Consider the following 56,048-nt stretch of genomic DNA (forward strand, 5'->3'; position numbering starts at 1 on the left):
CCGGATGAACCTCGTCCCCGCCACCGAACCCGAGATCGGAGCTGATGACCTGCCCGCCCTGACCGCCTAACCCATCACCACGGATCACACGCAGCGCTACACCACCACCCGGGACTTGACCTCTGTGGGGCAGCAGGGGCTTGAACCCTGGACCGACGGATTATGAGTCCGCTGCTCTGACCGGCTGAGCTACTGCCCCGCGACCTGGGCGGGCCGGCCACGGCCCGATCGGGTCGCACGGAGTCTAACCATGGCGCGAACCACCACGCGGCCGGCCTTCGGCGGCACCGCCGGCCGGCGTCGAGGCGACACCCTCTAGGCTCGCGCACGACCCCTGAACCCGAGCTCCCAGGACGAACGCATGAGTGACGGCATCCGCGTGGCTGCGGTCGACGACGTCGAACCCGGCGAGGCCCTCGTGCTCGACACCGACGTCACGGCGACGGACGAGCCGATCTCGCTCTTCCGCGATGACGACGGCACCTACTACGCGCTCGACGACACGTGCTCGCACGAGGACGCCTCGCTCGCCGACGGGTGGATCGAGGCCGGCGAGGTCGAGTGCCCGCTCCACGCGACGCGGTTCTGCCTCGCCGACGGGCAGCCGATGTGCCTGCCCGCGACCAAGCCGGTGCGCACCCACCGGGTGGAGATCAGGGGCGATGACGTCTACCTCTTCCCTGGGGTGCCACGAGCCTCCTGACCGGACATTTCGGTCAGCGCAACTGCTGGTGCACGTGTGCCCCATGGTGCACAATGGGCGAGTGCTCGAGAGAGCACGCTCGTTCGGCACCACGAGAGACCATTCGGGCTCGAAGTAGCAGGCGTTGGGGAAGACGTCCCTGCAACTTCAGGAGGATCGGATGCCTGTCGCGATGCCGCGCACCACGACACGTGGGGTTCTGTTCGTGCACGGAGCCCCTGCCGCGCTGTGCCCGCACATCACCTGGGCGATCGAAGCCGTCCTCGACCAGCGGGTGACGCTCGACTGGATCCCGCAGCCGGCCGCGCCCCGGCTCGTGCGCACCGAGCTCTCGTGGACCGGCGCCCCCGGCACCGGCGCCGAGCTGGCCAGCGCCCTCCGCGGCTGGGACGGGCTGCGCTACGAGGTGACCGAGGACCCGTCGCAAGGGTGCGACGGCGCCCGCTGGTCCTACACGCCGCGGCTCGGCATCCACCACGCCATGACCTCTGCCTCGGGCGACGCCGTGGTGTCGGAGGAGCGCCTGCGTGAGGCCGTGCTGCGGGCGTGCGGGGACGTGGAGGAGCTCCAGGACGAGATCGACCTGCTCCTCGGCATCCCGTGGGACGAGGAGCTCGAGCCCTTCCGCTACGCGGGCGACGGCGCGCCCGTCCGGTGGCTGCACAAGGTCGGCTGAGTTGGCCGGCACCCACTGAGCCGTGTCCTCCAGCGCGGCTCCGGAGGTGGCGAGGGCCCGGGCGGTTCGTGCTCCCGGGCCCTCGTCGCGTCCCGGGTGCCGGTACGCGGGTCGAGCCCGCCACGACCGCTTCACCGAAAACCGGTGGTCACCGACGACGTCCGCCTGTCATCATCAACCCGGCCGCGCACCCGTCGCTGCGCGAGACCCACGACCACCGATCACGACGAACCACGGAGACACCGAGATGGCAACGGGAACCAGCACCGACGCGAAGCGCAGCCTGCGCCTCGCCGATGCGACCTACCCGTTCCCGGGTGAGTGCCGCAACCGGCACCCGCGGGCCGTCCGACGGCATCCCCACTGCGACCTCGCCGACGTGCATCGAGCCTGACGTGCTCCTGCCGACCGAGCCGCCCACCGGGATGACCCCGGTCGGCGGCTCTTTTCGTTGCATCCCATGCGAACCCGTCCCGACGAGACGAGAGAGGAGTGGTCGGTCATGACGCAGGTCGAGGTGTGGAACGCCGACGAGACGCTCCTGCACCGCGTCTCGGTGCGGCACGCCGTCGGCATGATCTGGCGCGGCGTCGCGACGCCGGTGGAGGTCCATCAGACGGCGCGCTTCGGCCCCTACCAGGTGCCCCTCGTCGTCCGGCTCGTGCGCTACGTCGAGCAGAAGTGGCTCTACTCGCGCACCCGGGCGACCTACTCGCGCGAGGGAGTGCTGCTCCGCGACCGCGGGCAGTGCGCCTACTGCGGCCGGTTCACCGCCACCACGATGGACCACGTCCGACCGCGGTCGCGCGGTGGCGCGACCTCGTGGGCCAACGCCGTCGCCGCCTGCGAGTCGTGCAACGCCCGCAAGGGCGACCGCACACCCGAGGAGGCCGGTATGCCGCTGCGCTGGGACCCGTACGTCCCGACGAGGGTGCAGCTGCACTTCGCCCGCGAGGCCACCACCTTCACCGCCCGAGATCCCGTTCCCGTCACGTAGCCCCGGAAGGAGCCCCCGATGACCAGGCACCGCACCATTCGCACCCAGTCCCTCGGTCAGGTCGGGCTCCGACCGACAGCTGCGGCCGCGAACGGCCTTGAGCCGTGGATCTTCCGCGCTGCGACCGAGCACCCGTTCGAGCCCGGCGACGCCGTGCCGCACTGCGCCTCCGCCGATCCTGAGCTGTTCTGGCCGGCGACCGAGGCCGACGTCGCGGCGGCGCAGGCGGTCTGCGGCGGGTGCCCGCTCGCGGAGGCGTGCCTGGCTGTCGGGCGCGAGCGGCTCGAGTGGGGCGTCTGGGGCGGGCAGCTGCTCGCCAAGGGGCGCCCCACGACGGAGCTGCCGGGCAACGTGCGCCCCGAAGCGCACCGGGCCCGCACGGCCTGAGCCCGTGTGCCGGGTGGCGCGGTCCCAGCGGCGCGCACCACCCGGCATACGGCAGAGCCACCCTTCGACCTCCGAGCCCGGGTCGAACCTTGCACCGGCTCCTCCGTCGTGCGCGGTGTCGGCAACACGGAGACGAGCAAGTGCCCACTCGACCGGAGGGTCGAGTGGGCACTTTCCCACCGGGCTCGTCAGATGCTGCGGATCGCGAGGGCGACGTTGTGGCCGCCGAAGCCGAACGAGTTGTTCAGGGCCGCGATGTCGCCGTCGGGCAGCTTCTGGGCCTCGCCCGTGACGACGTTGAGTGGGATCTCGGGGTCCTGCTCGTCGAGGTTGATCGTGGCCGGCACGAGCCGGTTGTAGATCGACTGGATCGTGATGACGGCCTCGAGCGCGCCTGCGGCACCGAGCAGGTGGCCGGTCATCGACTTCGTCGCCGTCACCGAGAGGTTCTCGGTGTGGTCGCCGAAGGCCCGCTTGATCGCGTTGTACTCGGCGACGTCACCGACGGGCGTCGAGGTGGCGTGCGCGTTGATGTGGATGATGTCGGAGAGCGACAGGTCGGCCCTCTCGACGGCGTACGTCATCGCCCGGGCGGCGCCTGACCCGTTGGGCTCCGGAGCCGTGATGTGGTGGGCGTCGGCCGACATGCCGACGCTGGCGAGCTCGGCGTAGATGCGGGCTCCGCGGGCGCGGGCGTGCTCCTCGGACTCGAGCACGATGACGGCGGCGCCCTCACCGAGCACGAAGCCGTCGCGGCCGGTGTCGTAGGGCCGCGAGGCCTTCTCGGGCTCGTCGTTGCGCGTCGACAGGGCCTGCATCGCAGCGAACCCCGCGATCGGCAGGGCGTGCACGGCAGCCTCGGTGCCACCCGCGACGACGACGTCGGCGCGGCCGGTGCGGATCATGTCGATGGCGTAGCCCATGCTCTCGGCGCCGGAGGCACACGCGCTCACCGTGGTGTGGGCGCCGGCGCGGGCGCCGAGGTCGAGCGAGACGGCAGCGGCCGGGCCGTTGGGCATGAGCATCGGCACCGCGAGCGGGTAGACGCGGCGGGGGCCCTTCTCGCGCAGGTTGTCCCACTGGTCGAGGAGGGTCCACACGCCGCCGATGCCGGAGCCGATCGCGGCGCCCAGGCGCTCGGGGTCGACCTCCGGCTTGCCGGCGTCGGCCCACGCCTCGCGCGCGGCGATGAGGGCGTACTGGCTCGACGGGTCGAGGCGCCGGGTCTCGACCTTGGCGAGCACCTCCTCGGGCTTCGTGGCGATGGTCGCCGCGAACGTAACCGGGAGCTCGTACTTGGAGACCCAGTCGAAGTCCATCGGGCGGGCGCCGGAGCGGCCGGCGAGCAGGGCCTCCCAGGTCTCTGCGGCAGTGCCGCCCAGGGGCGTGGTGGCGCCGAGTCCGGTGACCACGACGCGTCGGTCGCGATTGGACGTCATGGTGACGTGCTCCTCTGAGTCGGGGGGTCGTGCTACGTGCTGGCTGAGGGGTGGTGCTGGGGTTGGCTTCCGTATGCCGGCCGGCGGGGCGCTGCCCGCGACGCCGGACGGCATACGGAAGCCGTCTGATCAGATGATCAGGACTGCGCGCCGTTGATGTAGGTGACGGCGTCGCGGACGGTCTTGAGGTTCTTGACCTCGCTGTCGGGGATGCGGACGCCGAACTTCTCCTCGGCGTTGACGACGATCGTCATCATCGAGAGGGAGTCGATGTCGAGGTCCTCGGTGAAGGACTTGTCCATCTCGACGGACGCGGTGTCGAGGCCGGTCTCCTCGTTGACGATCTCTGCAAGACCCTCGAGGATCTCCTGCTCGGACTGAGCCATCTGTCTGCTCCTTGGTTGGTTGTCGGTGGTGCCTTCGTCTGTCATCCGTGACGGATGTCGTGCGTGGCCCGAATGACCCGTCGGGACCTGCGGGAGTGGGTGGATGCCCGTGTCGGCTCAGGGCAGCACGACGACCTGGGCGGCGTAGACGAGCCCGGCGCCGAAGCCGATCTGCAGCGCGAGGCCGCCGCTCGGGATCTCCTTCTCGGCGAGCATGCGCGTCGTGGCGATCGGGATGGAGGCGGCCGACGTGTTGGCGGTCGTGACGATGTCGCGGGCCACGGGGATGTCGGCCGGCAGCTTGAGCTGCTTGACCATCGCGTCGATGATGCGGATGTTCGCCTGGTGCGGGATGAAGGCGTCGAGGTCGTCGGCCTTGATGCCGGCCTTGTCGATGGCCTGCTGCGCGACCGGGGCCATGCCCCAGACGGCCCAGCGGAAGACCGTCTGCCCGGCCATGCCGATGGCGGGCCAGACGTTCTTGTCGGCCTGGGCGGCCTGCCAGGACTCGCGCACGTCGGTCCACGCCTGCTTCTGCGTGATCGCGTCGCGCTGCGTGCCGTCCGAGCCCCAGACGGTCGGGCCGATGCCGGGGGTGTCGCTGGGACCGACGACGCAGGCGCCGGCGCCGTCGCCGAAGATGAAGGCGCTGCCACGGTCGTAGGGGTCGGTGAAGTCGCTCAGCTTCTCGACACCGACGACGAGCACGTAGTCGGCGGAGCCGCCCTTGACCATGTCGCTCGCCATCGCGACGCCGTAGCAGTAGCCGGCGCAGGCCGCCGAGATGTCGAGCGCGGGGGCGGTGGAGCCGAGGCGCGACGCGAGCTCGGGCGCGGCGGCGGGGGTCTGGTAGGGGTGCGTCACGGTCGCGACGAGCACGAAGCCGATCTGCTCGGGGGAGACGCCGGCGTGCTCGAGAGCCTGCCGCGCCGCGTGCTCGGACATGTCGATGACGCTCTCGTCGGGCGCCGCGAAGTGGCGGCTGATGATGCCGGAGCGCTCGCGGATCCACTCGTCGCTCGAGTCGATCTTGTCGACGATCTCGGAGTTCATGACGACACGGGCCGGGCGGTAGGCCCCGACTCCCATGATCCGCGAGTGGCGTGGGGCGCCGTTGTCGACGAGTGTGCCGGTGCCCTTGGGTTGGGGAGCGGTGCTGGGGGAGGTCACGTGAGGCCTTCTCGGGAGTGAGGGTTCAGTGGGTCGGGAGGTGGCGCCGCCCCGGTGCCGCGGCCGACGGGGTCGCCGCCGGTGCGGGCCGACACCACGAGCCTGCCCCTCATGGGGGTCGCTGCGCCAGTGGTCCGGCAGCGGCAGGTGGCCGTGGTGGGCGCGGTCATGAGCGGTGGGCCTCGACGAGGGCGCGTGCGGCCTCGAGGTCGTCAGGGGTCTTGACGGCGAGGGTCTCGACGCCGGGCATCGCCCGCTTGGCGAGCCCGACGAGGGTGCCGGCCGGGGCGAGCTCGAGCAGGCCGGTGACGCCGAGCGCGAGCATCGTCTCCATGCAGCGGTCCCAGCGCACCGGGTTGCTCACCTGGCGGACGAGGCGGTCGACGGTGTCGGGGCCGTCGGCGACCGTGGCCCCGTCGGCGTTGGACAGCAGGCGCAGCGCGGGAGCCGACGGGGTGATGTCTGCCGCGGCCCCGGCGAGGGCCTCGACGGCCGGTGCCATGTGGTGGGTGTGGAAGGCTCCCGCGACCTGGAGCGGGATGACACGGGCCTTGGCGGGCGGGGCGCCGCGCAGTGCCTCGATCTGCTCGAGCGTGCCTGCGGCGACCACCTGAACGGCGCCGTTGATGTTCGCGGGCGTCAGGCCGTGCGTCTTGAGCGTGGCGAGCACCTCGTCGGGGTCGCCGCCGAGGACGGCCGCCATTCCGGTGGGCGTGACGGCGCTGGCCTCGGCCATGGCGCGGCCGCGCGTGGCGACGAGCGAGAGCGCCTGCTCGTCGGTGACGACACCGGCGAGGGCGGTGGCGGTCAGCTCGCCCACCGAGTGACCGGCAAGGACGGCGCCGGTGGACGTCAGGTCGTCACGCGACGGGAAGAGGGCGCCCGCCGTCACCAGGCCGGCAGCCACGATGAGCGGCTGCGCGACCGCGGTGTCCTTGATCGTGTCGGCATCGGACTCGGTCCCGTGGGTGACGAGGTCGAGGCCAGCGGCCCGACCGAGCGCGGTGAGCCGGTCGCGCACGCCGTCGAGCTCGAGCCACGGGGTGAGGAAGCCGGGGGTCTGGGAGCCCTGTCCTGGGCAGACGATCGCTAGCACGTGTCCAACCTTTCCCGGTTACCGGTGAGGACCTCGCCACCGAATGTCACGAAGTCGATGGAGATAGTTTGGAGGATTCCTCCAAGTCGGCTGTGACGGACGGCATATGCGAGGGGGTGCTCGCGAGGGGCGTCACCGGCGGCGCGCCCGACAGGCGCCCCAGCGCGAGGGCGATGCGCACCGCCCACGCCTCTCGTGGAGTGGTGAGGTCGTAGCCGATGACGTCGGAGATGCGACCGAGGCGGTAGCGCACCGTGTTGGGGTGGACGAACAGCGCGCGAGCGGTCGCCTCGAGCGAGCCGCCCGTCTCGAGGTAGGCCGTTGCCGTCTGCAGCAGCGGGGCGTGGCCCTTGGCACCGAGCGGCCGGTGGATGCGGTCGACGAGCACGCGCCGCGCCGGTGGGTCGCCGGCGAGGGCTCGCTCCGGCAGCAGCGCGTCGGCGTCGAGGATGCGCGGGGCGTCGGGCCAGGCGGCGGCCGCCGACAGCCCGCTCAGGGCCGCTCGGGCCGAGCGGCCTGCCGCGAAGAGGTGCGGCACCGTGGGGCCGAGCACGATCGGACCGGGGCCGAAGCAGTCGACGACCTGCTCCACGACGCGCGAGGCCTCGCGCGTGCCGCCCAGGATCGCGATGAGCCGGGAGCGCTGCACGATGGCGAGGGCCTCCACGCCGTGCTGGCGCACCGACCGGCGCAAGTCGTCGACGGCGGGCACTGCGCCAGTGGCCGTCGACGGGGTGCTCCCCACGACGAACGTGACGTCGGCGACGTCGCCCCAGCCGAGCGCGCTCGCCCTCGACTGCATCGAGTCGTCCGCCTCGCCACGCAGCACGGCGTCGACGACGAGTGCCTCGAGTCGGGCGTCCCACGCGCCCCGAGCCTCGGCCGCGCCGGCGTAGACCTCGGCGGCCGCGAAGGCGATCTCTCGCGAGAAACGCAGCACCGACTCGCGCAGCAGCTGCTCGTCACCCGGCCCGGCGAGGCTCTCCACCCTCGACTCGACGACGTCGACGACGGTGCGCACGAGGTCGAGGGTCTGCCTCAGGCTCACCGAGCGGGTCAGCTCCTGCGGCGCGTTGGCGAAGATCGAGATGGCCGACGGGGAGTGCTCCTCCTCCTGGTGGAACCACGCGATGAACTGCGAGATGCCGGCCTGGGCGACGAGCCCGACCTGCGAGCGCTCCTCGGCGGAGAGCCGGCGGTACCACGCGAGGTTCTCCTCCATGCGGCGTGAGGCCAGCGTCGCGAGCTCGCCGGAGCTGCGCTCGACGGCGCGCGAGGTCTCCTCGCTCGGGTGCTGGGGTCGGCTCACGCCGTCAGCCTAGGCTGCACGCCGCCCCGAGTTTGTATGCCGTTCACAAAGCGGGTGCCTCTGCAGGGTCAGCGGGCGGTCAGGACGGCGGTCCGGCCGGAGTAGGTGCGCGGACCCTCGAAGGGCGGCAGCGCGTCGGCGAGGTGCGGGGCGAAGCTCGCGAGGTAGGCCTGTGCGGAGGCGTGGTCGGCGAAGGTCGCGCGGGTCTCGATGTCGCGCCGGCTGACGGTGGAGAAGTGCCGCCCGAGCACGTCGGCCGCGACCTCCGCGGTGAACTGCGTGACGAGCGGCTCGCCACCGACCTCGCGCAGCAGGTCGCCCAGGTGCTCCGAGCCGTTCGTCGCGACGTACAGCGTGCCGCCGTCGCACAGGACCCGGCGGACCTCGGCCAGGGTCCGGTCGAGGTCCGGCACGTGGTAGAGCATCCAGGCTGCGACGGCGCCGTCGAACGTGGCGTCGGCGAAGGGCAGCGCCTCGGCCGACGCCAGATGCGCGGTCAGCCCCAAGGAACGGGATGCCTCGACCATCGCAGGCGAGAGGTCGGTGGCCACGTAGTCGGTGTGGGGTGCCTCGTCGAGCACGGAGCGGGCGAACTGGCCCGCGCCGCAACCGATCTCGATGATCCGGGCGTGCTGTCCGGCTACGACGAGCGTGCGCAGCACGTCGACGGGCGAGACGCCCTCGGGGCCCGGGCCCCAGACGCCGCGTCGGGTGAGCAGGTTGGCGGTGGTCGCGTACTGCTCGGCGACGCGCGTGCTGTCGGTGAGCTCGGTGGCGTGGTCCATGACGGACCACCCTAGAGGCGTCAGTCGGTGCCGAACTCCATGGCCGCGCGGTCCAGCGCGTCGTCCTGCTCGTCGACGTGCGCAGCCGCCGGGTTGGCCGAGATCGCGGCCGCGCCACCGGGGGCGAGCTCGCCCACGAGCTCGTGGGCGTCTGCGCCGAGGAGGCCCTGGGCGGCATACAGCTCGAGCTTGGCGCGCGAGTCGGCGATGTCGAGGTTGCGCATCGTCAGCTGGCCGATGCGGTCGACCGGGCCGAACGCGGCGTCCTCGGTGCGCTCCATCGAGAGCTTCTCGGGGTGGTAGCTGAACGCCGGCCCGGTGGTGTTGACGACCGACCAGTCGTCTCCCCGGCGCAGGCGCAGCGTCACCTCGCCCGTGACCGCCGACGCGACCCAGCGCTGGAGCGACTCGCGCACCATGAGCGACTGCGGGTCGAGCCAGCGCCCCTCGTAGAGGAGGCGGCCCAGCCTGCGGCCCTCGGCGTGGTAGTTCGCGATCGTGTCCTCGTTGTGGATCGCGTTGAGGAGCCGTTCGTAGGTGAGGTGGAGCAGGGCCATGGCCGGGGCCTCGTAGATGCCGCGCGACTTGGCCTCGATGATGCGGTTCTCGATCTGGTCGCTCATGCCGAGGCCGTGGCGGCCACCGATGCGGTTCGCCTCGTCGACGAGGGCGACCGCGTCGGGGAAGGTCTTGCCGTTGATCGCCACGGGGCGCCCCCGCTCCCAGCGCACCGTGACGTCCTCGGTCTCGATGGCGACGGAGGGGTCCCAGAACCTCACGCCCATGATCGGCTCGACGACCTCCATGGACTCGTTGAGGAACTCGAGCGTCTTGGCCTCGTGGGTCGCACCCCAGATGTTCGCGTCGGTGGAGTACGCCTTCTCGGCGGACGCGCGGTAGGGCAGGTCGCGGGCAGTCAGCCACTCGGACATCTCGTGCCGGCCGCCGAGCTCGGTGACGAAGTCGGCGTCGAGCCACGGCTTGTAGATGCGCAGGCTGGGGTTGGCCATGAGGCCGTAGCGGTAGAACCGCTCGATGTCGTTGCCCTTGAAGGTCGAGCCGTCGCCCCAGATCGAGACGCCGTCCTCCTGCATGGCACGCACGAGCAGGGTGCCGGTGACGACACGGCCCAGGGGAGTGGTGTTGAAGTACGTCTTGCCGCCGCTGCGGATGTGGAAGGCGCCGCACGCGATGGCCGACAGGCCCTCCTCGACGAGCGCGGTCTTGCAGTCGACGAGGCGGCTGATCTCGGCGCCGTATTGGCCGGCGCGGCCGGGGACCGAGTCGATGTCGGGCTCGTCGTGCTGGCCCAGGTCGGCGGTGTAGGTGCACGGCACCGCGCCCTTCTCGCGCATCCAGGCAACAGCCACGGAGGTGTCGAGGCCGCCGGAGAAGGCGATGCCGACGCGTTCGCCGACGGGGAGCGAGGTGAGGACCTTGGACATGGATGTAAGTATATGCATAAGCGCGCATACTTATCCAATCGCGGTACGAGCCGACGAGGTATGCCGTGTGCCCTCCTTCCGCTTAGCGGCGCCGGTCGCGCTCAGCCGCGGTGGGGCACTCCGGCGCCGCTGAGCCGTCCACACCCTCGTGAGCGCGAGCCGCGTCGTCCGGTCGCCCGGCCCGAGGTGGCGGTGCACCGCCGTGTCGGCAATCTCCGGCTCCCCGTGCCGGACATGCTGGAGCCCCACCGGCCACGGCTCGTCCCCGCGGCCTGGGCTGCCGTCCAGGCGGGGCTCATCGCGGGCCCCGAGGCGTTCGTGGTGCCGGCGGACGCTGCCCTGCGATCCGGCGCCACGACGACGGCCGCACTCGACCGCGCGATCGAGGTCTTCGCTACGCACACCGGCATAGGTCCGGTCAGGGCGGCCCGGTCCGTCGTGGACGCACGACACGAGTCGCCGGGCGAGTCACGCGCGGCGTTCCTGCTCGGCGCTCTCGGGCACGCGCTGGAACCACAGTTCGAGGTCGTCGCCGAGGGCCGGCTCTACCGCGCCGACTTCCGCATCGCAGGGACGCGTGTGCTCGTCGAGTTCGACGGCGCCGTGAAGTACGACGGCCGCCGCGCGCTCTTCGGGGAGAAGCAGCGTGAGGACGCCCTGCGTCGCGCGGGCTGGGTCGTGGTTCGGCTCGTGTGGTCCGACCTCGACGACCCGCGCCGCGTCGGGCGACGAATCGCCGCCGCTCTCGCCCTCGCCGCGTGACCTAGGGCCCGCTCACCGGACCCGACCGCGCTCAGCGACGCCGCAACCCTGCGGCGTCAGTGAGCGCGACCGGCGTCAGTGAGCGCGACCGGGGTCGGTGGGATCCGTCCCGCGTACGCGTGTGGCCCGGCCCCACACGGGAACCGGGCCACACGGCATACGTCAGCGGGTCAGCTCTCGCCGCCGGCGTTGCCGGACGTGCCGGCGGTGACGTCGTCGAGGCGGTACTTCGCGGCGGCCTTGGCGGGAACGTCGGCCGGCACCTTGCCTTCGCGGGCCAGCAGCTGCAGCGTGCGCACCGCGACCGACGGCCCGTCGATGTGGAAGAAGCGGCGGGCGGCGGGACGGGTGTCGGAGAAGCCGAAGCCGTCGGCGCCGAGCGTCGCGTACGTGCCGGGGACCCACTCGCGGATCTGGTCCTGCACGGCGCGCATGTAGTCGGAGACGCCGACCACCGGGCCCTCGGTGCCCTCGAGGCACTGGGTGACCCACGGCACGCGCTTCTCGCCGTCGGGACGCAGGAACTCCTGCTCGTCGGCGGCGAGGCCGTCACGGCGCAGCTCGTTCCACGACGTCACCGACCACACGTCGGCGGCCACGCCCCAGTCGTCGGCGAGCAGCTGCTGGGCCTCGAGCGCCCACGGCAGGCCGACGCCCGACCCGAGCAGCTGTGCGCGCGGGGCCTCGTGGGTCCAGCCCTCGGTGTTCGCGGCCTTGAGCTTGTACATGCCCTTGAGGATGCCCTCGACGTCGACGTTCTCGGGCTCGGCCGGCTGCTGGATCGGCTCGTTGTAGACGGTGAGGTAGTAGATGACGTTCGACTCGTCGGTCGTGTGGCCCTCGCCGTACATCCGGTCGAGGCCGGCCTGCATGATGTGGGCGATCTCGTACGCGTACGCCGGGTCGTAGTGCACGACAGCCGGGTTGGTCGACGCGAGGAGCGGGCTGTGGCCGTCGGCGTGCTGCAGGCCCTCGCCGGTCAGCGTCGTGCGACCGGCCGTGGCGCCGATGAGGAAGCCACGGCTCATCTGGTCGGCGGCCGCCCAGATCGAGTCGCCCGTGCGCTGGAAGCCGAACATCGAGTAGAAGACGTAGATCGGGATCATCGGCTGCCCGTGCGTCGCGTACGACGTGCCCGCGGCCGTGAACGCGGCGAGCGACCCGGCCTCGTTGATGCCGAGGTGCAGGATCTGGCCCTGCTCGTTCTCGCGGTAGGCCAGCATGAGCTCGGCGTCGACCGGCGTGTAGTTCTGCCCGTTCGGGTTGTAGATCTTGATCGTCGGGAAGAACGCGTCCATGCCGAACGTGCGCGCCTCGTCGGGGATGATCGGCACGATGCGCTTGCCGAACTCCTTGTCGCGCAGGAGGTCCTTGAGCAGGCGGACGAACGCCATCGTCGTGGCGACCTCCTGCTTGCCCGACCCCTTCTTCACCTGGGCGTACGCCTCGTCGCCCGGCAGCTTGACCGGCTCGTACGCGACCCGCCGGCTCGGCAGCGTGCCGCCGAGCTTGGTGCGGCGGTCGATGGAGTACTTGATGACCTCGCTGTCGGCGCCCGGGTGGTAGTACGGCGGCTGGTAGGGGTTCGCCTCGAGCTGCTCGTCGGTGATCGGGATGCGGAGGCTGTCGCGGAAGGCCTTGAGGTCGTCCAGCGTCATCTTCTTCATCTGGTGCGTGGCGTTGCGGCCGGCGAAGTGCGAGCCCAGGCTGTAGCCCTTGATCGTCTTCGCGAGGATGACGGTCGGCTGCCCGGTGTGCTCGCGGGCCGCCTTGTAGGCCGCGTAGACCTTGCGGTAGTCGTGCCCGCCGCGCTTGAGGTCCCACCAGACCTGGTCGTCGGTCCAGCTCTCGACCATCTTCGCGGTGCGCGGGTCGCGGCCGAAGAAGTGGTCGCGCACGTACTTGCCGTCGTTGGCGCGGAAGGTCTGGTAGTCGCCGTCGCTCGTGGAGTTCATGAGGTGCACGAGCGCGCCATCGCGGTCGCCGGCCAGGAGCGGGTCCCAGCCACGGCCCCAGACGACCTTGATGACGTTCCAGCCCGCACCGCGGAAGAACGCCTCGAGCTCCTGGATGATCTTGCCGTTGCCGCGCACCGGGCCGTCGAGCCGCTGCAGGTTGCAGTTGATGACGAAGTTGAGGTTGTCGAGCTCCTCGTTGGCCGCGAGCTGCAGCAGGCCGCGCGACTCGGGCTCGTCCATCTCGCCGTCGCCGAGGAAGGCCCAGACGTCCTGCTGGCTGGTGTCCTTGATGCCGCGGTTGTGGAGGTACTTGTTGAACTGCGCCTGGTAGATCGCGTTCATCGGGCCGATGCCCATGGACACGGTCGGGAACTCCCAGTAGTCGGGGAGCAGCCGCGGGTGCGGGTAGGACGGCACGGCCTTGACCGCGCCGTCGACGAGGTGGCTCTTCTCCTGGCGGAAGCCGTCGAGGTCGGCTTCGGTGAGGTGGCCCTCGAGGAAGCTGCGGGCGTACATGCCGGGGGAGGCGTGGCCCTGGAAGTAGATCTGGTCGCCGCCGCCCTCGTGGTCCTTGCCGCGGAAGAAGTGGTTCATCCCCACCTCGTAGAGCGTCGCGGCGCTCGCGTAGGTGGAGATGTGGCCGCCGACGCCGATGCCGGGGCGCTGGGCGCGGTGCACCATGACCGCGGCGTTCCAGCGGATGTAGCGGCGCATCTCGCGCTCGACGTCCTCGTCGCCGGGGAACCAGGCCTCGCGCTCCGGCGGGATGGTGTTGATGTAGTCGGTCGCCGTCAGCGAAGGCACGCCGACCTGCTGCTGGCGCGCCCGCTCGATGAGCTTGAGCATGATGTAGCGCGCCCGGGTGCGGCCCTTCTCGTCGAGGACGGCGTCGAGGGAGTCGATCCACTCCTGCGTCTCGTCCGGGTCGATGTCCGGGAGCTGACTGGGGATGCCGTTGAGGATCGGGCCGGCCTCGGATGCCACGTCGTGGGTCCTTTCTCGTCGCGTCCGCCGCGCGCGTGACCGGTCGGCCACGCCGCTGCTTCGCCCATCCTCTACCAATCCGTGGTGACCGTCACACTCGGGTCCAGCGATGGGACGCTTCGCTCCTTCCCACGGACGCCTCTGCAGTGGTATGCCGTGGGGGCCGGTCGGGTCGCGACGGGAACCCGGGTGGCTCACCGGTTGGCGCGCGAGCGGCACGCCGACGGAGTCCGACTGGGCGTTGTGCCGACGCGGGGCCGGGCTTGCGCGGTAGCGTCGGAACCAGTGCACTGGATGCCGTGGACGTGACGTCACGACGGTGGTGTCACGGGTATGACAGATGCGACCGACGACACCACCAGGGCCCGTCGGCCACGACCGAGAGGACCGGTGACAGTGAGCGAGACCGCGGGAGCGGCGTCCTTCAGCAAGCTCGGATTTGCCAACGGGCAGATCATCCAGGAGTTCGGCCATGACGATGACGTCGACGACCAGCTGCGGTTCTCGATCGAGGACGTCATCGGCAGCGAGCTCGAGGACGAGGACTTCAACGACGGCGCGGACGGGGTGCTGCTCTGGTACCGCGACGGCGACGAGGACCTCGTCGACCTCATGGTCGACGGCCTGACCAAGCTCTTCGACCAGGGTTTCATCGTGCTGCTCACGCCGAAGGCCGGGCGCCCCGGCCACGTCGACGCGAGCGACGTCGAGGAGGCCGCGTCGACGGCCGGTCTCGTCACGGGTGGCCAGGTCAACGTCGCCAAGGAGTGGGCCGCCACCCGGCTCATGCCGCCGAAGGGTCCGAGGCGCTGACGGCGTTTCGGGCGGCTTTTCGGTCGGGCGCCCGTCGGGTGTCACACTGGCGGACATGATGAACGCGCACCCGACCGAGTCGGTCCACGCGGCCGCCCCACTGGGTGTCGGCGAGCTCGCCCCCGACTTCACGCTCGTCGACCAGTACGGCGTCGACGTCAGCCTGTCCGCCGTCCGTGACCTCAAGAACGCCGTCGTCGTCTTCTACCCGGCAGCCTTCTCGGGCATCTGCCGCGGCGAGCTGCGCGAGATCCGCGACGGACTCGAGGACTTCCAGGACGACGACATCCAGGTCTTCGCGATCTCTTGCGACTCGATGTACACCCTGCGGGCGTGGGCCGATGCCGAGGGACACTTCTTCCCGCTGCTGTCGGACTTCTGGCCGCACGGGGAGGTGGCTCGCCGCTACGGCGTCTTCGACGAGGAGGACGGCTTCGCGCGGCGCGGGACCTTCCTCATCGACCGCAGCGGGCACATCGTCTGGAGCGAGGCGCGCGCCATCGGTCACGGCCGTGACTTCACGGCCTACCGGCAGGCGCTCGCGGCGCTCCGCGCGAGCGCACCGGATGCCGTAGGCTGACCGCCGCCCGCCGGTGACGCCAACCTGTCACCTGCCGGTGCGTGAGGGCCTGTAGCTCAGTTGGTAGAGCACCGCGTTTACACCGCGGGTGTCGTCGGTTCGAGCCCGGCCGGGCCCACGTGGACGACCCAGCCCCCGAACCCAGGGGAGACCTTCGGCTGCGCGACGTCGTCGCGGCGCTGGAGTCCCTCTACCCGCTCGAGCACGCGGCCGACTGGGACCGCGTCGGTCTGGTCGCCGGTGACCCGGACCAGCCCGTACGCCGCATCCTCTTCGCGCTCGACCCGACGCTCGCGGTCATCGACGAGGCGAGTGCCTGGGGCGCGGACCTGCTCGTGACGCACCACCCGCTGCTGCTGCGCGGGGTGCACTCGGTCGCGACCACCAGTGCCAAGGGCGCCTCCGTGACGGCGCTCGTCCGGTCCGGCGTCGCCCTCTGGGTGGGTCACACCAACGCGGACGTCGCCGACCCCGGCGTGTCCGGCGTGCTGGCCGATGCGCTCGGGCTCACCGACCAGCGACCGCTGTCGCGCGAGGGGGACCACGCGATCGGCCGCGTCGGCCTGCTGCCCGCGCCGACCAGCCTGGTGCGGTTCGCGGAGTCGTTGACAGAGGCGCTGCCGGCGACCGCGGGCGGCATACGGGTGAGCGGCGACCCGTCCGCCGAGGTGTCCGTCGTCGCTGTCATGGGTGGCTCGGGCGACGACCGCTTCGACGACGTGCGGGCGTGCGGCGCCGACGTCTACGTGACCGCCGACCTGCGCCACCACCCTGTCCTCGAGGCACGTGAGGAGGCGCGCGGCGGTCGCCCGTTCCTCGTCGACGCCGGGCACTGGGCCACCGAGTCCCTCTGGCTCGCCGACGGGCGCGACCGGCTGCTCGCCGCGCTGGAGCACGCCGCCGGAGCGACTAGGGTCGAGACCAGAGTCTCAGCGATCCGCACCGAGCCATGGACCTTCGTCGTCGGTGCGAACGCCGCCCGGGAGGACCGGGCGGCCACCGAACCCGGAGGTGTGTCCTGAAAGCCGACCCGTCCCGTCAGTGGCGCCTGCTCGACCTGCAGGCCATCGACACGCGCCTGGACCAGATCGCCCACGCCAAGGCCAACCTGCCGCAGACACCTGCGGTCGAGGCGGCGCGGCGTGAGCTGTCCGCGCTCGAGACGGAGATCGTCAACGCGCGCACGGCTGCCGGCGACGTGCAGCGCGAGCTGACGAAGTCCGACCAGGACGTCCAGCTCGTGCGCGACCGCGCGGCGCGCAACCAGGCGCGGCTCGACGCCGGGCAGGGCAGTGCGAAGGACCTGCAGGCGCTGCAGCACGAGCTGGCCTCGCTCGCGCGACGCCAGTCCGAGCTCGAGGACGTCGAGATCGAGGTGATGGAGCGCTCCGAGACGCTCACGGCCAAGGTCGCCGAGCTGGAGGCACGCCACACCGAGCTCGTGCAGAGGGTCGAGACGCTCGAGACCGAGCGCGACGCCGCCATCGAGAAGCTCGACGCCGAGGCGGTCCAGGTGGGCTCCGGACGGGCGAACATCGTCGCCGGCGTCGGTGACGACCTCGCTGCCCTCTACGAGAAGATCCGCGCCGTGAGCGGGGGCCTGGCCGCGGCCGAGCTGCGCCACCGTCGCTGCGGCGGCTGTCGGCTCGAGCTCGGCAACGTCGACCTCGACCGCATCAGGCGCGCCCCCCAGGACGAGGTCGTGCGGTGCGAGGAGTGCCGCCGCATCATGATCCGCACGGGCGAGTCCGGCCTGTGAGCCGACCGTGAGCCGACCGTGAGCGCAGGGTCTCGCGCGGTGGGCCGCCGGCTCGTCGTCGAGGCGGACGGCGGCTCACGCGGCAACCCCGGGGTCGCCGGCTACGGCGCGCTCGTGCGCGACCCGGCCACGGGCGCCGTCCTCGTCGAGCTCGCCGAACCGCTCGGCAAGCAGAGCAACAACGTCGCCGAGTACTCGGGGCTCATCGCCGGGCTGCGGGCGGTGCTCGACATCGATGCCGGCGCCGAGGTGCGGGTGAGGATGGACTCCAAGCTCGTCGTCGAGCAGATGTCGGGCCGCTGGAAGATCAAGCACGAGGACATGCGCCGGCTGGCCCTGGAGGCGCGCGACCTCTGCGCGCGGATCTCCGACAGCGGCGGCAGCGTCGACTTCGAGTGGATCCCTCGGGAGAGGAACAAGGACGCCGACGCCCTGAGCAACGTGGCGATGGACGGCAAGCGGGTGCACCGCGTGCTCGTGGGCGACGCGGGCGAGGAGACGGACGCGGCTGCGGGGGAACCCGGCTCGGCGACAGAGGCACCGTCGACGCCCACGCGCCCACTGCGTCTGCTGCTCGTGCAGACGCCTCATGACGACGGCCCGACGGCGGCGATCACCGATGCGGCGCGTCGCCTGGTCGGCGCAGGGGCGGCAGTCTTCGGAGCCGACGACGAGCAGTCGGTGCGGGTCGCGAACGCGGTCGCGGCGGCCGTCGGCACCGGGGCCACGACGACCGGCGACTGGTCGGGGCGGGCACCCGGCGAGGGTGGCGACGCGACGGTCGTGACGGCATACCGGAGCCTCGTGGCCACGGGCGGCACGGCGGTGGCCGTGACGAGCCGGCGCGGAGTGCTGTCGGTGCTCGCCGACGTGCTCGGCACGCCCGTCGAGCGCTTCTGGGCCCTGGCCACCGCGCCGGGCAGCCTGACCGCCGTGGAGGTCTGGGAGGACGGCTCGGCCTCGGTCGCTTTCACCAATCGGACCGACCATCTCGCCTGACGGACGCGGTTTTATAGTCGCTGCATGAGCTATGCCGGTGACGTGACCCCCGAGCAGGCCTGGGCGGCCCTGCGCGACGAGCCCGGCGCGGTGCTCGTCGACGTGCGCACGAGGGCGGAGTGGTCGTACGTCGGCCTGCCCGACCTCGGCCCGATCGGCAAGGAGGTCGTGCTCGTCGAGTGGCAGTCGTTCCCCGACGGCCGCGTCAACGACGGCTTCGTCGGCGCGCTCGAGGCGGCCGGCATCGGCAAGGAGCAGTCGCTCTACTTCCTCTGCCGCTCCGGCGTGCGCTCCGTCAGCGCCGCCGAGGCCGCAACCGCGGCGGGCTGGTCCGAGTCGCGCAACGTGCTCGACGGCTTCGAGGGTCCGCACGACGCCCAGCGCCACCGCACCGTCTCGGGCTGGAAGGTCGCGGGCCTGCCGTGGGTGCAGGGATGAGCGACGACGTGGAGCAGAGCTGGCGCCCCGACACCCTGGCGGTGCGAGGAGGACTGTCCCGCAGCGGTTTCGAGGAGACGTCCGAGGCGCTCTACCTCACGTCGGGCTTCGTCTACGACACGGCCGAGGACGCCGAGGCGGCGTTCAAGGGCGACGTCGAACGGTTCGTCTACTCCCGCTACGGCAACCCGACGGTCACGATGTTCGAGGAGCGGCTGCGCCAGATCGAGGGCGCCGAGGCCTGCTTCGCGACCGGCTCCGGCATGTCGGCGGTCTTCGTCGCCCTGGCCGCGCTGCTCGGCAAGGGTGACCGCGTCGTGTCCTCGCGTGCGCTCTTCGGCTCGTGCTTCGTCATCCTCGACGAGATCCTGCCCCGCTGGGGCGTCGAGACCGTCTTCGTCGACGGGGCCGACCTCGACCAGTGGCGAGAGGCCCTCTCCGAGCCGACGACAGCCGTCTTCTTCGAGACGCCGAGCAACCCCATGCAGGAGCTCGTCGACATCGCCGCCGTCACCGACCTGGCCCACGCCGCCGGCGCCAAGGTCGTCGTCGACAACGTCTTCGGAACGCCGGTCTTCTCCAAGCCCCTCGACTTCGGGGCCGACATCATCGTCTACTCCGCGACGAAACACATCGACGGCCAGGGACGCACGCTCGGCGGGGCGGTGCTGGGGCCGAAGGAGTTCATCGACGGCCCGGTGCAGAACCTCATGCGCCACACGGGTCCGTCCATGTCGCCCTTCAACGCGTGGGTGCTCGTCAAGGGGCTCGAGACGATGTCGCTGCGCGTCGGGCGGATGGCCGACTCGGCCCTCGAGGTGGCTCGCTTCCTCGAGTCGCACCCGAAGGTGACGCGCGTCGTGCACCCGTTCCTCGAGTCGCACCCGCAGCACGACCTCGCGAAGCGGCAGATGCTCGCCGGTGGCACCGTCGTGACGTTCGAGCTCGACGGCGGCAAGGACGAGGCGTTCGCGCTCATGAACGCCCTCCAGGTCATCGACATCTCGAACAACCTCGGCGACTCGAAGTCGCTCATCACGCACCCGGCCACGACGACGCACCGCCGTCTCACGCCGGAGGCTCGTGCCGCCGTGGGCATCACCGACGGCGTGCTGCGTGTCTCGGTCGGGCTCGAGGACGTCCGCGACCTCGTCGACGACCTGCGCCGCGCCCTCGGTTGAACCGACCCACCGCGCGTCCGTGCGTCGGGAACCGCGCGCTCGACGGCGAGACGGGGGCGTATGCCGTTGGCTGGGGTCAGGCGGTCGCGGTGAGGGTGAGGGTCGTCGCCACCACGACCACGACCGCGCACAGCAGGCCGGTGCCGGCGATGCGGCGGGCGGACACCTCGAGCCCGGCCGAGCGGCAGCGCTGCGCCCAGAGCAGGGTCGCCACGGACCCCCACATCGTCACGATCGGACCCGTGTTGACGCCGACGAGCAGGGCGGCCAGCCGGGTGGGCGAGTCGGCCACGGTCGGCTCTAGCGCGAGGTACGCCGGGAGGTTGTTGATGCCGTTGGCCGTCAGCGCGCCCAGGCCGCTCACGCGCAGGAGGTCGCCGACGGTCGTGCCCGTGCCGACGACGGTGCGCAGCCACGCCTCGAGCCCGAACCTCAGAGCGGCGTCGACGACGAGGAAGAGCACGCAGACGCCGACGACGGTCAGCCACGGCATGCGGATGCGCCGGAGCAGCTCGGGGGCGCGCCAGTAGGTTGCCGCGACCAACACACCCGCGGCCGGCACCGAGGCCAGGGCGGGCTGCACGCCCGCGACGAACGCGACCGCGAGGAGGCCGCAGGCGACGCCGGTCACCTGGGTGAGCACGCGGTCGTGCGGCTCGGCCAGCGGGGGAGTCGCGTAGGAGCCGCGCAGGTCGCGCCGGTGCAGCAGCCAGAGCACGACCACGGTCGCGAGGGCGGCCGTCACTGCCGGTACGGCCATGAGCTTGATGTAGCCGAGCGTGCGGACGTCGAGCGCCGCGAACGGGTGCAGCGCGAGCAGGTTCGTCAGGTTGGAGACCGGCAGCAGCAGCGAGGCCGTGTTGGCGAGCCACAGGGTCGTCATCGCAAAGGGCAGGGGAGGGGCGCCGACCTGCCGCGCCACGGTGATGGCGACCGGTGTCAGCAGGACGGCCGTCGTGTCGAGGCTGAGAACGGTCGTGGACAGCACGGCCAGCACCACGACGAGGAGCCAGAGCACGAGGACGTGGCCCTTCGCGAGCCGCGCGGCGTAGTGCGCCGCGACGTCGAAGAGACCGGCCAGGTCGCAGATCTCGGCGACGAGGGTGATGGCGACGAGGAAGACGAGGATCGGTGCCACGCGCTCGACGAGCTGGGCGAGGTCGAGCAGCACGTCAGGACTTCGGGGTGGTGGCCAGCTGCCACGGCTTGCCGGGGCGCGGCGGAGGCGTCAGCGCCACCTCGAAGCGCTCGGACAGGCGCTCGGCCAGGGCCTCGGGGGTGCGCGGAGCCTCGGCCTGCACCAGCTCTCGGGTCACCAGGCCGCGCGTGTGCTTCGCCATGTGTGAGGCGCCGGGCACGGTGACCTGAACCCACCGGTCGGCCCGCTCGTCACGGGGACGCCACACGGCGGCATACGTGCTGGACCGGCAGTCGACGATGAGCTCACGCGGCTTCACCGCGGCGTCGAGCGCGGCCGGCAGCTCACGGCGCCACTCCTGGGAGAGGTGGCCGACCTCGGGGAGGGTGCTGCAGATGTTGACTCGGTAGGCGGGCACGCGGTCGCCGAGGCGCAGCGCTCCGAAGAGGGCGGACACGACGACGATCCAGCGGTTCGCCCGGCGCTTGGAGGCCGGGTCGAGCGAGTCCACGTCGAGGGCGTGGTAGAGCACGCCGGAGTAGACCCGCGAGGCGGTGGCCGTGGGGGCGCTGTGCAGCCGTGTGTTGCCGGCGATGTCGTCCACGAGGTTGGGGTTGAGGTCGAGCAGGTTCGCGGCGTCGGGCTCACCGCTCAGCTTCACGACGGTGTCGACGACCGCCTCGCGCAGCGGGGTGAGCTGCGGGAAGGACAACGAGCCGAGATCGAGCGAGGACCCCCGCCGGGGCCTGGTCTTGCCCTCGGACGGCGGGAGCAGGATGAGCACGGGGGTCAGCCTAGGGAAGCCGGGGTCCAAAGTCCCAAAACGTCCAGCGACGCGCGGATTGCGTACGCGTTGGGTGCGTAGGGTGGCGCCATGGCGCAGCGACACATCGTCTTCCGCCCGGCGACGCAGCCCGGCGACGTGGCCCGGCAGCTCGCAGACCGCTTCGAGGCCGTGCGCCGAGAGCTCGAGGTCCCCGAGGAGTTCCCTCCCGAGGTGCTCGCCGAGGCGAGGTCGGCCGCAGCGGAGGCGGACCTGCCGGACCGCGACGAGACGGCGGTGGCGTTCATCACGATCGACCCGCCGTCATCCCTGGACCTCGACCAGGCCATGTCGATCGAGCGTGACGGCGACGGCTACCGGGTGCGCTACGCCATCGCCGACGTGCCCGCGTTCGTGCGGGCCGGCGGAGCCGTCGACGGCGAGACGCGTCGGCGCGGCCAGACCGTCTACTGCCCCGACAGGCGCGTGCAGCTGCACCCGACCGAGCTGAGCGAGGGGGCCGCGAGCCTGCTGCCCGACCAGGTGCGCCCGGCGTTCGTCTGGGACATCAGGCTCGCCGCGGACGGCGAGGGCACCGCGGTGGAGGTGTCGCGCGCCATGGTCCGGAGCGTGCGCCGCTACGACTACGAGCAGGTCCAGAAGGAGATCGACGCGGGCACCGCCGAGGACTGCCTCATGCTGCTCAAGGAGGTGGGCGAGAAGCGGATCGCCCTCGAGCGCCAACGGGGCGGAGCCAGCCTGCCGATGCCGGAGCAGGAGGTGGAGGAGGGCCAGGACGGCTCGTTCCACATCTCCTTCCGGCCGGTCCTGCTCGCCGAGGACTGGAACGCCCAGATCTCGCTGCTCACCGGCATGGGCGCCGCCGACCTCATGCTCAAGGGCAAGGTCGGCATCCTGCGCACGATGCCCCCGCCCGACCCGCGCGACCTCAAGCGCTTCCACCGGCAGGCAGCCGCGGCAGGGGTGCCGTGGCCCGACGGTATGGCGTACGGCGAGTTCCTCCGCACGCTCGACCGCACCGACCCCAGGCACCTGGCGCTCATCCACGAGGCGACGACGCTCTTCCGCGGCGCCGGCTACACGCCGTTCGACGGCGCGGTGCCCGAGCAGCCGATGCACGCCGCCGTCGCCAACCCGTATGCGCACGTCACGGCTCCGCTGCGGCGACTGGTCGACCGCTTCGGCCTCGTCGTGTGCGAGGCGCTGTCGGCGGGGCACGAGGTGCCCGCCTGGGTGCGTGAAGCCCTACCGACACTGCCCGAGCTCATGGCGACCTCCGACCGGCGCACCAACGCCGTCGAGCGCGCCTGCACCGATGCCGTCGAGGCGGCCGAGCTGCAGCCGTTCGTCGGCCAGACGCTCGCCGGGGTCGTCGTCGACGAGAACGACAAGGGTGTCGTCGTGCAGCTGGTCGACCACGCGGTCGTGGCCCGTGCCGCCGGCTCGGCCAAGGCCGGTGAGTCCGTCACGGTGCGGGTCGACGCCGTTGACATCGCCTCCGGGACCATCACGCTCTCGATCGCCTGAAGGGCCGCCTTCCGCTCCCTGGGCGCGGCTCTCGGGGCCCGGCTCTCAGGACGTGGCTCTCACGGCTTGGTTTATTCGGGGCCCGGTTTTCAGGGCCCGGCGGTCGCTGAGGCCGAGGTCGCGCCCGCGGACCCGGTCGCACCCGCGGACCCGGTCGCGCCGGGGGAGCCTGGCGTGGAGCCACCCGCCGCGGGCGTCGCCGGCGGCGTGGCCGCGGGCGTCTGCGCGGCCGGGCCGCCCGGGTCGGCCGTGGTCGCGACGGAGGGCGTACCGCCCGCGGCAGTCGTCGGGGTGCCGGTAGCCGAGGAACCGGCGCCGGAGGCGGCGTCGGAGCCGCTGCCCGGCCCGGCGGCGGTCGGGCTGTCCGCCGCGGTGCCAGCACCGTCCGGCGCCCCAGCACCGTCGCCTGCCTTCGCATCGCCCGCGGTCCCGGTGGCCGGTTCCGCCGAGCCGTCGACCACCGCGCCGGCGGCCGTGCGACCGCCGAGATCGGTCCCCGTGACAGGGGCCCCCGTCGCGAGCTGCAGCCCGGCGAGGAAGGCGGCCGCCAGCGCGAAGACTGCTCCGGCCATCGCGAGGGTCCGCCGCCGGGTCGCACGATCGGGTCGCGACCACGGTCGGCGGGTCTGGGTCGGGAGCGCCAGAGCCGGGCGTACAGCCGCGACGTCGCGCCGCGCGCGCACCAGGAGCACGACGTCCCGGGCCCGAGACATCGAGGTCGTGTAGAGACTGCCGGCGATCGCGGACACGACGCTGAGGACGGCGGCCCCCGCGATGGTCCCCACGACGCCGAGGCGGGACCCGAGCGCGGCGGCGGTGGCCGCTGCCATCGACCCGCCCAGCAGCTGGGTCAGCGAGAGGTCGAAGAGCTTGGACCTGGGCTCGGCACCGTCGGCGGTGTCGGCGATGTCGGCGCGCTTGGCTGTGTGGGCGGCGTGCAGCGACGAGGGGCGCGCCGTGGCTGTCGCGCGGTCGGCTGCGTCAACGGCGTCAGGTTCGGCGTCGAGACTGCCGGTGGGTCGGATCGGGAGGTCGGGCAGAGGTGCGGTCAGCGGTGGCGTCATGTTCCTGGAGGGGTTGCGTTCGTCTGCGTGCGACGTCGTCGTCTCCCAGTGATGACGAACGAGCCGGTGCGTTCGTTGACGACCGCGCACAAGGCGTGACGTGCCTCACACTCCGCTCGGCCGCATGCGGCATACGTGATTGCCCTATGCCGCAGGGGCTGCGAGGCCTAACGTGGGCGGTGACGGTCGTGCGAGGAGGGGGAGCCGGTGGACGTGACGGTCGACGACAGGGGCGACGTGGTCGTGGCCCACGTGACGGGAGAGCTCGACACCTACACCGTCCCGGACGCCCGGAGGGTGTTCGACGGGCTGAGGGCCACGACGGGGTCCGAGGTTGTCGTCGACCTCCGGGAGGTGACCTTCCTCGACTCGTCCGGTCTCGGTGCGCTCATCGGGCTCTACCACCGTGTGAGCGATGCGGGCGGGCACCTGCGGCTCGTCTGCGCCGGCGTGACCCTGCGCCTGATGGAGCTGATGAACCTCGGCCAGGTGCTCGACATCAGCACCGAGCTCGGCGAGGTCTCGCCCAACGGAGTCTCGCCCACCGGAGTCTCGCCCAACGGAGGAGCGGCGCTCGCCTGAGGCGGCACGCGCGGAGGGCCGACGCGTGAGACCCGTCGGCCGTCAGACGTGTCCGGCGGCGACGGGCTGCAGGGTCAGGTGGAGTCGCACGCGGGTGCGGCCGGGCGGTGCCTCGATCGTCAGACGGTCGCTGAGACGCTGCGCGATGAGCAGGCCACGTCCGCTCGTGGCCTGGCCGGTGGGTTCGCTGACCCGAGGCTTCGACGACGTGCCGTCGGAGTCCTCGACCGTGAAGACGAGCGAGTCGGCGGTGCGGTCGATGCGCAGCACGCCGTGACCGCCACCGTGGATGATGCTGTTCACCGCCAGCTCGTGCACTGCGAGCATGGCGTCCCCGGCCCGTTCGGGCAGATGCTGCTCGGCGACCCTGCGGACGGTCTCACGCACGAGACGCAGGTCCTCCGGGCCGAACTCGACACGGCTGAGCCCGCCCTCGCCGGTGATCGTCGGCCCGCCCACGTTGCCATCGTGCCACTCATGGGACATCTGTGGGACGTCAAGGCCCCTGTGGTGTCAGGATGACGCCATGAACACGACGGCGTGGGACGGCGGCGACGCGTCCTCGACCGTCGCGACCCGGCTCGTGGAGCTGGGGCGGATGGCCGCCGATCTCGCCAGCGCCGTCACCCTGGACGACCTCACCGAGACCATCACGCAGCGGGCGTCCGCCGTGATGGGCGCCTCGCGTGCCGTGCTCGTGGTGCGGGAGGGTCGTCACCGCCTACGCACCATCGGCACGCACGGGCTCAGCCCCCACCTGGTCCAGCAGTGGTCCTCGTTCGACACCCGGGTCCCGACGCCGCTCACCGATGCCGTCCGCACCCGGGAGCCGGTGGTGATCACGACCGTTGCCGAGCTGCTCGAGCGCTACCCCGACCTCGAGGACGCCGCCGAGCGGTTCACCGTGGCCCTGCCCCTGATGTCGCCGACCACCGGCGAGGCGGTCGGCGCGGTCGGCTTCCGGTTCGACGGCCAACGAGGTCATCTGGACGCGGACGAGCTCTCCGTGCTGCAGTTCCTCACGGACATGTGCGCGCAGACGATGCTCCGGCTGCGGGCCGAGGCCGAGAGCGCCGACCGCGCGGCCCGCCTCGAGTTCCTCGCACATGCGTCGCAGGCTTTGGCCGAGTCGCTCGACTACCGGCAGACCCTGCGGCAGGTCGCCTCGCTCGCGGTGCCCACGCACGCAGACTGGTGCTCGGTGCAGATGCTGGACGATGGCGTGCTGCGCACCCTCGCCGTGGCCCACGTCGACCCGGCGAAGGTGCAGATGGCCAAGGAACTGGAGACCCGCTGGCCGCCCGACCCGAACCAACCCGGCGGAGCGGGCGAGGTCGCGCGAACCGGCAGGAGCCTGCTCGTCGAGGAGATCACCGACGAGATGCTCGTGGCCGCGGCCCGCGACGACGAGCACCTGCGCGTTGCCCGTGAGCTGGGCCTGCTGAGCGCGATGTCCGTCCCACTGAGGACCCACGACCGGGTGATCGGCGTCCTCACCTTCGTCGCGGCCGAGTCGGGCCGCCGCTACACGGCCGACGACGTGGCCTTCGCCGAGGACCTAGCCCGCCGTGCGGGAATCGCCATCGACAACGCCGACCTCTACTCCCAGACGCGCCGCGTGGCATCGGTGCTCCAGGCGACGCTGCTGCCCCACGACCTCCCCGAGGTGCCCGGCTGGCAGGTCGGGATGGTCTACCGACAGGCCGGGCGCACCGACGTCGGCGGCGACTACTTCGACGTGAGCACGCTCGCCGACGGCAAGGTCATCGCCTTCGTCGGTGACGTGATGGGCCGAGGAGTCGACGCCTCCGTCGCCGGATCGCGAATGCGTTCCGCGACGAGGGTGCTCGTGACCCAGGACCCTGAGCCGCCAGCTCTCGCATCGGCGATCGACCGGCTGATGACCCACCAGCCACCCACCCCCATGGCGTCGGCGGCATACGCCCTCTTCGACCCGGCCCACGACAAGCTGTCGACCGTCGTCGCCGGGCACCCCCCGCCCCTGCTGCTGCAGAACGGGGTCAGCCGCTACGTCGTCGAGGAGGGGTCGCCGGTCCACGGCATCGGCATCGTGCAGCGGCCTGCCGCTCGCGTGCCGTTCGCGGTCGGCGACCTCCTGCTGCTCTACACGGACGGGCTCGTCGAGCGGCGCGGGGAGAGCATCGACGCGGGCCTCGGACGGTTGCAGGCTGCCGCCGAGGAGATGCTCGGACGCGTCGACGACGACACCGACCTCGACGAGGTGCTGCACGACCTCGCCGAGGCCGTCACCGACCCGGACCGTCACGACGACGTCGCCCTCCTCGCGTTCCGGCGAATGGTCTGAGACTCCCGGGCGCTTCCGGACGGGCTGGTCCGTGGGCCGCGCCGGTGCGCGTTGGGAGCCTGCGGCATACGGCCCCTATGCTGGTCCGCGGATGAGTCGGCCAGGCGGTCGCGTCAGGGCTTCGGCCCTGCCGAGGAACGTCCGGGCTCCACAGGGCAGGGTGGTGGCCAACAGCCACCCGGGGTGACCCGCGGGACAGTGCCACAGAGAACAGACCGCCGGCCGCTTCGGCAGCCGGTAAGGGTGAAACGGTGGTGTAAGAGACCACCAGCGCTCCAGGTGACTGGAGCGGCTCGGTAAACCCCACCCGGAGCAAGTCCAGACAGCGTACGCACGGTGCCCTCGGGCGCCGAGGAGGCCGGCCCGGTCGAGTGCGCGGGTAGGACGCTAGAGCCGGCCAGCAATGGCCGGCCCAGATGGATGGCCGTCGCTGCGTCCCTGGTAACGGAGGCGCGGAACAGAACCCGGCGTATCGGCCGACTCATCCACTCTCAGGCCTCTGACCTACGGTTTCGGCGGGTGATGAGGGCGGGGACCGGAGCCCCGGCCGGCCTGAGCCCTGACTAGGGCAGTGCGGCCGGCGCGATGTCGTCGATGAGCTGCCGCTCAGCATCGGTGAGGGGCGGGATCGCGGAGGCCGCGGCGTTTGCGGCCACCTGCTCCGGTGTCTTGCCGCCGGGGATGGCGGACGAGACTGCCGGGTGGTCCAGGACGAAGCGCAGCGCGAGCTGCCCCAGTGTCATGTCGTCGCGTTCGAGCCGGCGAAGGCTGCCCACCCGTGCGAGGTCGCGTCGGTACCAGTCCTGCTCGGGCCAGTCGGCTCGCACGTCGCCCTCGGGAAACGTGGTGTCGGCCGTGAACTTGCCGGTGAGCAATCCCTTCTGCAGGGGGCCACGCAGCACCGCGCCGATGCCGTGCTCGGCGAGGTAGGGCAGGATCTCGTGCTCCGCTCGCCGGTTGAGCACGCTGTACTCCACCTGCACCACGTCCAGGCCGCCGTTGCTGTTGAGATGCCTGATGTAGTCGATGTCGTCCGTCGACAGCCCGGCCGCACGGACCTTCCCGTCGGCCTTGAGGCGGGCAAGCGCCTCCACGAAGGCCTCCCTCTCCTCGGGCCGGTCCCACCAGATGTGGTCGTAGTAGACGTCCACGTAATCGGTGCCCAGGCGGCGCAGGCTGTCCTCGAGGGCACGGCATACCTTCTCGGGGCGGTCGTAGACCGGTGCGCCGGCGGGGTCGCGATGGTGGCCCATGAGGCCGCCCTTGGTCGCGACGACCACGTCGCTCCGGCGACCCGTGATCACCTTCGCGACGAGCTCCTCGCTGTGACCGTCGCCGTATACGTCGGCCGTGTCGATGAGGGTCACCCCCAGCTCGAGGGCACGCTCCCTGCCGTTCAGGGCCACGGTGGGCTGCTCGCGGCCCGCTCCTCCGGTCGCAGCCGCAGCTCCTCCAGCCATGCGTCGAAGCTGTGCCTCGGCTCGAAGCCCAGCTCGTCGCGCGCTCGGTCCATCGGATACCACGCCGTCACGGGCGCCAGCGACTCCACACCGCGCTCGCCGAGCAGCTCCCGGGCCCGGGGGTGGTACGCGTCGACGACCGACATGGGGTCGCTCACCAGCCGTTCCCCATCGGCCGGTCGGAAGGGCAGCAGTGAATGCACGTTGAAGGCGCCGCAGGTCTTCGTGCCGGTGGCCAAGGCGTTCAAGGATGCCAACACCGCACGGACGACGTCGCGGGTGTCGACCCCTCCGTAGAGCAGCCTGATCCCGTGCCTGAAGAAGGGGTCGGGCACGAACATGCCGAAGCGCAGCGCCACACTCGGTATGCCGTACCTACGGCCGTAGAGCCGGCACAGCTCCTCCCCGGCCAGCTTGGTCCAGCCGTAGATGTCGCCTGGCCGCAGCGGCAGGTCTTCGTGCAGCGACACCGCGCCCGCCCGGCCGCCGCGGTGGTCGCCGTACACACCCATGGTGCTGCTGAAGACAACGCCCCGGCAGGTGCCGGAGGCAGCGGCGGCCTCCCAGACGTTCAGCGTGCCGGTGAGGTTGAGGTCGTAGAACTCGCGGGTCGTGTGGTCTGCCAGGTGGATGCCGTGGATGGCCGCCGTGTGGACGATCATCTCCGCGCCACGCGCGGCGAGGGTCACGTCGTCGATCGAGCGGACGTCGCCCTGGATGAACTCGTATGGCGTCTCGAGCTGGCGCACGTCCTGCAGGACCGGCTCGTGCCCTTCCTCCGCCAGAGCGGGGGCCAGCGAGGTGCCCAGCGTGCCGCCGGCCCCGGTGATCAAGACGCGCATGGTCCGTCCCTTCGCGATCGTCCTCGATGGTGAAGCCTCGACGTGCCCGCCTCGGCAGGGCGCTTCGTCTCAGGCCTCGTCCTGGCCTTACCCCGAACGGACGCGTTCCGATGCCGGCGGGTCGTCGTCGGCGCGCCCGCGGGATGTTCAGGCGGGGCGGAGCTACTGGGCGTTCTCGAGGTCGAGGCGAACGAGGAGGTGCTCGAGGGCGGTCTCGAACTCTTCGTCGGTGTGGTCCTCGGCCAGCGGCGCGCGTAGCCGCGCAACCGTGGGGAACTCGCTCACATCGAGCTCGGCGTCGCGGTTGGGCAGGTCCGCGTCGCCTTCGTCGAGGGGCTCCTCCACGGGTGCCATAGGGGCTCCTTGCACGGCTGCCTCCAGGAGAAGGTGCCCGAGCAGGAAGCTGGTGAAGGAACGGTAGGCGCCGACGGCCTGCTGCTCGGAGAACCCACGGGCTTCGAGCCCGGTGAGGAACGCCTCGACCATGCGCAGGCTGCGAAGGGGTGGCCGCAGCCAGGGGGCAGCCGGGTGGCGCGTCGCGATCAGCGGGAACGCGGCCGGGTGCTCGATGGCCACCCGCCTCACGTTGTGGGCGAGCACCTGCAGGAACGCCTGCCAGCCGTCCACCGGCTGCAGGTGCGCGGTGGTCGGGATCTCGATGGAGTTCACGAGCGCGTCGACGACGGCCTCGAGAAGGTCCTCCCGGCCGTTGACGTAGCGGTAGAGGGCCATGGCCTCGACGTCGAGGGCAGCGCCCAGCCGCCGCATCGTCAGCGCGCTCACGCCCTCCGTGTCGATCAGGCCGATGGCGGTCTCGACGATGCGTTCCCGGCTCAGCGGAAGCCGGGCGGACGAGCCCTCCGCCGCTGCCGGCTGCTCTCGTGACGTGATGGTCCGCTCCTCTCCGTTTGGTCCTCCTGTCTACCTCATGACGGCAGCGCACGATGGCCGACTCGGGAGTTCCGGGAGAGCCTGTGTTGCCTGTGACAGCGGAAGTCTCGGCGCGTCTGTCTGACGGCGTATGTCCTGGGTACAGGACCGCTGACCGCCCCCCCGGCACTGGCGATTCGGAAAAGTTCGCGTCGGAGGTGGGGAGGACGGTGTTAGGCGGGTATGAGCGCTCTCGTACGGTTTACAACGTAAACGTGAGGGAGCCCCAGACCATGACAGACAACCTGAGTGCCGCCGCCACCGACCTGTGGCGGTCCGTGGCACTGTTCGTGCCCAAGTTCGTGGCGTTCCTGCTGATCCTCCTGATCGGCTGGTTCGTGGCCAAAGCCATCGGCAAGGCCGTCGACAAGATCCTCGAGCGCGTCGGCTTCGACCGCGCCGTCGAGCGCGGCGGGGTCAAGAAGGCGCTGGCGAACAGCCAGTACGACGCCTCCGGGATCGTCGGCAAGCTCGTCTACTACGCACTGCTGCTCTTCGTGCTGCAGCTCGCGTTCGGCGTCTTCGGGCCCAACCCGATCAGCGACCTCATCACCGGCGTCATCGCCTTCCTGCCCAAGGCGATCGTCGCGATCATCATCATCGTCGTGGCCTCCGCCATCGCCGCCGCGGTGCGCGAGCTGATCAGCAACACGCTCGGCGGCCTGTCCTACGGCAGGGTCCTGGCCAACATCGCGAGCATCTTCATCCTCGGCCTCGGCATCATCGCGGCCCTGAACCAGGTCGGTATCGCGACGACCGTCACGACCCCGGTGCTGATCGCCGTGCTCGCCACCATCGCCGGTGTCCTCATCGTCGGTGTCGGCGGTGGCCTCGTGCGTCCGATGCAGTCCCGGTGGGAGCAGTACCTCGAGAAGATGTCGCAGGAGTCCGGCCGCATCAAGGCGCATGTCCAGGCCGCGCCCTCGGTGACGGAGCAGGCCCGCGCGGCCAAGGACCGCTTCGCCGGCTCCGACCACGGCTCCAACGGCTCCGACCACGGCTCCCACGTCGCGCCGGTCGGCGAGGAGGTGCCCGCCTCGGTGCAGGCCCAGGCCAACGCTGACTTCTACCACGACCGCCCGCTCGACACCGCCACCCAGCCCTTCCAGGCGGACGGCGGCCACGACCCCCGACGCTGACGGCATACGAACCCGCCGAAGGCAACCCAGATCGCCCTGCCGGCGCCGCGTCGAGGCGTCCCCGAAAGCACCACCGGCGCCGGCAGGCCCGGGACCGGCCCCTCCACGGTTGGTCGAGGCGGACGGGGCCACCACACGATCGAGCGCGCCGTCTTCGGCGGCTGACCGAGAAACCACCCGTGGGCCACGGGCTCCGAGGATGTGAACTGCCAGCATTCGCAGGGCAGTCGAGAAAGGAGAACAGATGCAGATCGACAAGCAGCAGATCATCGAGTTCCTCAAGAACCGCGGCGACCAGCAGCAGGCTCAGCAGGCCGAGAGTGAGCTGCCCGACCAGGTCGACACCGAGCAGCACGCCGACCTGCTGAACCGCTTCGGCATCAACCCGCAGGAACTTCTCGGCGGAGCCGGCGGCATCGCCGACAAGCTCGGCTTCTAGCGGGCTCACGCGGCAGGTCGGATGTTCCCCGACCGAATGTGCAGGCCGTCGACGTCACGTCGGCGGCCTGACTTCTGCCACGGAGCAGGCCGGGCACGCCTACGGCCCGCCCCCCGGGAGTGGGGGCGGCCCGTAGGGTAGGTCGGAGGACAATGGTTCTACGACCAGAGGGTTGCGTCGGTGCCGAGTGTCCCGTCGACCGGTGCTCTCCGTGCGGCCCGCCGACTTGCGGAAGACGAACCGAGGTCGGGAGCGTCGGCCAGGGCGCCTATTGCCTCGACTGGCTCAGGCGCATCACGGCCCCCGTGGGCCCGTTCGGACCCGGAACACCGAAGACGAGCGCATACAGCTCGCCGGCGCTGTCCTGACCGAAGCCGATGAGCTGGAAGTCGAGCGGTCCGTCACGTAGCTCCACGATCGTGTTCGCTGCTGTCACGAGCGACCTGCGGTCGGAGTCGAACGCGAGGAGCCGGCCGTGCCCGTTGTTGAGTCGTCGCGACGTGTCTCCGAACACGTAGTGGCCCCTGAGGCCGGGCATGGAGGCTCCGCGGTAGACATAGCCACCGATGATGGCGGTGCCGTCGTCGTGGTCGTACTGGGCGACCGGGTCGGTGAGGCCGGCCGGGGTTCCAGGGGACTGCGCGAACACGAACGCGTCAGAGCGGGCGCCTTTGAGCTGGAAGCCTCCTGCGTCGAAGAGGAACGTTCCTTCCTTGAGGTGCCAGCCGAAATTCTGGCCGGGCTGGGAGACGAGGTTGACTTCTTCGACGTCGTTCTGGCCGACATCCGGCACCCACAGGTCGCCGTTGTCGCGGTCGAAGGAGAAGCGGAACGGGTTGCGCAGCCCGTAGGAGTAGATCTCGGGCACGGCGCCGTTCGGGAAGGGGTTGCCCGGAGGGATCCGGAAGGCGCCGTTGGCCGACAAGGTTCCGCGTGTGTCGGTTTGCCGCGGGTTGATGCGGAGCAGCTTGCCGAGCGGGGTGTCGAGGCTTTGGCCGTTGCCGATGCCAGGGTGACCGAACATCGGGTTGCCGTCGAAGTTGGTCTGGCAGTTCTGGTCGTCGGCGCCGCCGCCGTCGCCGTCGGTCACGTAGAGGAATCTGTCTGGGCCGAAGTGCATGTCGCCGGCGTTGTGGTTCGCCTGCGGGTGCTCGGAGGAGAGCAGCTTGCGGCCGGCCGGTAGGGCCGGGTCTACGTGAAGCGCACCCGACGCATCGGGGACGAGGTGCCACTCGCGGATCACGTCGACGTGGTCAGGCCTTTGGGGGAACCCATTCAGGCACGCGTCGGTGCTCGGACGCAGGGGGTGGTCAGCGGGGCCGAGGGGCTCGGACGTGTCGGTGTAGACGAGGCCGTCGGTGGAGAAGTCCGGCGAGAAGGCGGCACCCAGGAAGCCGCGCTCGTCCTTCGGGTCCTGAGGGCCGGCGAGCAGGCCCGACACGTCGAGGACCGAGGTCGGGGACACCGGCGCGGTTGCCGTGAGATCGAGGCTCCATAGCGTGCCGACCTGGTCGACGATGAAGAGCTCGTCGGGATGTCCGGGCGCCGTGATACCGGCCAAGGGCGCCGTCACTTCCGTGGTGATGGTGGTGAGGTCGACCTGCACGGGTCCCTGTTGGATGCGGGGTCCGATGGGGTCGTCGATCGGTACGTGCGTGGAGGGGCCGCTCGCGATCGCGGACTGGGGCAGCGAGACGGCCAGCGCCGTCACAGCCGCCCCGGCGACGAGCGCCGCTCTCCTGGTGGTGCGCCTGACCTGTGTGTCGTGCCGCAGGTACGGGGTCGGTGAGCTGGCCATGCGTGATCTCCCTCGAGGTCGAGCGAGCGCTGTTGCGGCGAGCGGCGCAGCCATGCGCCGGGCGGGGCGGCAGTGCACTGAACCCGTCAAGGCTAGGGTCCGCGGCACCAGCCGGGTCACTGCCCGTTGGTACTAGTACCCGCGGCCTTTCCCGGAGCAGACCAGAGAGCCGATCTCGAGCGTCGTGATCGACGAGCACCGTTACGAAGTCCCGGATGCTCCCGGTCAGCTGAGAATGTGCAGTCCTGACGGTCGTCTCGATCTCACCGACCTGCAGGTCAGGAAACCTCTGCGCCAGGCGCTCCTGCACGCTCCGGATCTCCGCTGCCTCATGTTTGGGAGCCATCCCAGGAGCGTCCTTTGGACGCCGTCGCTCGGCAAGGACTCGTGCTTTCGCGTCCGGCCACCCACCATAGTGGCGGGACTGATGGGTACGACGAGGACGCCTTGCGAGGGCGCCGGGGGTAGGAGTCGCCGCCGGGCCGGTGCCCGGCGGCGACCTGCCTTGCCCGTTGAGAGGCCTGAGGGGCTCAGCGCCCTTCGTGGCCCTCGGCGTCCCAGCTGATCTGCCATGTGGTGTTGTCACCGTGCTGCTGGGTCCAGAACGTGCGCCAGCTGGCAGATGTCGTGGGCTGGGGCAGCTTGGCGCCGAGCAGGCCGCCGACCGTCGGGTCGCCGTCGGAGACGTGGATGCCGGTGATCTCGTTGTCTCCGTCGTTGTAGGACGGCCCCCCGATGGCGTCGAAAGTGGCCGACGCGTCACGACCTTCGGCGAGGAATCGCACGGGGCGGGGAGCGCCGCCGCGGCCCGCGGCATACGACCCCTCGTCCTCACGGCTCTCGCCGAGGTTGAAGACGTAGCCCGAGTCGAGGGCGTTGCGCTGGGTGTGCAGGCCGTCACCGGCGTCCTCGACGACGAGCAGGTCGTCCTTCGTCGCGAACTGGATGTTGTCGAAGCCGGTGTGCTCCTTGTCGCCGACGGCGGCGATCGAGATGCGGCCGGTGTCGGCGCTGGCGCTCTTCTGCGAGACGCGGAAGACGCCGCCGTACGCACCGGGAAGCGTGCTCGAGGCGCTCGTGTCACCGGTCTCGGTGAAGTAGAAGTCCTTGAGGCCGGTGCCGGGACGGAAGACGCCGTTCTCCAGGCGCTTGAGCGGCGTCGCGTTCGCGGCCCTGGCCGCGCCCGTCGCGTCGAAGGCCTCGGTCGTGCCGCTGTGGATCGTGACCCACTTCGTCGCGAACGAGGAGCCGTAGGCGTGGAGCTGGCTGATGAACGGGTCCGACGGGTTCGACTGCAGCTCGGACGTCGTCGCGGGCGTGCCGTCGGCGCGTTGGATCTGCAGGGCCTGCAGCTTGCCGCCCTTGGTCAGGTCGCTCTTGTCGGTCGGGACGAAGCGGTAGACGAAGCTGTTGGGCACCTTGCCGCCGCTCGCGGCCTTGCCACCGATGTCCTCGACGATCCAGACGTTGCCGTCGGCGTCGTTCTGGATGCCCTCGAAGCCGCCCGAGCCGAGCGCAGTCAGACGCGTGGCCTTGCCGCCGTCGACGGGGTCACCGTTCGCGTCGAGGCCCACGCCGAAGACACCACCCTTGGGCGAGCTCGACTCGGCCGTCAGGAGGAGCTGCTTCGTGAACGGGTTCCACGTGATGCCGTCGATCGTCGGGTAGGCGTTGCCGGCGATGTCGGTGTCGGAGATGAGCGTGACCCGCTTGAGGGGGTCGGTCTCGTCGAGGTTGATCCTCGTCACGTAGCCGCGCGGGCCGATCTCGTGGCCCTGGTAGAGGTAGTGCTTGGCGCCCAGGACGAGGTAGACGTTCTTGTCGGGCTCCGTCTTGTGGGCCTCGTTCTTCGTCTGGGTCAGTGGCGCGCCGTCGAGGGTGTTGTAGCCGTAGTGGGTGACGCCGTTGGCGGTGTCGGGGTTGGTCAGGGGAAGGTTGCCCCAGGCGACCGAGGTCTGACTTGCGGACGGGGTCAGGACGTTGTTCTGGACACCGAACTTGGGGTTGGCGTGCGGCACGTTGACGACAGGGAGGCCGTCATGGGCGCCGGCCGAGGTGCCGCCGAGGGCGAAGGCTGAGGCTGCAGCGAGTGTGCCAACAAGCCCTGCCTTGGCGATGGTGGGAGTCTTCACGAAGATGCCTCTCGTGGGTCGGAGCTGGGTGTCGGTTGGTCTTCGGCACCAACCAATTCCACGACCCTGAGAGGTACCTTCGTGTTCGGCGAACTGCGTGGACCTTCCGGCCTACGCCTTGGTGACGTTTGGGCAACGAGCCCAAGTCATACGCCTTGACGCAGTTCCCGACGTCCAGCCCGCCGACTGATTGTCACGTCGCGGGACCGCGGCGATGATTGGCCCGTGGACCCCGTCGCACGATCTCGCGCGCTGGCAGGGGTGAATAAGCGCCTGCGCGATCAGTTCCCGGAACTTGATGCCGTGGTCGTTGAGGCCGCCTTGCGGTTGGCGCACGTCGAGTTGGTCAGGTCGGGCAGCGACTTCATGCCACTCCTCGTTGAGCACTTGGCGCGCGCACGGCTGGGCTTTGCAAGAAGGGACAGCTGACCCGTCGCCGGACACGTCGCAGAGCCCAGCCTGGCGCGCCGTCAAGCGGCCACAGACATGTCACCCCAGGTTCGCCAAGGCTTGGTCCCTGGGGCGGTGCCGGACCCTAACGTCCTTGGCATGAGCAAACTGACGCGAAGCCTCGCGGGCGCAGGTGCCTTGGGAACCCTCGTCGTCGGGCTCGTGCCCGCCGTGCAGTCCTCGGCCACGCCGGCACCAGCCCAGTCCGTCCAGCGCGGCAGCGAAACCAAGACGTTTGGTTCGCCACTGGTGCTCGCTCACCGGGGCGCGTCCGGGTACCGCCCCGAGCACACGGCCGCGGCGTACGACCTGGCGGTCGCCCAGGGGGGCCGACTACATCGAACCTGACCTCGTCATGACGAAGGACGGCGTGCTCGTGGACCGACACGAGCCGGAGATCGGCGGCACGACGGATGTGGCCAGCCACCCGGAGTTTGCGGATCGCCGGACGACGAAGACCCTCGACAGCGTATCGACGACCGGCTGGTTCACCGAGGACTTCACGCTCGCCGAGCTGAAGACCCTGCGAGCCAAGGAGCGCTTGCCGCAGATCCGCCAGGAGAACACCATCTTCGACGGGCGTTACCAGGTGACCACGTTCGAAGAAGATCTCCAGCAGCGAGAGGCGCTGTCGCGCAAGTACAACCGCGCCGTCGGGATCATCCCGGAGATCAAGCACTCGACCTACTTCCACGCCCAGGGGCTCAATCCGGAGGCGGCGTTCATGAATCTGGTCAACAAGTTCGGGCTCAACCAGAAGAACGCTCCGCTCTGGCTCCAGAGCTTCGAGCTGGGCAACCTCCTGACGATCCGTGAGGCGTACGGATACCGGGCCAGCTCGGTGTTCCTCGCTACGAACGGTGGGGCCCCGTACGACTTCGTGGCCAAGGGTGACCCCCGCACATACGCGGACCTGCTCACCCCAGCGAGCCTGAAGGTCCTGAGCCGATCGATCGATGGCATCGGCCCGGACAAGGGACTCGTCATCAGTCGCAACCCGGACGGCACGCTCGGATCGAAGACCGCCTTGGTCGCCGACGCTCATGCCGCAGGTCTGCTCGTCACCCCGTACACGTTCAGGGCCGAGAACACGTTCCTGCCCACCGACTTCCGCATCGGGACGAACCCGGCCGACTTCGGCCGGGCTATCGACGAAGACCTCATGTTCATGCAGGCTGGCGGCGACGGACTGTTCTGCGACCAGCCAGACATCTGCCTCGAGGCGCGCAACGAGCTCACTAGACAGTGAGCGAGCACGAATTGCCTGTGACCGGAGGGCAATTCTGCCGGCCGTCGTGGGCGCGGCCGGGCTGACTCGACGGACCTGGACGGGTTCACGGCGCGGAGACGCTGCACGGCGGCGTCGAGCATCCGTCGAAGCGCCATGTCGGCGACGTCCTGCGGACACAGTCGGACAGCAAAGACCGCGAGGTCGACGCGCCGGAAGGCGGCGCCTCGTCTGTAGAGCACGCGCGAACGGGAGTCTCCAGGACGTGTTCTGCGGACCGCGGCCGCCAGCATGCGGAGCGCCAGTCTGGCCGGTTGTGAAAGGGCAACGCCTGTACATGCGCCGGCGATCCGTGCGTAGGCCTGCGGGCCGTTCGTGTTGGCCCTGACCAGCGTCTGCACATAGCTGCCCGAGGCCTCCGGCTGAGGGTCCGACGTGGCATGGTTGGCGCGGCGGGCGAGGTGCGCAAGCAGTGAGTGCGTGCAATCCGGAGCGTCGCTCCACCGCTCGTGGGCTGCGACTGAGACGAGTTCCACGACGCACGAGCCGTCCTCGCACGTGACGTGCTGACCGACGCTCAGCGCCGGCCAGCCTCCTCGGCTGGCCACCGCGTCCTCCCTGCGACTGAGGCTTTTGCTCCAACGGTGGTTCTGCCCGCGGGAACACAGCGAGGGACAGGTCGGACGTGCGGCAGACGTCGGCCAAGGGAGCGCAAGTGCGACGCCAGGTGGCATCGCGCTGCCATGAATCGCACGGACCCTGCGTGTGCGTCCCGCGGCAGCGGCCATGAGACCGACGTATGTGGGCGGGGCCCGACCTGCCGCTATCCCTACTCGCCTCTCTGCCAGTTGGGCAGTCGGCTTATGCGACTGGCGCAAGCACGCGGTCGACCACAGGGAGCCTGCGAACAGCTCCGACGAGGCGCGTCATCGGCAGCCGCACGAGCAGCCAGCCGAGAGCCGAGACCGCTGCGCCGAGGAGCAGACCGGCGACGACGTCATGAGGGTAGTGCGCGCCGACGTAGACGCGGGTGACGGCCATGAGCATCGCCGCCAGGGCAGCGACGATGCCTAGGCGCTTAACCACGAGCAGCAGCCCCACGGCGGCCGCACCCGCCATGACGGAGTGGTCGGAGGGGAAGGACCAGTCGGTGGTCCGGTCCACGAGGGTGAGCGCCGCGGGGTGCGCGACATACGGCCTGGCCTCGGCCACGAGCGCGGCGACCGGCTGGTTGACCGCAACCGCGAGCAGGGCCCCCGCTCCGGCCCAGAGGGCGGCCGCGAGATGAGGGTTGCTCGCTCCCCTCCGGCGCCAGACGCCCACCAGGATCAGCGCGGCGAACACCGCGATGCCGTACTTCGCAAAGGCAATGGCCGGTGTGTGGAGTGCCGTCGAGGTGCGGGCGAACTCGTTGATGCGCAGGAAGAGGGCGTCGCTCAGGTGGAACAGGGTGGTCACGGACGTCCTTCGGTATGGGTGGAGCGGCGGCGGCCGCACGATCCCACAGCCTGACGTGCAGATCTGAGAGAAATCTCAGAGTGGGGCCGAACACTCGCGGAACTCCAGCTACCCAGACTCGACCTCGCGAGCGCAGGAAGCTCAACCGCGAAATCGACCGGTCGGCGGCTGCAATCCCCGGCGTATCGGCCGACTCATCTACTCCAAGCCCGATGCAGGCCTGCCGCACACATGAGACGTCCCCGGGCACACGAGGTGCCCGGGGACGGCCATGCTGGTTCTTATGCGCTCAGGCGAGGACCTTGTACGTCACGACGAGACGCACGTAGCTCACGTCGTAGTCGCTGTTGTAGTAGCGGTTCGGGACGTACACCGCCGTCTCCACGACGCGTGAGGAGGTCACCAGGCCGGTCGGCGACACCGACCCGAGGGTGCGCCACGCCGTCGCCGTCCCCGTGTAGATCTCCGGGGTGAACGCGTAGTTCGAGGTGCCCCACTTGGTGAATCCGGCGGCCAGCTTCGAGGTGGCGAGCGAGTTGCCGTAGCTCTGCACCTTGAGCGAGCTGTAGCTGACCGCTGCCGGCAGGGTGAAGCGGTAGGTGCCCGCGGCGATCTCGAGCCCGTAGTACGGGTCGCACGCGTTGGCCAGCCACAGTCCGTACGGGCGGAAGTCCGAGGAGCTGAGGCTGCCCCAGGCGCAGGCGTCGTTGCTGCCCCCGGCCGTGTAGAACTGCGACCCCCGCTTGTCGAGGGTGGCGGTCTTGGTCACCAGCCGCTTGCTGCTGACGGTGACGGAGTACCTCGCGGTGGCTCGCCGGTTGCCGGCAGCGTCCTGGGCGGTGAGCGTCCAGTAGTAGGTGCCTGCGCCGACGAGCGCGCCGGCGGCGTTGCGCCCGTTCCACGTGATGCTGGTGCGGGCGGCGGCCCGGCTGCCGGTGATCGTGCGCACGATGCTGCCCGCGCCGGTGCGCACCTGGAGCGTGACGGTGGCGGCCTCGTTCAGGGTGAACACGGGGGAGAACGCGTCCTTGTACGCGTCCGGGTACGGGTAGAAGGCCGTGCCGTTGCCCACGATGGAGCTCAGCGTCGGGGCGGCCTGGTCGACGCGCACGTTGATGGCTGCGGAGCCGTAGAGGGTCGCGCCACTCACCGCCTTGGCCGTGAGCAGCTCCACCCGGTAGGTGCCGCTGCTGACGCGTGCTCCGGCGTTGGTCAGGCCGTTCCAGACGAAGGAGCGGGTCCCGGCGCTGAAGGTGCCGAGGCCGACAGGCCCGCGGACGATCGTTCCGGCGGCGTCGCGCACCTGGTACTTCACCGTCTCGGTGTCGGGCAGGTAGAAGCTCAGCTTGATCGTGTCGGAGCGACCGTCACCGTTGGGGCTGAACGGGCTGGGACCGGCAGCGGTGAACCGCGGGTGCAGCGACTGGTTCCGGAACGACACGGACGCCGACGTGGGGCCTGCGCAGGCGCCGGCCACGGAGCAGCTGACGGCCGTGACCGCGTGGGTGCCGTCCGCCAGCGCGCTGACCGGGTAGGTGAGCGAGTACGGAGCGGTGGTGTCGAGGCCGCGCCGGACGCCGTCGACGACGAACGCGACGGCGCCGCCCGCCGCAGTGGCCTTGAACGTCGCGGTGCCGGAGACCAGCTGCGAAGGGGCCGGGGCCGTGATGACCGGGGCGGCGTTGCCGAGGGTGACCGCGACGTCGGCGCCGTCCGTGCTGCACAGGTCCTTGATGCTGCAGTCGAAGGCGCGGAGCGTGTGGGCGCCGTTGGCCAGGCCCCACGTGGACCAGACCATGCTGGCGGTACCGCCGTTGGTGGCCACCGGGGCGCCGAGCGGCGTCGAGTCGGCGTAGAAGCGGACCTTCGGCGCTGTGGAGGCGGCGGTGACGGTGACCAGGCCGGACACGGGTGCCCCCGCGGTCGGGCTCGTCACGGCCGGCACCGACGTGGGCGCCAGGGCCTGCAGCGCCGAGGTGTAGTCGACCTGTCCGGCGCCGAGACCGAGGCCTGCATAGCCGTGCGCGCTGCTGACGATGGCGCTGCGCACGTCGGCGGCCTTGGCGTTCCGGTTGTGTGACCACAGGAGCGCGGCCTCGGCCGCGACGAGGGGCGCGGAGAACGAGGTGCCGTTGGCGGTGTCGTAGGCCGGCTGGAAGAAGGAGCTGCCGGCGGTCGGCGCCGTACTGGTGATGTTGACCCCAGGGGCGGCGACGGTGACCCACGACCCGTACTGGGAGAACGAAGCCCGGTTGCCTGCGGCGTCGGTGGCTCCGACCGCCACGACGCCCGGGTACGCGGCCGGGTACTGCGGGAGGCTGCTGGCGTCGTTGCCTGCCGCGGCCACCACGAGCACGCCCTTGCTGACTGCGTAGGCCACCGCGTCGGACTCGATCTGGTCGGACGTGTCGCCGCCCAGACTCAGGTTGATGACGTTGGCGCCGTTGTCGGCCGCCCAGATGATGCCCGCCGCCTCGGCATCCCCCCAGACCTGGCCGTAGGGGTCCGCGACCTTGACGGCCATCACGCTCGCGCCCATGGAGGCGCCCGCGACCCCGATGCCGTTCTCGGCGGTGGCCGCCGCGACCCCGGCGACGAAGGTGCCGTGACCGACGTCGTCCTGCACGTCGGCGCTCTGGTCGACGGCGTTGTACGTGTCGCTGACGCGTCCGACGAGGTCGGGGTGCGCGGTGTCGACCCCGCTGTCGACGACGGCGATGCGGACGGAGGCGTCGCCCCGCTGGACGTCCCACGCACTCGGTGCGTTCACCGCGTCGAGATAGGGCGCCGTCGCTGAGTACTGCTCGTCGTCGGGCACGAAGGTCAGGGTGCGGCGCTGGACCACGTCGACCCGGGCGACGTCAGCGCGCTGGCGCAGCTGGGTTGCGACACCGTCGGCGCGGGCCGAAGGAACCTCCAGCGACACGGTGCCGAGCTGGCGCAGCGTCCGCCGCTGCACACCTCCGTGGGCCGCGGCGGTGCGCGCCACGTCGGAGAGCGACGACAGGGTGCGCGACCCCGCCCGCATCTTCACGGACAGCACGACCTTGCCGGGGTCGGCCTGCACGGCGAGAGCGCCGAGGCGTCCACGGCCGTTCTGGCTCGGCGACATCGACGTGCTCGGCGTCATGGCGTGCGCCTGCTCGAGGCGTTCACGCTTTCCGCCGGGCGACGGCTCACCCGTCGCGTATGCCGTCGCGCCCGGTGGGACGACGAGTGCGAACGTGACAGCGGCAGCAAAAAGGCATCGGCGACCTGCGCCCATACAAACCCCCTGTGTGGCCCGTTGGCGGGAAAGGCACGCCAGCGGTGACGATCCCCGTGCGATCGCAACGGGTCCGATGCGCAACGTAGCGCCGCGTCGGACATCTCGCAGCGAATCGGCACAAATGGGTGATACGGAGTCTCGGGGCGCTGCGTCGGGCGGTCTGTGTGATGCTCAGGCGGTGGAAGCACGAAGTGCAGGGGCGAGGGTGGGTGCGCACCCGAGGATGGGCAGGTGAGCCGGGTGACAGGAGGTGACCGGTCCCGTCGCCTGGGGGAGCCGGTCGCCCAGACCTGGCGTACACGCGCGCTGAAGTCCGCCGGGTCGTGCCTACAGGAGGTGATGTGATTGGACCGCGTGGGGTTTCTCGGACTCGGCATCATGGGGACGCCCATGGCGATGCGGCTCGCGGGGGCCGGCGTCCCGCTCATGGTGTGGAACCGTGATCCGTCGCGCTGCGAGCCCCTGCTGCGGGCAGGCGCCGAGCACGGCGCAACTCAGGACGACGTGCTGCGGGCGTGCCGCGTAAACCTCTTCATGCTCGCCGACGAGCACGCGATAGACGAGGTACTGGGGCGCGGCACCCCGGACTTCTCGCGGCGCGTGGCCGGCCGGGTGCTGGTGTTCATGGGAACCACCGCGCCCGAGTACGCCACGGCCCTGGCCGCCGACATCGCCGCCGCGGCAGGAACCCACGTGGAAGCGCCGGTCTCCGGGTCGAAGGTGCCGGCGGAGCAGGGCCGGCTGGTTGCGATGCTCGCCGGTCGCGCCGATGTCGTCGACGAGGTCGCGGGGATCATCAAGCCGATGTGCCGCAGCATTCACAGGTGCGGCAGCGAGGCCGGCAGCGCATTGAAGATGAAGCTCGCGGTCAACCTCTACCTGGTGACCACCGTCGCTGCGCTGGCAGAATCCGTGCACTTCGCACAACGCCAGAAGCTCGATCTCGACACTTTCGTGTCCATCATCAACGCAGGACAGATGGCAAGCCCCGTGGCCGAGATCAAGGGGGCCAAGCTGCGCGAGCGGGACTTCTCTGCACAGGCAGCCATCCACGACGTCCGCAAGAACAGCGGCTTCGTCGTCTCGGCCGCACGCTCGGCAGGCATCGCGACGCCGATGGCCGACACCGCCGATCGGCTCTACGACGAGACAGTCCGGCTGGGCTTCGGCGACGAGGACATGGCGGCGGTCGTACGCGCCATCGAACATCGGACCGAGTCGTCCTCCGACGCACCTGACGGCGACCGTCATCCCGGCGCTCTCGAGGAGTGAGGACGACTCAAGGCTCTGGCGGCCCATCCGCCTTCAGCTGGGCTCGGCCAGGGTTGTAGCCGGAACGCGCGGCCCGCCCGAACTGGGGGATCTGGCGGGCCACGCCGACGTCTCGAGAGCGTTCAAGCACCAGCGCCTCGGCACCACGGGCTGCCGACTGCGTCAGGGGGACGGTCGGCAGACCGTCACGCCTCGCGCGGCTCGGGCCGGCCCACAGCTCAGTACAGCTCGAGTCGTCCTGCCGCGGCCTCGACGGCAGACATCCGGTCGCGGGCGGCATCACCCAGGCGGTCCACGACGCCGGCGATGCACGTCTCGACGAGGAACATCGACGTGGCCATCGTGTCGAAGGGGGAGACCGAGGAGACGTCGGCCGCGAGCACGACGTCGGCGCTGGACGCGACCGGGGACAGGAAGGAGTCGGTGAAGAGCAGCACGCGGGCGTGGCGCCGGCGGGCCTCCGTCGCGAGCGACTGGGCCTGGGGCTCGTAGCGGCGGAAGTCGAAGAGCACCACCACGTCCTTGCGTGACAGCTCGGAGAGCGCCGCTGCGCGTGAGGACACGGCGTTCGGGACCATCGTCGCGCCCGGCCGCAGCTGCTCGAGGTGCTGGTGCAGGTAGCGGGCGAGCAGCCCGCTGTAGCGTCCACCCGACAGCAGCACACGCCGGCTCGTGGCGAGCACCTCGACGGCCCGGTCCACCTCGTCGGCGGACAGGGTCGCGAACGTGGCTGCCGTGGCGGCGCGGGCGCTCTCGCCGGCCCTCGAGACGAGGTCGTCGGGGGTGTCGTCGTCCCGCCGCCGGTCGGCCCGCTCGTAGAGCGCGAGGGGCGAGGCCGACTGTGCCGCAAGGTCATCGCGCAGCGCCCGCTGGAAGTCGGCGTAGCCGTCGAAGCCGAGGCGGCCGACGAACCGCACGACGGTGGGCCCGCTGACCTCGGCGCGGGCCGCGAGCCGGGCGACGGTCTCGAGGCCCGCTACCGGGTAGGCCGCGAGGAGGGCCCGGGCCACCTTGCGCTCCGAGGCGCTGAGGCCCCCGAGCGAGCGTCGCACCAGGTCGGCGACACTGCGGTCGTATGCCGGATGGACGGGGTCACTGCTCATGGGTCAACTCTCGCTCAGGGTTCGTCAATGGAAAGCCGGGGCGCGCCGGGTGCCGACGACCTGACCGGACGAGCGCCGCCTGTCGCGTCGACCCGACCGTGGCACCCGTCCAGCGGGTCACCGGGCGTGCACCGACAGGTCGAGGCGCGTGAAGGCGGTGGTCGTCGCCCCGTCACGGGTCCGGGCCGACGTGCGGGCGTCCTGGCGGAGGGTCACGACGAAGCGGGGGTCGTCCTCGAGCGTCGTGCCGGACGCGGACGGCTGGTTGGTGGCGACGAGGTCGCGTGCCAGCCCGACGAGCTCGTAGCCGGGGGAGGACCCTCGGAGGGAGGAGAAGACGTCCGTCGTGGTCACTGCGACGGGTCGGTCGATGCCGCGCAGCGGCGACGTGTCGCGCGCCGGCACCACGGCGTCGGCCTCGGGCACGTAGGTGTCACCGCTCGTCAGCCAGGTCCACCGGACCCCGTCGATGCCCCATCTGCCAGCAGCGCCGGTGGCGACGCGCGCCGCCCCGAGGTCGAGCACCGACACGCCGTGCCGCCCCAGCACCGAGAGCCGCTCGTGCGTGGTGCCGGCGCGCTCGACGACGAGCGCGGTGTCCGGGTCGAGGCCGAAGACGCGCCGTCGTCCGGTGTCCGCCGCGAGCCGAACGGCGCGGCCCTCGCGACCGTAGGCGGTGAAGTGCGTGTCGAGCAGACCCGAGCGGAAGAACCCGAAGCCGCCGCGGGGGAGGTAGCCCAGGACGGTCGGGTCGTCGAAGTAGCCCGGTGCGCTCCCGTCACGCAGTCCTTCCCATGACTCGCCGCCCGTGACCATGCACGGGCCGGCCTGGATCTGCGCGCCGGCGGACGTGCCGGCGACGACCGCACCGCGCGTCAGGGCTGCTCGGATCGCGGCGAGCACCGCTGAGTCACGCTGCTCGGGTCCGCGCTGGAGCACCTGCACGAGCCGGTACTGGTCCCCGCCGCCGAAGAAGAACCCGTCGAGCCGCGACACCCGCACCGCGAGGTCCGGGTCGTCGGCCGCGCCGACGTGGTCGAGGTCGACCGGCACGTACTCGGCGCGGGCGCCGTAGGAGCGCAGGAGGCCGACGTAGAAGGCACCGTTGGCCACCGAGTTGCTCGCGTCCGGGGTGCCGGCGTCCGGGTCCTGCGACTCGGGCACAGAGGCGGCGGTGACCACGCCGATGCGGGCGCCGGCTCCGCCAGCGCGCCGGACGATGTCGCCCCACACCGTGGCGTTGTCGTCGGAGAGGCCGCCCCCGACGAGCACGAGCTGGCCTGCACCGCTGGGCTGCTCGCGTGAGGTGGCGCCGGTCTCGGCAGCGCTCGCCGGGCGAGCGGCCCCGGGAAGCGCCAGCGCGGCGGCGGCGACAGTGGCCCCGCGCAGGGCGGAACGGCGAGCGAGGGTCCGGTGCCGGTCCGGGTGGCCGGCTGGGCGGTCGGGTCGGTGGCCGGTTCGGTGGTCAGGCTGGTGCTCCGGGGAAGGGTGCATGGAACCTCCTTGTTCGATGCGCCGCTGCGCGTCAGTGGTGGGTGGAGCCGCTTGCGGCAGAGAAGGACTCGGGCGACCCGGCGGCATACGTCTCCAGGTCACCGGCACCCAGCCGTGCGACGAGCGAGGCGAGCAGCGCCGTTCGAGTCGGTACGGACGAGATGTCGAGCCACTCGGACTCGCTGTGGTCGTCCCCTCCGACGGGGCCGAGCCCGTCGAGGGTCGGGCATCCCGTGGCTGCGACGATGTTGGCGTCGGAGACGCCGCCGGTGGCGACGGCGTCGATGTCGAGCCCGAGCTCGGCAGCCGTGGAGAGCGCGAGACGCGCGAGAGCGTCGCTGCTCGTGGTGCGCTCCATCGGGTCGGTGCGGTCGCGGACCTCCAGCTCGATGGCCACGCCCGCGTTCACCGGCTCCGCCGCGCGGCGACGAAGCTGCCGGACGACGACGTCGAGCACGTCGGACGAGGTGGCTCGCACCTCGGCGACGATCCGCGCCTCCTCGGCGACGACGTTGGGACGCGACCCCGCCTCGAGCACCCCGACGTTGACCGTGAGACCGGGGGCCGAGCGGTCGAGCGCGGCCACGTCGAGGGCGAGGTGCGCCGCCTCCACGGCGGCGCTGGCGCCCCTGCCGGGCTCGATGCCCGAGTGGGCCGCACGCCCGCGCAACCGGAAGTGCACGTCCGCGACGCCCTTGCGCGAGGCGACGAGGTCGCCGGACTCACGGGCGCCCTCGAGGCACAGGGCGACGTCGCTCTCACGGGCCAGCTCGGCGAGAACCGGGGCGCTGCCCGGCGCACCGATCTCCTCGTCTGGCGTGAGGGCGACCGTGAGGTCGACGCCGTCGGCCAGGCCGGAGGCGACGAGCAGCTCGCAGGCGTGCACGCCGGCAAGCAGGCCGCCCTTGTCGTCGCAGACCCCGGGCCCGAGAGCGCGGTGGCCGTCGAGTCGGAAGGGGCGGGAGGACGCCGTGCCCGGCGCGAAGACGGTGTCCATGTGGGCGAAGAGCAGCACTCGTCGGCCGGTGCCCGGCCGGCGCGCCACGACGACGGGTCCGAGTGGGAGTCCGTCCGTGCCCGTCACCTCCCGCCGCTCGACGGCGAAGCCGGCTTGTTCGAGACGGGCGCACGACCAGTCGGCAACCCGTCGCACACCGTCGGCGTCGCCCGACCCGCTGTCGATGGACACGAGGGTCCGCAGGTCGACGACGAAGGCGTCGAGGTGCTCGGACGCCAGGGCGAGCAGGTCTGCCGACAGGCCTGTGGTGTGAGGCACCTCAGAGCACCTTCGACAGGAACGACCGCGTGCGCTCGTGCTGGGGGCGACCGAGCACCTGGTCGGGGCGTCCGGTCTCCACGACGACGCCACCGTCCATGAACGCCACGACGTCTGCCACCTCTCGGGCGAAGCCGATCTCGTGGGTGACGACGACCATGGTCATGCCCTCTCTCGCGAGGTCGCGCATCACGTCGAGAACCTCGCCGACGAGCTCGGGGTCGAGCGCCGACGTGGGCTCGTCGAAGAGCATGAGCTTGGGGTCCATCGCGAGGGCGCGGGCGATGGCGACGCGTTGCTGCTGGCCGCCGGACAGCTGGCTGGGGTAGCTGCCCGCCTTGTCGGCGAGACCGACGCGGTCGAGCAGCTCGCGGGCGCGCTCCTCGGCCACCCGCCGGGGGAGCCGCTTCACCTGCGTCGGCGCCTCCACGACGTTCTCGAGCGCCGTCTGGTGCGAGAAGAGGTTGAAGCGCTGGAACACCATGCCGATCTCGGTGCGCCGCGCGGCGACCTCCTTCTCGCGCAGCTCGTGCAGCCGCCCACCCCGCTCGACGTAGCCCACCGGCTCGCCGTCGACGCTGAGGCGTCCGGCGTCGACCTTCTCCAGGTGGTTGATGCAGCGAAGGAAGGTCGACTTGCCAGAACCCGAGGGGCCGAGGAGCACGGCAACCTCGCCGCGCGCCACCTCGAAGTCGATGCCCTGCAGCACCTGGAGGTGCCCGAAGCTCTTGCAGACTCCCTCGGCCAGGACCATGGGCGGCGTGGAGGACGCATCTCCGGCGGCGCCGGGCCGCTCGGTCGCGCGTGACGTGGAGGACGGCGTACGACGGAGAAGGGTCATGAGGAGGCTCCTGGACGGAAGGAGACGAGCCGGCCGAGACCGCCGCGCGGGCCCGGGGCCGCCACGCCTCGGCCGAACCGGCGCTCGAGCCAGCCCTGCGGGACGGACAGGAGGGTCGTGAGCGCGAGGTACCAGGCGCTCGCGACGACGAGCAGCGGGATGACCTTGAAGTTCTGCGCGTAGGCGGCCTGGATGTTGGACATGAGGTCGTGGCCGGAGATGACCGACACGAGGGCGGTCGTCTTGAGCATGGTGATGGTCTCGTTGCCCATCGGCGGGATGATCACGCGCATCGCCTGGGGCAGGACGATGCGGCGCATCGTCCTGCCCGAGGTCATGCCGAGCGAGTGCGCGGCCTCCACCTGGCCGCTGTCGACGGACTGGATGCCGGCGCGGATGATCTCGGAGGCGTATGCCATCTCGTTGAGTCCGAGGGCGAGCAGCGCCGCGACGGTGGCCGGGACGAGGTCGCTCGTGCGGCCCGTGAAGAATACGACGTCGGTGAAGGGGATGCCGATCGTCGTCGTCGGGTAGAAGGCGCCGAGGAATCCCCAGAAGATGAGCTGGACGAGGACCGGTGTGCCGCGGAAGACCCAGACGAAGGCGCCGGACACGACCCGCAGCACGGGGTTGGCCGACAGCCGCATGACGGCGACGACGACTCCTCCGACGACGCCCATCGCCATCGCCGCGACCGTGAGCCAGACCGTCGTCCACAGCCCCGACAGCACGAGGTCCGAGAAGAGGTAGCGCCGGACGGTGGGCCAGTCGAGGTTGGGGTTCTTCGCCAGGCTGACGACGACCGACAGGGCCACGACACCGACGAGCACGGCGGCGACCCAGCGACCCGGGTGGCGCACCGGCACTGCTTCGAGGCGTGGAGGCTGGACGGTGGCGGGCTCGATCGTGCTGCTGCCCTGCTGCGTGGCGGCCATGCTCAGCTGACCGCCGCGTTGATCGTCGCCTTCTCGACGGCGATCCCCTCGACGCCGTACTTGGCGAGGATCTTCGTGTACGTGCCGTCGTCCATGAGCGACTGCAGGGCCTTCTGCACCGCCTTGGCGAGCTCGGGGTCGGCCTTGCTGAGGCCGATGCCGTTCGGGGTCGCCTCGTACCCGGTGGGGGCCGCCGGGTCCTCGACGAGCTCGAAGGCGTTGCCGCCGTCGGTCGTCTTCGCGGAGTATCCGGCCGCCGGCTTCGTCGCGAGAGCGGCGACGACCTTGCCCGCCTTGATCGCGAGCTGGGCGTCGGAGTCCTTGGGGAACTGCTGGAGCTGGATCGGTGCCTTGCCGGCCGCGGTGCAGTCCTTCTGCCACGTTGTCGCGAGGTCCAGCTGGTTCGTCGCGGCCTGGACGGCGACCGACTGACCGCACAGGTCCGTGTAGGTCTTGATGCCCTGCGGGTTGCCCTTCGCCACGAGAACGCCCGTCCCCGAGGCGGAGTAGTCGACGAAGGTCAGGACGGCCTGGCGCTCCTTCTTGTCGGTCATGGCCGACATGACGGCGTCGAACTTGCCCGCCTGGATGGCCGGGATGATGCCGTCGAACTTCTGGGCCGTGAACGTGAAGCGCAGCCCCAGGCGCGCGGCGATCGCCTGGCCCAGGTCGTAGTCGACGCCGGTGATCTGCGACGAGCCCTCCGCGGCGAACATCTCGAACGGGGCGTACGGAACGTCGGTGGCGACCCGCACCTCCCCGGAGTCGCGGTACTTCTGCGGCACGAGGGCCTTTGCGGCGCTGTCGACGCCGACGCTGACGCCGGCGACGGTGACGGACGCGGGGGTGCTCGCCTCGCTCGCGGCGCCGGTGCCCGACGCGCAGGAGGCCAGGGTGAGGGAGGCGAGGGCCACCGCGGAGGCGACGCCGAGCCGGGACGCGGGAGTACGTGTGCGCACTGCAGATCCTTCACTGGAGGCAGCGCACCGGCGGCCGCCGGTGGCGTGTGAAGCATTACAGAAAGCACTAGACGGCGTCTAGATGTAACAGACGATTCATCGGGAGTGGTCACGCTGGCCGGGCCTGGATGGCTCGATCCAGCGTCGTGCGGCTGCGCCGCCCCACACCTTGCAGGCGGCCGGGCCACGCATCGAGCCCGGCCCGGCCGCCGCCTGTCGCAGTCGGAGGTCCGACTACCACTGCTCGGGCCAGAGCAGCGCCTCCCGCCGGCGAGGACCGTCCTCTGGCGGGTGACGGGTACCGGGCAACGTGCGACGGTGCACTTCGACCGCGACGTCGGCAACGCGTACGTTGCGGTCCAGTGCGCGCTGCCGCATCAGCGAGAACGCCTCGAGCGGAGTACACCCCAGCCGCGCCATGAGGATGCCGACCGCACGTTGGATGCCCGGTGCGGCTGTCACGGCCGCGCGCAGGACCCGGACCTCGCGCTCGAGGGCCAGCACGCGACCGGGGGATGCCGCGGCGCCCCGCGTCGATTCCCTCCGCTGTGGTGCCGGCACCTCTGCTGCACGCGACACGGCTGCTACGGGTTGACGTCTTCGGAGCCGTGCTTCGTGGCCCAGCCGGCTACGCGCTCCGCGGTGAGTCCGGCGAGCCGCTGCCCGTTCTCCACGGCATCCTCGCCGTTGAAGTCGAGCACCTGGACCACGGAGAGGTGGTGACGCACCTGCGCGACCGAGATCCACTGGCTGATGTCGACGTCGATGTGTTCTGAGTCGACCTTGCCCGTGGCGATGAGGTTGCCCTCGGCCACGACCGCGTCTCCGTGCCGCACCGCGTCGTTCCTGACGGTGAGTCGCAGAGTCGACAGGTTCTCGTCCATGGTGGGCACCTCGACGCGGCTGCACTGGCGCGCGGCCTTCTGCCAGGTGCCGAGGGCGGCTGACGCCTCGGTGTCCCCGGCGAACGTCAGTACCGAGTGCTTGACGATCGAGCTGTTGAAGGGATTGGGGGTCGTGAAGGTCGCCGTGCGCCGGTCGGTTGCCGTCGACGCGAGTGACGTGACCGCGGAGAGGCAGCCCGCCTCGGTCAGGTCCTCCTCGTCGGCGGATGCGTCGTTGCTGTACCCGAGGGGCAGGTCGTCCTTGCTCAGGAGAGGCGACGGGCCGGTCCAGCTCGGGTCGAGGCCGACGGTCCGAGAATCCGTGGTTCCTATCGAGCATGCGGTAGCCAGCATCGCCAGGCTGAGGACGCCGGCCGCTGACACGGCACGGGCGCGGTGGCTTCGGGGAGTCTGTCGGGAGGTTGCGCTCGAGGGCGTCATGTGAGGTTCCGATCTGGTGGCTTGCGTGCGGGGGGAGGGAGATGTTCGTGCGTGACCCGCCCCGATTGCGGCGGTAGGTCGCCGGCACCGGGGCGGGTTCGTCGCCTCGAGGGTCGGCAGGGCAGGGTGCGCGGAACGGCCGACGCGTCAGTTGGCGGCCGCGGTGGCTCGCCTCTCCAGCTCCACGGCATACGTCTTGGAGAGACGCCCTCGGGCTGCGACGGCGACGCCGATGGTGACGAGCACGAGGGCGACGATCATGGACAGGGCGCGCAGCTCGCCATTCACCATCTCGGCGGCGATGCCGTTGTCGTTGTTGGTCCGGTTGAAGATGCTGTGGAACAGGGCCACGAGGAGCAGGCTGTCGCCGGTCCCGCGGCGCAGCACGCCGCAGGCGGGCCGGACCAGGACTCCGAGAATGAAGTAGGTGACGAAGGCGCCGAGCAGGACGCTGAGGTCCACCGTCTGGTCGAGGAAGAACTCGAGCGGCAAATGGACCAGCGCGAACGGCACGGCGGTGATGATCCCGGAGAGGTACCAGTTGTGGCGACGCTCGAGGCGCGTCTGCATGAAGCCCGTCCACACCGTCTCCTCCCACAGGTTGACGAGGACGAAGTTGACGAGCAGCAGGCCGATCTGGCTGGCCACCAATGGGATCAGGTCGACCGGTCGAAGGCTGTCGCCGAGGACGGCGGCGAGGCCGATCGTGATCACCGGGATGGCGAGCAGCACGGTGAGCCACCAGCCGACGCTGACCCGCCACCGGAAGGCACGCCGGAGGAGGCTGCGCACTCCCCGACGGCCGTCGACGACCCACGTCACGTAGAGGGCCACCGGCAGCAGCCCGAGGATGAAGAGGAAGCCGGCCACCTCGTCGGGAGCGACGCCGAGGGTCTCGTGCAGGCCTCCGCCGGGGATGACTCCGTGGTAGGCGAGCCCCCAGACGGTGGCCAGCAGGTAGACGGCGCCCACGCCCAGGATGAGGAACATGGTGATGGGGCGGCGCTGGATCAGCTGATGTAGGCGGCTCTGTCGATGCCGCGTGTGGATGGTCGTGGTCATGGTGGTTCCGCTCTTGTCGGAGGTCTTTGGCTCGACCAGTGAAAGCCAGACGCGGGAAGTCGCACGATGGGGAAACACGCACTGGCGCAGGCGAACAGCCACCCTTGTGAGGCTCGGCTCGCCCGCTGACCGCACCGTTTCCATGTGGGGGTGGGCCACCCCGGAGGCCAAGGGGTTCCCGGCGTACACGAGGCGCTCAAGCCGATACCGGAGATGTGAGGGCAACGTCTCTACTGGGACGACACGCACTCGGCAGCGCCCATGAAGTCCCGCGTGACGGTCGGAATCAACGGCGCGACAACGGAATCGAATGGAGTTCCCCATGAGGTCGGCCATCATCGATGCAAACGCCCACGCACCGCTCAGGGTGGTCGAGCACCCGGATCCTCGGCCGCGACCCGGCTGGGTGGTGGTGCAGATCGACCACGCCGGTGTCACCCGACATGACGTGGCGATGCTCGGCCGGTATGCGTGGCGCGTCCACCCAGCGACCCCCGGAAGTGACGGCGCGGGCCGTATCGTGGCGATCGGCGCGCGTGTCAAGCGCTTTGGCGTGGGTGATCCCGTGGTGATGTCGCCATGGCTCGGTTGGCGCGTCGGCACACGTCTGCCCGGCCCACGCGTACGCGTGCTGGGCACGCACCTTCCCGGCACCCACGCAGAGCTCGTGGCAGTGCCCGCTGGGAACGTGTTTCACCTGCCGTCCCGACTCACGGCCAGGGAGGCGGCGGCACTTCCGATGACGGGGCTGACTGCGTGGCGGGCACTCACGACGGTGGGACGTCTCCGCCAGGGCGAGACCGTCGTGGTTTCGAGTGCCTCCTCCGCTCAGGGCCTGGTCGCGATCCAGATCGCGGCAGCCCTCGGTGCGCGGGTCATCGCCCTTGCCTCGGACACTCGGCGACAGCTCGCGCTCGACTGCGGAGCGACCGAAACGGTCGACAGCTCGGACCGCTTCCTCGCAGCCCACGTGCGGGAGATCGTCGGCGGCCGCGGCGCGAGCCTGGTCCTCGACACGGACGGCAGGCACTGGGCAGCGCTGCTGTCCGGTCTCCGACCCGGCGGGCGGCTGGTCACGGTCGCCACCAGACCTACCGGTCTCACCAGCGTGGACGCCCGTCTGCTCGCGTGGCGGCACCTGCAGATCCTCGGATCCGAGGGGGGTAGCAGGCAGGAGTTCGCCGGGTTCCTCGACCACGTGGACAGCACGCACTGGACACCGGTCGTCGACGCGGTCCTGCCGCTTTCCGAGATCGCCCGGGCCTATGCACTGCTTGGCCACCCCACATCGACGGGCGGGGTCGTCCTGGACGTGTCCCGCAAAGACGGCACCGGGCCCGCTCGGACAGTCCGGACATCGGACGGCGAGCAACCCGAGGATGCACCGGCGGGAGGTCCCCCTCAGGGGGCGGCCCACCCCATCCCGTCCTGAGAGCCGCTCGCGTGTACTCGACCCAGCGGTGTAGACATCGCCGCCGCTGACCAACTCGCTCATCACCCATACGGAAGGCTCACCGTGATCGAAGTCCACCACCTCACGAAGCGGTACGGCACTCGTACCGCCGTCGACGACCTCACCTTCACCGTCCAGCCCGGACGCGTTACCGGCTTCCTTGGCCCCAACGGCGCGGGCAAGTCAACCACCATGCGCGCCATCCTCGGGCTCGACCGACCCACCGAAGGCACCGCCACCATCCACGGCCAGCCAGCGTCAGCCCACCCTTGGCCGCTCAGGACCGTCGGAGCGGTCCTGGACCCGAAGGCATTCCATCCGAACCGCACGGCGCGCAAGCACCTGGCAGCACTGGCTCACACCGTCGGTGAAGGATCCGCCCGGGTGGACGCGGTGCTGCGTCAGGTGGGGCTGTCCGAAGTGGCCGACGAGCGCGCCGGGAACTTCTCCCTCGGGATGAGCCAGCGACTGGGCCTCGCCGGTGCGCTCCTCGGAGACCCCGACGTCCTCATCCTCGACGAGCCGGTCAACGGCCTGGACCCGGACGGTGTTCGCTGGATCCGGCTCTTCCTGCGCACGTTCGCGCAGGAGGGTCGCACCGTCTTCCTCTCGTCGCACCTCATGAGCGAGATGTCCCAGACCGCCGACCACCTCATCGTCATCGGGAAGGGAAGGCTCATCGCCGACATGTCGACCGCGGACATGCTGGCGAGCACCGAACCGGCGGTCCGGGTCCGCACGGCGCAGGCGGATCGGCTGCACTCCATCCTCACCTCCAAGGGTGCTGACGTGCAGCGTTCGGTCGACGGCGAGCTCACGGTGCGTCACCTGGACACCGACGTGGTCGCGAACCTGGCGATGGAGCACCGCATCCTCGTCACCGAGCTGGGAAGCACCCGACAGTCCCTGGAGGACGCCTTCATGGAGCTGACTGCAGACGCTGTCGAATACGGCCAGTCGCCGCCCAGCCAGAACCCCAGCCTCTCCTCTTCCCGAACCGGCGCCTAGAGCCGGGCCTTCACCGCCTCAGCACCTCCACCCACATCGAAGGACGGAACCACCGTGACCACCACTGCCGCCGACACGCGCACGCAAGCACCTACCGCCCGACAGTCGCTGCCGCTCATCGCACGCTCCGAGCTCGTCAAGCTGACCAGCCTGCGGTCGACCTGGGGGCTCCTCGCGGCGGGAGCAGCTTTCACCGTGCTCTCGGGTGTCTCGCAAGCCGCCACCCTGATCTATCGCGCCGGCGCCGAACCGGTCCCGGCCCCGGGGTTCGACGCCATGGCCGTCTCGGTCAACGGAGTCAGCACCATGGCATTCCTCGTCGGGGTCCTCGGCGTCCTGCAGGTCACCGGAGAGCTCACCACGGGGCTCGGCCGGAGCACCTTCGCAACCGTTCCACGCCGGGGCCGCGTCGTCGTGGCCAAAGCGGTCGCGACGGCGCTCTTGGTGGCGCCCGTCGTGGCCGTCACCGCCGTCGTGACCGTGGCTGTGTCCCAGACCATCCTGTCCACGCAGGGCATGCACGCGCCGCTGCTGTCGCTGGACGCCCTCCAGGCGATCGTCGGATCGGCTGGGTACGCGGTCGCCGTGGGCGTCTTCGGGCAGACGTTCGGCTGGCTGGTGCGCAGCACCGTCGGGGCGGCGTTCAGTCTGCTCGGGCTGCTCGGTGTGCTCGGGTCGCTCGTCAGCCTGCTGCTGCCCGAGGCCGTCTCCAACGACCTGGTCCCGTTCCTGCCGGGCGAAGCGGCCTCCGCCCTCATGGGGGCCGACGCGAGCGGGGCGTCGCTCCCACCGAGCGGGGCCGCTCCGGTCACCGTGGTGTGGTGCGCGATCGCCCTCGCCCTCGGGGTCCGGCTGGTCCGCCGACGCGACGTCTGACCGGGCCGACGT

53 protein-coding genes, 2 tRNA genes, 1 other RNA gene and 1 pseudogene are annotated in these 56,048 nt (G+C 70.9%); 27 read left to right on the forward strand and 30 right to left on the reverse strand.

Going from position 1 to position 56,048, the window contains the following annotated elements:
- Positions 1-125: 125 nt before the first annotated feature.
- A tRNA-Ile gene (locus ACXR8F_RS09780) sits at positions 126-199 on the reverse strand.
- Between the two features lie 162 nt (positions 200-361).
- Here ACXR8F_RS09780 and ACXR8F_RS09785 point away from each other — a divergent pair.
- From ACXR8F_RS09785 to ACXR8F_RS09805, 5 genes are all read left to right on the forward strand, one after another.
- Positions 362-703 (forward strand): bifunctional 3-phenylpropionate/cinnamic acid dioxygenase ferredoxin subunit, encoded by a 342-nt coding sequence (locus tag ACXR8F_RS09785; RefSeq protein ID WP_458800046.1) that lies wholly within the window; start codon positions 362-364, stop codon positions 701-703.
- 160 nt (positions 704-863) lie between these two features.
- A complete protein-coding gene (locus ACXR8F_RS09790; protein WP_082081174.1) occupies positions 864-1,379 on the forward strand; it encodes a DUF3145 domain-containing protein in 516 nt (171 codons plus the stop codon).
- 247 nt (positions 1,380-1,626) lie between these two features.
- Entirely contained in the window at positions 1,627-1,773 is a 147-nt protein-coding gene (locus ACXR8F_RS09795; RefSeq protein WP_458800048.1) for a hypothetical protein, read from the forward strand.
- A gap of 108 nt (positions 1,774-1,881) precedes the next feature.
- Positions 1,882-2,376: an HNH endonuclease gene (locus tag ACXR8F_RS09800; protein ID WP_045193268.1), complete on the forward strand. Its 495-nt coding sequence runs from the start codon at positions 1,882-1,884 to the stop codon at positions 2,374-2,376.
- A gap of 18 nt (positions 2,377-2,394) precedes the next feature.
- Entirely contained in the window at positions 2,395-2,763 is a 369-nt protein-coding gene (locus tag ACXR8F_RS09805) for a WhiB family transcriptional regulator (RefSeq protein WP_458800050.1), read from the forward strand.
- Positions 2,764-2,951: 188 nt separating this feature from the next.
- Here ACXR8F_RS09805 and fabF read toward each other — a convergent pair whose 3' ends face one another.
- The 7 genes from fabF to argG form a co-directional block, all read right to left on the reverse strand.
- Positions 2,952-4,202: a beta-ketoacyl-ACP synthase II gene (gene fabF, locus ACXR8F_RS09810; protein WP_045193251.1), complete on the reverse strand. Its 1,251-nt coding sequence runs from the start codon at positions 4,200-4,202 to the stop codon at positions 2,952-2,954.
- 137 nt (positions 4,203-4,339) lie between these two features.
- Entirely contained in the window at positions 4,340-4,588 is a 249-nt protein-coding gene (locus ACXR8F_RS09815; protein ID WP_045193252.1) for an acyl carrier protein, read from the reverse strand.
- Positions 4,589-4,705: 117 nt separating this feature from the next.
- A complete protein-coding gene (locus ACXR8F_RS09820) occupies positions 4,706-5,758 on the reverse strand; it encodes a beta-ketoacyl-ACP synthase III (protein WP_458800052.1) in 1,053 nt (350 codons plus the stop codon).
- A 166-nt stretch (positions 5,759-5,924) separates the two neighbouring features.
- A complete protein-coding gene (locus ACXR8F_RS09825; protein ID WP_458800054.1) occupies positions 5,925-6,854 on the reverse strand; it encodes an ACP S-malonyltransferase in 930 nt (309 codons plus the stop codon).
- Between the two features lie 46 nt (positions 6,855-6,900).
- Complete coding sequence (locus ACXR8F_RS09830) at positions 6,901-8,163, reverse strand: PucR family transcriptional regulator (RefSeq protein WP_458800056.1); 1,263 nt, start codon at positions 8,161-8,163, stop codon at positions 6,901-6,903.
- A 68-nt stretch (positions 8,164-8,231) separates the two neighbouring features.
- A complete protein-coding gene (locus ACXR8F_RS09835; protein WP_458800058.1) occupies positions 8,232-8,948 on the reverse strand; it encodes a class I SAM-dependent methyltransferase in 717 nt (238 codons plus the stop codon).
- 20 nt (positions 8,949-8,968) lie between these two features.
- Entirely contained in the window at positions 8,969-10,393 is a 1,425-nt protein-coding gene (gene argG / locus ACXR8F_RS09840) for an argininosuccinate synthase (RefSeq protein WP_458800060.1), read from the reverse strand.
- A gap of 234 nt (positions 10,394-10,627) precedes the next feature.
- Between argG and ACXR8F_RS09845 the strand changes: the two genes are divergently transcribed.
- On the forward strand, positions 10,628-11,155 hold the full coding sequence (locus tag ACXR8F_RS09845; protein ID WP_458800062.1) for a hypothetical protein: 528 nt from the start codon (positions 10,628-10,630) through the stop codon (positions 11,153-11,155).
- 170 nt (positions 11,156-11,325) lie between these two features.
- Here ACXR8F_RS09845 and aceE read toward each other — a convergent pair whose 3' ends face one another.
- Positions 11,326-14,097 carry a pyruvate dehydrogenase (acetyl-transferring), homodimeric type gene (aceE, locus tag ACXR8F_RS09850; RefSeq protein WP_458800064.1) on the reverse strand — a complete coding sequence of 924 codons (2,772 nt, stop codon included), beginning with the start codon at positions 14,095-14,097 and terminating at the stop codon, positions 11,326-11,328.
- A gap of 396 nt (positions 14,098-14,493) precedes the next feature.
- On the opposite strand from aceE, the gene ACXR8F_RS09855 reads away from it, so the two are divergent.
- The 8 genes from ACXR8F_RS09855 to ACXR8F_RS09890 all read left to right on the forward strand — a co-directional run bounded on the left by ACXR8F_RS09855 (position 14,494) and on the right by ACXR8F_RS09890 (position 19,867).
- Entirely contained in the window at positions 14,494-14,910 is a 417-nt protein-coding gene (locus ACXR8F_RS09855) for a DUF3052 domain-containing protein (RefSeq protein WP_045193258.1), read from the forward strand.
- 55 nt (positions 14,911-14,965) lie between these two features.
- Complete coding sequence (locus ACXR8F_RS09860) at positions 14,966-15,490, forward strand: peroxiredoxin (RefSeq protein ID WP_458800067.1); 525 nt, start codon at positions 14,966-14,968, stop codon at positions 15,488-15,490.
- Positions 15,491-15,535: 45 nt separating this feature from the next.
- Positions 15,536-15,608, forward strand: a tRNA-Val gene (locus tag ACXR8F_RS09865).
- A 1-nt stretch (position 15,609) separates the two neighbouring features.
- The gene (locus ACXR8F_RS09870) at positions 15,610-16,512 is read left to right on the forward strand and encodes a Nif3-like dinuclear metal center hexameric protein (protein WP_458800069.1); all 903 of its coding nucleotides are present in this window, start codon (positions 15,610-15,612) and stop codon (positions 16,510-16,512) included.
- Positions 16,440-17,249: a zinc ribbon domain-containing protein gene (locus ACXR8F_RS09875; protein WP_458800071.1), complete on the forward strand. Its 810-nt coding sequence runs from the start codon at positions 16,440-16,442 to the stop codon at positions 17,247-17,249. The genes ACXR8F_RS09870 and ACXR8F_RS09875 overlap by 73 nt, the downstream gene beginning before the upstream one ends.
- A gap of 18 nt (positions 17,250-17,267) precedes the next feature.
- Positions 17,268-18,248, forward strand: a complete 981-nt coding sequence (locus ACXR8F_RS09880; RefSeq protein WP_458800073.1) for a reverse transcriptase-like protein — start codon at positions 17,268-17,270, stop codon at positions 18,246-18,248.
- Between the two features lie 24 nt (positions 18,249-18,272).
- On the forward strand, positions 18,273-18,686 hold the full coding sequence (locus ACXR8F_RS09885; RefSeq protein WP_458800075.1) for a rhodanese-like domain-containing protein: 414 nt from the start codon (positions 18,273-18,275) through the stop codon (positions 18,684-18,686).
- Positions 18,683-19,867, forward strand: a complete 1,185-nt coding sequence (locus ACXR8F_RS09890) for an O-succinylhomoserine sulfhydrylase (protein WP_458800077.1) — start codon at positions 18,683-18,685, stop codon at positions 19,865-19,867. The genes ACXR8F_RS09885 and ACXR8F_RS09890 overlap by 4 nt, the downstream gene beginning before the upstream one ends.
- 76 nt (positions 19,868-19,943) lie before the next feature.
- On the opposite strand, the gene ACXR8F_RS09895 is transcribed toward ACXR8F_RS09890, so the two are convergent.
- Positions 19,944-21,038: an ArsB/NhaD family transporter gene (locus ACXR8F_RS09895; protein ID WP_458800079.1), complete on the reverse strand. Its 1,095-nt coding sequence runs from the start codon at positions 21,036-21,038 to the stop codon at positions 19,944-19,946.
- Position 21,039: 1 nt separating this feature from the next.
- Positions 21,040-21,789, reverse strand: coding sequence for a YaaA family protein (locus tag ACXR8F_RS09900; RefSeq protein ID WP_045193264.1), 750 nt, complete (start codon positions 21,787-21,789; stop codon positions 21,040-21,042).
- 90 nt (positions 21,790-21,879) lie between these two features.
- Between ACXR8F_RS09900 and ACXR8F_RS09905 the strand changes: the two genes are divergently transcribed.
- Positions 21,880-23,316 carry an RNB domain-containing ribonuclease gene (locus ACXR8F_RS09905; protein ID WP_458800081.1) on the forward strand — a complete coding sequence of 479 codons (1,437 nt, stop codon included), beginning with the start codon at positions 21,880-21,882 and terminating at the stop codon, positions 23,314-23,316.
- A gap of 89 nt (positions 23,317-23,405) precedes the next feature.
- Here the strand turns inward: ACXR8F_RS09905 and ACXR8F_RS09910 are convergent, their stop codons facing one another.
- The gene (locus tag ACXR8F_RS09910; RefSeq protein ID WP_458800083.1) at positions 23,406-24,380 is read right to left on the reverse strand and encodes a hypothetical protein; all 975 of its coding nucleotides are present in this window, start codon (positions 24,378-24,380) and stop codon (positions 23,406-23,408) included.
- 207 nt (positions 24,381-24,587) lie between these two features.
- Here ACXR8F_RS09910 and ACXR8F_RS09915 point away from each other — a divergent pair, with 207 nt between their 5' ends.
- Positions 24,588-24,962 carry an STAS domain-containing protein gene (locus ACXR8F_RS09915; RefSeq protein WP_458800085.1) on the forward strand — a complete coding sequence of 125 codons (375 nt, stop codon included), beginning with the start codon at positions 24,588-24,590 and terminating at the stop codon, positions 24,960-24,962.
- A 42-nt stretch (positions 24,963-25,004) separates the two neighbouring features.
- Here ACXR8F_RS09915 and ACXR8F_RS09920 read toward each other — a convergent pair whose 3' ends face one another.
- Positions 25,005-25,421, reverse strand: coding sequence for an ATP-binding protein (locus ACXR8F_RS09920; RefSeq protein ID WP_052677006.1), 417 nt, complete (start codon positions 25,419-25,421; stop codon positions 25,005-25,007).
- 67 nt (positions 25,422-25,488) lie between these two features.
- Between ACXR8F_RS09920 and ACXR8F_RS09925 the strand changes: the two genes are divergently transcribed.
- Together ACXR8F_RS09925 and rnpB are read left to right on the forward strand one after the other, a co-directional pair.
- A complete protein-coding gene (locus ACXR8F_RS09925; protein ID WP_458800087.1) occupies positions 25,489-27,288 on the forward strand; it encodes a SpoIIE family protein phosphatase in 1,800 nt (599 codons plus the stop codon).
- A gap of 92 nt (positions 27,289-27,380) precedes the next feature.
- Positions 27,381-27,776, forward strand: an RNA gene (gene rnpB / locus ACXR8F_RS09930) — RNase P RNA component class A.
- A gap of 75 nt (positions 27,777-27,851) precedes the next feature.
- On the opposite strand, the gene ACXR8F_RS09935 is transcribed toward rnpB, so the two are convergent.
- From ACXR8F_RS09935 to ACXR8F_RS09945, 3 genes are all read right to left on the reverse strand, one after another.
- Positions 27,852-28,694, reverse strand: a complete 843-nt coding sequence (locus tag ACXR8F_RS09935; protein ID WP_458800088.1) for an aldo/keto reductase — start codon at positions 28,692-28,694, stop codon at positions 27,852-27,854.
- Complete coding sequence (locus ACXR8F_RS09940) at positions 28,685-29,590, reverse strand: NAD-dependent epimerase/dehydratase family protein (RefSeq protein ID WP_458800090.1); 906 nt, start codon at positions 29,588-29,590, stop codon at positions 28,685-28,687. The genes ACXR8F_RS09935 and ACXR8F_RS09940 overlap by 10 nt, the downstream gene beginning before the upstream one ends.
- A gap of 162 nt (positions 29,591-29,752) precedes the next feature.
- Entirely contained in the window at positions 29,753-30,481 is a 729-nt protein-coding gene (locus tag ACXR8F_RS09945) for a TetR/AcrR family transcriptional regulator (protein WP_458800482.1), read from the reverse strand.
- Positions 30,482-30,753: 272 nt separating this feature from the next.
- Between ACXR8F_RS09945 and ACXR8F_RS09950 the strand changes: the two genes are divergently transcribed.
- Both ACXR8F_RS09950 and ACXR8F_RS09955 read left to right on the forward strand, forming a co-directional pair.
- The gene (locus ACXR8F_RS09950) at positions 30,754-31,659 is read left to right on the forward strand and encodes a membrane protein (protein WP_458800092.1); all 906 of its coding nucleotides are present in this window, start codon (positions 30,754-30,756) and stop codon (positions 31,657-31,659) included.
- Positions 31,660-31,903: 244 nt separating this feature from the next.
- Positions 31,904-32,098, forward strand: coding sequence for a hypothetical protein (locus tag ACXR8F_RS09955; protein ID WP_045186601.1), 195 nt, complete (start codon positions 31,904-31,906; stop codon positions 32,096-32,098).
- Positions 32,099-32,366: 268 nt separating this feature from the next.
- On the opposite strand, the gene ACXR8F_RS09960 is transcribed toward ACXR8F_RS09955, so the two are convergent.
- From ACXR8F_RS09960 to ACXR8F_RS09970, 3 genes and pseudogenes are all read right to left on the reverse strand, one after another.
- Positions 32,367-33,896 (reverse strand): PQQ-dependent sugar dehydrogenase, encoded by a 1,530-nt coding sequence (locus ACXR8F_RS09960; protein WP_458800094.1) that lies wholly within the window; start codon positions 33,894-33,896, stop codon positions 32,367-32,369.
- 178 nt (positions 33,897-34,074) lie between these two features.
- Positions 34,075-34,242 (reverse strand): annotated as a pseudogene (locus ACXR8F_RS09965) (three-helix bundle dimerization domain-containing protein); the annotation flags it as partial.
- A gap of 184 nt (positions 34,243-34,426) precedes the next feature.
- Positions 34,427-36,028 carry an alkaline phosphatase PhoX gene (locus ACXR8F_RS09970; RefSeq protein WP_458800096.1) on the reverse strand — a complete coding sequence of 534 codons (1,602 nt, stop codon included), beginning with the start codon at positions 36,026-36,028 and terminating at the stop codon, positions 34,427-34,429.
- A gap of 225 nt (positions 36,029-36,253) precedes the next feature.
- Here ACXR8F_RS09970 and ACXR8F_RS09975 point away from each other — a divergent pair, with 225 nt between their 5' ends.
- The 3 genes from ACXR8F_RS09975 (at position 36,254) to ACXR8F_RS09985 (ending at position 37,727) form a co-directional block, all read left to right on the forward strand.
- Complete coding sequence (locus tag ACXR8F_RS09975; RefSeq protein ID WP_458800098.1) at positions 36,254-36,457, forward strand: three-helix bundle dimerization domain-containing protein; 204 nt, start codon at positions 36,254-36,256, stop codon at positions 36,455-36,457.
- Positions 36,458-36,577: 120 nt separating this feature from the next.
- Positions 36,578-36,826 carry a hypothetical protein gene (locus tag ACXR8F_RS09980; protein ID WP_458800100.1) on the forward strand — a complete coding sequence of 83 codons (249 nt, stop codon included), beginning with the start codon at positions 36,578-36,580 and terminating at the stop codon, positions 36,824-36,826.
- Between the two features lie 7 nt (positions 36,827-36,833).
- The gene (locus ACXR8F_RS09985; RefSeq protein WP_458800102.1) at positions 36,834-37,727 is read left to right on the forward strand and encodes a glycerophosphodiester phosphodiesterase family protein; all 894 of its coding nucleotides are present in this window, start codon (positions 36,834-36,836) and stop codon (positions 37,725-37,727) included.
- A gap of 840 nt (positions 37,728-38,567) precedes the next feature.
- Here ACXR8F_RS09985 and ACXR8F_RS09990 read toward each other — a convergent pair.
- Both ACXR8F_RS09990 and ACXR8F_RS09995 read right to left on the reverse strand, forming a co-directional pair.
- The gene (locus tag ACXR8F_RS09990) at positions 38,568-39,164 is read right to left on the reverse strand and encodes a phosphatase PAP2 family protein (RefSeq protein ID WP_458800104.1); all 597 of its coding nucleotides are present in this window, start codon (positions 39,162-39,164) and stop codon (positions 38,568-38,570) included.
- A 289-nt stretch (positions 39,165-39,453) separates the two neighbouring features.
- Complete coding sequence (locus ACXR8F_RS09995; RefSeq protein WP_458800106.1) at positions 39,454-42,294, reverse strand: S8 family serine peptidase; 2,841 nt, start codon at positions 42,292-42,294, stop codon at positions 39,454-39,456.
- A gap of 492 nt (positions 42,295-42,786) precedes the next feature.
- Between ACXR8F_RS09995 and ACXR8F_RS10000 the strand changes: the two genes are divergently transcribed.
- Complete coding sequence (locus ACXR8F_RS10000) at positions 42,787-43,704, forward strand: NAD(P)-dependent oxidoreductase (protein ID WP_458800484.1); 918 nt, start codon at positions 42,787-42,789, stop codon at positions 43,702-43,704.
- A gap of 218 nt (positions 43,705-43,922) precedes the next feature.
- Here ACXR8F_RS10000 and ACXR8F_RS10005 read toward each other — a convergent pair whose 3' ends face one another.
- The 9 genes from ACXR8F_RS10005 to ACXR8F_RS10045 all read right to left on the reverse strand — a co-directional run bounded on the left by ACXR8F_RS10005 (position 43,923) and on the right by ACXR8F_RS10045 (position 52,699).
- Positions 43,923-44,807: a MurR/RpiR family transcriptional regulator gene (locus ACXR8F_RS10005; protein ID WP_045186604.1), complete on the reverse strand. Its 885-nt coding sequence runs from the start codon at positions 44,805-44,807 to the stop codon at positions 43,923-43,925.
- A 117-nt stretch (positions 44,808-44,924) separates the two neighbouring features.
- Positions 44,925-46,301 (reverse strand): cyanophycinase, encoded by a 1,377-nt coding sequence (locus tag ACXR8F_RS10010; protein ID WP_458800109.1) that lies wholly within the window; start codon positions 46,299-46,301, stop codon positions 44,925-44,927.
- 31 nt (positions 46,302-46,332) lie between these two features.
- On the reverse strand, positions 46,333-47,577 hold the full coding sequence (locus ACXR8F_RS10015; RefSeq protein WP_458800111.1) for a M20 family metallopeptidase: 1,245 nt from the start codon (positions 47,575-47,577) through the stop codon (positions 46,333-46,335).
- Position 47,578: 1 nt separating this feature from the next.
- The gene (locus ACXR8F_RS10020; protein WP_045186607.1) at positions 47,579-48,331 is read right to left on the reverse strand and encodes an amino acid ABC transporter ATP-binding protein; all 753 of its coding nucleotides are present in this window, start codon (positions 48,329-48,331) and stop codon (positions 47,579-47,581) included.
- Positions 48,332-48,414: 83 nt separating this feature from the next.
- Positions 48,415-49,353, reverse strand: a complete 939-nt coding sequence (locus tag ACXR8F_RS10025) for an amino acid ABC transporter permease (RefSeq protein ID WP_458800112.1) — start codon at positions 49,351-49,353, stop codon at positions 48,415-48,417.
- 2 nt (positions 49,354-49,355) lie between these two features.
- Positions 49,356-50,312: an ABC transporter substrate-binding protein gene (locus ACXR8F_RS10030; RefSeq protein WP_458800113.1), complete on the reverse strand. Its 957-nt coding sequence runs from the start codon at positions 50,310-50,312 to the stop codon at positions 49,356-49,358.
- Between the two features lie 234 nt (positions 50,313-50,546).
- Positions 50,547-50,816, reverse strand: a complete 270-nt coding sequence (locus ACXR8F_RS10035; protein ID WP_458800115.1) for an ANTAR domain-containing protein — start codon at positions 50,814-50,816, stop codon at positions 50,547-50,549.
- Between the two features lie 80 nt (positions 50,817-50,896).
- The gene (locus ACXR8F_RS10040) at positions 50,897-51,550 is read right to left on the reverse strand and encodes a hypothetical protein (RefSeq protein WP_458800117.1); all 654 of its coding nucleotides are present in this window, start codon (positions 51,548-51,550) and stop codon (positions 50,897-50,899) included.
- 234 nt (positions 51,551-51,784) lie between these two features.
- A complete protein-coding gene (locus tag ACXR8F_RS10045) occupies positions 51,785-52,699 on the reverse strand; it encodes a lysostaphin resistance A-like protein (RefSeq protein WP_458800119.1) in 915 nt (304 codons plus the stop codon).
- Between the two features lie 322 nt (positions 52,700-53,021).
- Between ACXR8F_RS10045 and ACXR8F_RS10050 the strand changes: the two genes are divergently transcribed.
- The 3 genes from ACXR8F_RS10050 (at position 53,022) to ACXR8F_RS10060 (ending at position 56,036) form a co-directional block, all read left to right on the forward strand.
- Positions 53,022-54,131 (forward strand): quinone oxidoreductase family protein, encoded by a 1,110-nt coding sequence (locus tag ACXR8F_RS10050; protein WP_458800121.1) that lies wholly within the window; start codon positions 53,022-53,024, stop codon positions 54,129-54,131.
- Positions 54,132-54,215: 84 nt separating this feature from the next.
- A complete protein-coding gene (locus tag ACXR8F_RS10055) occupies positions 54,216-55,160 on the forward strand; it encodes an ABC transporter ATP-binding protein (protein ID WP_458800123.1) in 945 nt (314 codons plus the stop codon).
- Between the two features lie 54 nt (positions 55,161-55,214).
- A complete protein-coding gene (locus ACXR8F_RS10060) occupies positions 55,215-56,036 on the forward strand; it encodes a hypothetical protein (protein ID WP_458800125.1) in 822 nt (273 codons plus the stop codon).
- Positions 56,037-56,048: the final 12 nt, after the last annotated feature.

The organism is Terrabacter sp. AAH1 (assembly GCF_054456855.1).

What these genes read in the sequence shown, in the direction of transcription:
- ACXR8F_RS10020 (WP_045186607.1), bottom strand. Translation starts at nt 48,331, where the DNA reads ATGGTCCTGGCCGAGGGAGTCTGCAAGAGCTTCGGGCACCTCCAGGTG.
- ACXR8F_RS10005 (WP_045186604.1), bottom strand. Translation starts at nt 44,807, where the DNA reads ATGAGCAGTGACCCCGTCCATCCGGCATACGACCGCAGTGTCGCCGAC.
- ACXR8F_RS09950 (WP_458800092.1), top strand. Translation starts at nt 30,754, where the DNA reads ATGACAGACAACCTGAGTGCCGCCGCCACCGACCTGTGGCGGTCCGTG.
- ACXR8F_RS09845 (WP_458800062.1), top strand. Translation starts at nt 10,628, where the DNA reads ATGCTGGAGCCCCACCGGCCACGGCTCGTCCCCGCGGCCTGGGCTGCC.
- ACXR8F_RS09995 (WP_458800106.1), bottom strand. Translation starts at nt 42,294, where the DNA reads ATGACGCCGAGCACGTCGATGTCGCCGAGCCAGAACGGCCGTGGACGC.
- ACXR8F_RS09960 (WP_458800094.1), bottom strand. Translation starts at nt 33,896, where the DNA reads ATGGCCAGCTCACCGACCCCGTACCTGCGGCACGACACACAGGTCAGG.
- ACXR8F_RS09795 (WP_458800048.1), top strand. Translation starts at nt 1,627, where the DNA reads ATGGCAACGGGAACCAGCACCGACGCGAAGCGCAGCCTGCGCCTCGCC.
- ACXR8F_RS09815 (WP_045193252.1), bottom strand. Translation starts at nt 4,588, where the DNA reads ATGGCTCAGTCCGAGCAGGAGATCCTCGAGGGTCTTGCAGAGATCGTC.
- ACXR8F_RS09955 (WP_045186601.1), top strand. Translation starts at nt 31,904, where the DNA reads ATGCAGATCGACAAGCAGCAGATCATCGAGTTCCTCAAGAACCGCGGC.
- ACXR8F_RS10025 (WP_458800112.1), bottom strand. Translation starts at nt 49,353, where the DNA reads ATGGCCGCCACGCAGCAGGGCAGCAGCACGATCGAGCCCGCCACCGTC.
- fabF (WP_045193251.1), bottom strand. Translation starts at nt 4,202, where the DNA reads ATGACGTCCAATCGCGACCGACGCGTCGTGGTCACCGGACTCGGCGCC.
- ACXR8F_RS09835 (WP_458800058.1), bottom strand. Translation starts at nt 8,948, where the DNA reads ATGGACCACGCCACCGAGCTCACCGACAGCACGCGCGTCGCCGAGCAG.
- ACXR8F_RS09800 (WP_045193268.1), top strand. Translation starts at nt 1,882, where the DNA reads ATGACGCAGGTCGAGGTGTGGAACGCCGACGAGACGCTCCTGCACCGC.
- ACXR8F_RS09885 (WP_458800075.1), top strand. Translation starts at nt 18,273, where the DNA reads ATGAGCTATGCCGGTGACGTGACCCCCGAGCAGGCCTGGGCGGCCCTG.
- ACXR8F_RS09985 (WP_458800102.1), top strand. Translation starts at nt 36,834, where the DNA reads ATGACGAAGGACGGCGTGCTCGTGGACCGACACGAGCCGGAGATCGGC.
- ACXR8F_RS09875 (WP_458800071.1), top strand. Translation starts at nt 16,440, where the DNA reads ATGGACCTTCGTCGTCGGTGCGAACGCCGCCCGGGAGGACCGGGCGGC.
- ACXR8F_RS10050 (WP_458800121.1), top strand. Translation starts at nt 53,022, where the DNA reads ATGAGGTCGGCCATCATCGATGCAAACGCCCACGCACCGCTCAGGGTG.
- ACXR8F_RS09890 (WP_458800077.1), top strand. Translation starts at nt 18,683, where the DNA reads ATGAGCGACGACGTGGAGCAGAGCTGGCGCCCCGACACCCTGGCGGTG.
- argG (WP_458800060.1), bottom strand. Translation starts at nt 10,393, where the DNA reads ATGTCCAAGGTCCTCACCTCGCTCCCCGTCGGCGAACGCGTCGGCATC.
- ACXR8F_RS10040 (WP_458800117.1), bottom strand. Translation starts at nt 51,550, where the DNA reads ATGCTGGCTACCGCATGCTCGATAGGAACCACGGATTCTCGGACCGTC.
- ACXR8F_RS09925 (WP_458800087.1), top strand. Translation starts at nt 25,489, where the DNA reads ATGAACACGACGGCGTGGGACGGCGGCGACGCGTCCTCGACCGTCGCG.
- ACXR8F_RS10010 (WP_458800109.1), bottom strand. Translation starts at nt 46,301, where the DNA reads ATGCACCCTTCCCCGGAGCACCAGCCTGACCACCGAACCGGCCACCGA.
- ACXR8F_RS10045 (WP_458800119.1), bottom strand. Translation starts at nt 52,699, where the DNA reads ATGACCACGACCATCCACACGCGGCATCGACAGAGCCGCCTACATCAG.
- ACXR8F_RS09790 (WP_082081174.1), top strand. Translation starts at nt 864, where the DNA reads ATGCCTGTCGCGATGCCGCGCACCACGACACGTGGGGTTCTGTTCGTG.
- ACXR8F_RS09940 (WP_458800090.1), bottom strand. Translation starts at nt 29,590, where the DNA reads ATGCGCGTCTTGATCACCGGGGCCGGCGGCACGCTGGGCACCTCGCTG.
- ACXR8F_RS09980 (WP_458800100.1), top strand. Translation starts at nt 36,578, where the DNA reads ATGAGCAAACTGACGCGAAGCCTCGCGGGCGCAGGTGCCTTGGGAACC.
- ACXR8F_RS09785 (WP_458800046.1), top strand. Translation starts at nt 362, where the DNA reads ATGAGTGACGGCATCCGCGTGGCTGCGGTCGACGACGTCGAACCCGGC.
- ACXR8F_RS09805 (WP_458800050.1), top strand. Translation starts at nt 2,395, where the DNA reads ATGACCAGGCACCGCACCATTCGCACCCAGTCCCTCGGTCAGGTCGGG.
- ACXR8F_RS09905 (WP_458800081.1), top strand. Translation starts at nt 21,880, where the DNA reads ATGGCGCAGCGACACATCGTCTTCCGCCCGGCGACGCAGCCCGGCGAC.
- ACXR8F_RS09910 (WP_458800083.1), bottom strand. Translation starts at nt 24,380, where the DNA reads ATGACGCCACCGCTGACCGCACCTCTGCCCGACCTCCCGATCCGACCC.
- ACXR8F_RS09860 (WP_458800067.1), top strand. Translation starts at nt 14,966, where the DNA reads ATGATGAACGCGCACCCGACCGAGTCGGTCCACGCGGCCGCCCCACTG.